This is a genomic window from Sphingopyxis sp. 22461 (genome assembly GCF_052044915.1).
In the GTDB taxonomy this organism is placed as follows: Bacteria; Pseudomonadota; Alphaproteobacteria; order Sphingomonadales; family Sphingomonadaceae; genus Sphingopyxis.
Window position 1 is genome coordinate 1 of record NZ_JBQENY010000010.1, and the last position, 57,671, is coordinate 57,671.

At 60.4% G+C, this 57,671-nt stretch carries 52 protein-coding genes; 34 read left to right on the forward strand and 18 right to left on the reverse strand.

The genetic code is table 11. The features are described from left to right. Window positions 1-60: 60 nt before the first annotated feature. The 3 genes from ACTJI5_RS16665 to tnpC are packed head-to-tail and all read left to right on the forward strand — an operon-like array spanning window position 61 to window position 2,388. Complete coding sequence (locus ACTJI5_RS16665) at window positions 61-480, forward strand: transposase (protein WP_440859287.1); 420 nt, start codon at window positions 61-63, stop codon at window positions 478-480. Between the two features lie 26 nt (window positions 481-506). Next, window positions 507-833, forward strand: coding sequence for an IS66 family insertion sequence element accessory protein TnpB (gene tnpB / locus ACTJI5_RS16670; RefSeq protein ID WP_440859286.1), 327 nt, complete (start codon window positions 507-509; stop codon window positions 831-833). A gap of 31 nt (window positions 834-864) precedes the next feature. Beyond that, window positions 865-2,388: an IS66 family transposase gene (gene tnpC / locus ACTJI5_RS16675; protein WP_440859285.1), complete on the forward strand. Its 1,524-nt coding sequence runs from the start codon at window positions 865-867 to the stop codon at window positions 2,386-2,388. A 302-nt stretch (window positions 2,389-2,690) separates the two neighbouring features. On the opposite strand, the gene ACTJI5_RS16680 is transcribed toward tnpC, so the two are convergent. From ACTJI5_RS16680 to ACTJI5_RS16695, 4 genes are all read right to left on the reverse strand, one after another. Continuing rightward, window positions 2,691-3,509, reverse strand: a complete 819-nt coding sequence (locus ACTJI5_RS16680; protein WP_440861105.1) for an SDR family NAD(P)-dependent oxidoreductase — start codon at window positions 3,507-3,509, stop codon at window positions 2,691-2,693. Window positions 3,510-3,584: 75 nt separating this feature from the next. Then, window positions 3,585-4,787, reverse strand: coding sequence for an MFS transporter (locus ACTJI5_RS16685; RefSeq protein WP_440861106.1), 1,203 nt, complete (start codon window positions 4,785-4,787; stop codon window positions 3,585-3,587). A 57-nt stretch (window positions 4,788-4,844) separates the two neighbouring features. Continuing rightward, window positions 4,845-5,708, reverse strand: coding sequence for an SDR family NAD(P)-dependent oxidoreductase (locus ACTJI5_RS16690; RefSeq protein WP_440861107.1), 864 nt, complete (start codon window positions 5,706-5,708; stop codon window positions 4,845-4,847). A 45-nt stretch (window positions 5,709-5,753) separates the two neighbouring features. Further along, window positions 5,754-6,707 (reverse strand): NAD-dependent epimerase/dehydratase family protein, encoded by a 954-nt coding sequence (locus tag ACTJI5_RS16695; protein ID WP_440861108.1) that lies wholly within the window; start codon window positions 6,705-6,707, stop codon window positions 5,754-5,756. 643 nt (window positions 6,708-7,350) lie between these two features. Between ACTJI5_RS16695 and ACTJI5_RS16700 the strand changes: the two genes are divergently transcribed. From ACTJI5_RS16700 to ACTJI5_RS16710, 3 genes are all read left to right on the forward strand, one after another. After that, window positions 7,351-8,163, forward strand: coding sequence for an SDR family NAD(P)-dependent oxidoreductase (locus ACTJI5_RS16700; RefSeq protein WP_440861109.1), 813 nt, complete (start codon window positions 7,351-7,353; stop codon window positions 8,161-8,163). Between the two features lie 65 nt (window positions 8,164-8,228). Continuing rightward, window positions 8,229-9,437 (forward strand): cytochrome P450, encoded by a 1,209-nt coding sequence (locus ACTJI5_RS16705; protein ID WP_440861110.1) that lies wholly within the window; start codon window positions 8,229-8,231, stop codon window positions 9,435-9,437. A gap of 121 nt (window positions 9,438-9,558) precedes the next feature. Then, window positions 9,559-10,317: an IclR family transcriptional regulator gene (locus ACTJI5_RS16710; protein WP_440861111.1), complete on the forward strand. Its 759-nt coding sequence runs from the start codon at window positions 9,559-9,561 to the stop codon at window positions 10,315-10,317. A 27-nt stretch (window positions 10,318-10,344) separates the two neighbouring features. On the opposite strand, the gene ACTJI5_RS16715 is transcribed toward ACTJI5_RS16710, so the two are convergent. From ACTJI5_RS16715 to ACTJI5_RS16725, 3 genes are all read right to left on the reverse strand, one after another. Then, window positions 10,345-11,226, reverse strand: coding sequence for an MBL fold metallo-hydrolase (locus ACTJI5_RS16715; protein WP_440861248.1), 882 nt, complete (start codon window positions 11,224-11,226; stop codon window positions 10,345-10,347). 282 nt (window positions 11,227-11,508) lie between these two features. Further along, entirely contained in the window at window positions 11,509-12,363 is an 855-nt protein-coding gene (locus ACTJI5_RS16720; protein ID WP_440861112.1) for a helix-turn-helix domain-containing protein, read from the reverse strand. Between the two features lie 150 nt (window positions 12,364-12,513). Continuing rightward, window positions 12,514-14,337: a flavin-containing monooxygenase gene (locus tag ACTJI5_RS16725; RefSeq protein WP_440861113.1), complete on the reverse strand. Its 1,824-nt coding sequence runs from the start codon at window positions 14,335-14,337 to the stop codon at window positions 12,514-12,516. Between the two features lie 413 nt (window positions 14,338-14,750). On the opposite strand from ACTJI5_RS16725, the gene ACTJI5_RS16730 reads away from it, so the two are divergent. Next, the gene (locus ACTJI5_RS16730) at window positions 14,751-15,506 is read left to right on the forward strand and encodes an SDR family NAD(P)-dependent oxidoreductase (RefSeq protein WP_440861114.1); all 756 of its coding nucleotides are present in this window, start codon (window positions 14,751-14,753) and stop codon (window positions 15,504-15,506) included. Window positions 15,507-15,578: 72 nt separating this feature from the next. On the opposite strand, the gene ACTJI5_RS16735 is transcribed toward ACTJI5_RS16730, so the two are convergent. Continuing rightward, window positions 15,579-16,346 (reverse strand): IclR family transcriptional regulator domain-containing protein, encoded by a 768-nt coding sequence (locus ACTJI5_RS16735; protein WP_440861115.1) that lies wholly within the window; start codon window positions 16,344-16,346, stop codon window positions 15,579-15,581. An 89-nt stretch (window positions 16,347-16,435) separates the two neighbouring features. Here ACTJI5_RS16735 and ACTJI5_RS16740 point away from each other — a divergent pair, with 89 nt between their 5' ends. The 10 genes from ACTJI5_RS16740 to ACTJI5_RS16785 all read left to right on the forward strand — a co-directional run bounded on the left by ACTJI5_RS16740 (window position 16,436) and on the right by ACTJI5_RS16785 (window position 25,444). Beyond that, window positions 16,436-17,452 carry a 3-carboxyethylcatechol 2,3-dioxygenase gene (locus ACTJI5_RS16740; protein WP_440861116.1) on the forward strand — a complete coding sequence of 339 codons (1,017 nt, stop codon included), beginning with the start codon at window positions 16,436-16,438 and terminating at the stop codon, window positions 17,450-17,452. Window positions 17,453-17,491: 39 nt separating this feature from the next. Continuing rightward, window positions 17,492-18,358 carry an alpha/beta fold hydrolase gene (locus tag ACTJI5_RS16745; RefSeq protein ID WP_440861117.1) on the forward strand — a complete coding sequence of 289 codons (867 nt, stop codon included), beginning with the start codon at window positions 17,492-17,494 and terminating at the stop codon, window positions 18,356-18,358. A gap of 141 nt (window positions 18,359-18,499) precedes the next feature. Further along, window positions 18,500-20,176: a bifunctional 3-(3-hydroxy-phenyl)propionate/3-hydroxycinnamic acid hydroxylase gene (locus ACTJI5_RS16750; protein WP_440861118.1), complete on the forward strand. Its 1,677-nt coding sequence runs from the start codon at window positions 18,500-18,502 to the stop codon at window positions 20,174-20,176. A gap of 78 nt (window positions 20,177-20,254) precedes the next feature. Then, complete coding sequence (locus ACTJI5_RS16755; RefSeq protein WP_440861119.1) at window positions 20,255-21,040, forward strand: fumarylacetoacetate hydrolase family protein; 786 nt, start codon at window positions 20,255-20,257, stop codon at window positions 21,038-21,040. 99 nt (window positions 21,041-21,139) lie between these two features. Further along, window positions 21,140-21,457: a 2Fe-2S iron-sulfur cluster-binding protein gene (locus ACTJI5_RS16760; protein WP_440861120.1), complete on the forward strand. Its 318-nt coding sequence runs from the start codon at window positions 21,140-21,142 to the stop codon at window positions 21,455-21,457. 225 nt (window positions 21,458-21,682) lie between these two features. Beyond that, window positions 21,683-22,972: a 3-isopropylmalate dehydratase large subunit gene (locus tag ACTJI5_RS16765; RefSeq protein WP_440861121.1), complete on the forward strand. Its 1,290-nt coding sequence runs from the start codon at window positions 21,683-21,685 to the stop codon at window positions 22,970-22,972. Next, the gene (locus ACTJI5_RS16770) at window positions 22,969-23,493 is read left to right on the forward strand and encodes a hypothetical protein (protein ID WP_440861122.1); all 525 of its coding nucleotides are present in this window, start codon (window positions 22,969-22,971) and stop codon (window positions 23,491-23,493) included. The genes ACTJI5_RS16765 and ACTJI5_RS16770 overlap by 4 nt, the downstream gene beginning before the upstream one ends. Window positions 23,494-23,516: 23 nt before the next feature. Beyond that, entirely contained in the window at window positions 23,517-24,428 is a 912-nt protein-coding gene (locus ACTJI5_RS16775; RefSeq protein WP_440861123.1) for an isocitrate lyase/PEP mutase family protein, read from the forward strand. Window positions 24,429-24,481: 53 nt separating this feature from the next. Further along, window positions 24,482-25,033 (forward strand): nuclear transport factor 2 family protein, encoded by a 552-nt coding sequence (locus tag ACTJI5_RS16780; protein ID WP_440861124.1) that lies wholly within the window; start codon window positions 24,482-24,484, stop codon window positions 25,031-25,033. Window positions 25,034-25,057: 24 nt separating this feature from the next. Beyond that, window positions 25,058-25,444 (forward strand): EthD domain-containing protein, encoded by a 387-nt coding sequence (locus ACTJI5_RS16785; RefSeq protein WP_440861125.1) that lies wholly within the window; start codon window positions 25,058-25,060, stop codon window positions 25,442-25,444. Window positions 25,445-25,488: 44 nt separating this feature from the next. Here ACTJI5_RS16785 and ACTJI5_RS16790 read toward each other — a convergent pair whose 3' ends face one another. Beyond that, the gene (locus tag ACTJI5_RS16790; RefSeq protein WP_440861126.1) at window positions 25,489-26,379 is read right to left on the reverse strand and encodes an SDR family NAD(P)-dependent oxidoreductase; all 891 of its coding nucleotides are present in this window, start codon (window positions 26,377-26,379) and stop codon (window positions 25,489-25,491) included. 226 nt (window positions 26,380-26,605) lie between these two features. On the opposite strand from ACTJI5_RS16790, the gene ACTJI5_RS16795 reads away from it, so the two are divergent. Together ACTJI5_RS16795 and ACTJI5_RS16800 are read left to right on the forward strand one after the other, a co-directional pair. Continuing rightward, complete coding sequence (locus ACTJI5_RS16795) at window positions 26,606-27,535, forward strand: TauD/TfdA dioxygenase family protein (protein WP_440861127.1); 930 nt, start codon at window positions 26,606-26,608, stop codon at window positions 27,533-27,535. 470 nt (window positions 27,536-28,005) lie between these two features. After that, window positions 28,006-29,229 (forward strand): cytochrome P450, encoded by a 1,224-nt coding sequence (locus tag ACTJI5_RS16800; RefSeq protein ID WP_440861128.1) that lies wholly within the window; start codon window positions 28,006-28,008, stop codon window positions 29,227-29,229. 48 nt (window positions 29,230-29,277) lie between these two features. Here ACTJI5_RS16800 and ACTJI5_RS16805 read toward each other — a convergent pair whose 3' ends face one another. Genes ACTJI5_RS16805 through ACTJI5_RS16815 form a run of 3 tightly spaced genes read right to left on the reverse strand, consistent with a single transcriptional unit; the run spans window position 29,278 to window position 31,471 of the window. Then, complete coding sequence (locus ACTJI5_RS16805; protein WP_440861129.1) at window positions 29,278-30,237, reverse strand: TauD/TfdA dioxygenase family protein; 960 nt, start codon at window positions 30,235-30,237, stop codon at window positions 29,278-29,280. Continuing rightward, window positions 30,230-31,036, reverse strand: coding sequence for an HpcH/HpaI aldolase family protein (locus ACTJI5_RS16810; protein WP_440861130.1), 807 nt, complete (start codon window positions 31,034-31,036; stop codon window positions 30,230-30,232). Before ACTJI5_RS16810 ends, ACTJI5_RS16805 begins: the two co-directional genes overlap by 8 nt. Window positions 31,037-31,084: 48 nt before the next feature. After that, complete coding sequence (locus ACTJI5_RS16815) at window positions 31,085-31,471, reverse strand: EthD domain-containing protein (protein ID WP_440861131.1); 387 nt, start codon at window positions 31,469-31,471, stop codon at window positions 31,085-31,087. Window positions 31,472-31,734: 263 nt separating this feature from the next. On the opposite strand from ACTJI5_RS16815, the gene ACTJI5_RS16820 reads away from it, so the two are divergent. From ACTJI5_RS16820 to ACTJI5_RS16830, 3 genes are all read left to right on the forward strand, one after another. Next, window positions 31,735-32,829 (forward strand): zinc-binding dehydrogenase, encoded by a 1,095-nt coding sequence (locus tag ACTJI5_RS16820; protein WP_440861132.1) that lies wholly within the window; start codon window positions 31,735-31,737, stop codon window positions 32,827-32,829. Between the two features lie 103 nt (window positions 32,830-32,932). Further along, a complete protein-coding gene (locus ACTJI5_RS16825; RefSeq protein ID WP_440861133.1) occupies window positions 32,933-33,988 on the forward strand; it encodes an NAD(P)-dependent alcohol dehydrogenase in 1,056 nt (351 codons plus the stop codon). A gap of 55 nt (window positions 33,989-34,043) precedes the next feature. Then, window positions 34,044-36,188 (forward strand): PQQ-dependent dehydrogenase, methanol/ethanol family, encoded by a 2,145-nt coding sequence (locus tag ACTJI5_RS16830; RefSeq protein ID WP_440861134.1) that lies wholly within the window; start codon window positions 34,044-34,046, stop codon window positions 36,186-36,188. Between the two features lie 92 nt (window positions 36,189-36,280). On the opposite strand, the gene ACTJI5_RS16835 is transcribed toward ACTJI5_RS16830, so the two are convergent. Continuing rightward, window positions 36,281-37,762 carry an aldehyde dehydrogenase gene (locus ACTJI5_RS16835; protein WP_440861135.1) on the reverse strand — a complete coding sequence of 494 codons (1,482 nt, stop codon included), beginning with the start codon at window positions 37,760-37,762 and terminating at the stop codon, window positions 36,281-36,283. Between the two features lie 309 nt (window positions 37,763-38,071). On the opposite strand from ACTJI5_RS16835, the gene ACTJI5_RS16840 reads away from it, so the two are divergent. The 3 genes from ACTJI5_RS16840 to ACTJI5_RS16850 all read left to right on the forward strand — a co-directional run bounded on the left by ACTJI5_RS16840 (window position 38,072) and on the right by ACTJI5_RS16850 (window position 40,736). Next, window positions 38,072-38,911 (forward strand): SDR family NAD(P)-dependent oxidoreductase, encoded by an 840-nt coding sequence (locus tag ACTJI5_RS16840; protein ID WP_440861136.1) that lies wholly within the window; start codon window positions 38,072-38,074, stop codon window positions 38,909-38,911. 25 nt (window positions 38,912-38,936) lie between these two features. Further along, a complete protein-coding gene (locus ACTJI5_RS16845) occupies window positions 38,937-39,500 on the forward strand; it encodes a cupin domain-containing protein (RefSeq protein WP_440861137.1) in 564 nt (187 codons plus the stop codon). Between the two features lie 99 nt (window positions 39,501-39,599). Then, window positions 39,600-40,736 (forward strand): zinc-dependent alcohol dehydrogenase, encoded by a 1,137-nt coding sequence (locus ACTJI5_RS16850; RefSeq protein WP_440861138.1) that lies wholly within the window; start codon window positions 39,600-39,602, stop codon window positions 40,734-40,736. A 55-nt stretch (window positions 40,737-40,791) separates the two neighbouring features. Here the strand turns inward: ACTJI5_RS16850 and ACTJI5_RS16855 are convergent, their stop codons facing one another. The 3 genes from ACTJI5_RS16855 to ACTJI5_RS16865 are packed head-to-tail and all read right to left on the reverse strand — an operon-like array spanning window position 40,792 to window position 42,476. After that, the gene (locus ACTJI5_RS16855) at window positions 40,792-41,166 is read right to left on the reverse strand and encodes an EthD domain-containing protein (RefSeq protein ID WP_440861139.1); all 375 of its coding nucleotides are present in this window, start codon (window positions 41,164-41,166) and stop codon (window positions 40,792-40,794) included. A gap of 25 nt (window positions 41,167-41,191) precedes the next feature. Next, window positions 41,192-41,647 (reverse strand): nuclear transport factor 2 family protein, encoded by a 456-nt coding sequence (locus ACTJI5_RS16860; protein ID WP_440861140.1) that lies wholly within the window; start codon window positions 41,645-41,647, stop codon window positions 41,192-41,194. Between the two features lie 43 nt (window positions 41,648-41,690). Continuing rightward, window positions 41,691-42,476: an SDR family oxidoreductase gene (locus ACTJI5_RS16865; RefSeq protein WP_440861141.1), complete on the reverse strand. Its 786-nt coding sequence runs from the start codon at window positions 42,474-42,476 to the stop codon at window positions 41,691-41,693. 367 nt (window positions 42,477-42,843) lie between these two features. Between ACTJI5_RS16865 and ACTJI5_RS16870 the strand changes: the two genes are divergently transcribed. Continuing rightward, a complete protein-coding gene (locus ACTJI5_RS16870) occupies window positions 42,844-44,109 on the forward strand; it encodes a cytochrome P450 (protein ID WP_440861142.1) in 1,266 nt (421 codons plus the stop codon). A 120-nt stretch (window positions 44,110-44,229) separates the two neighbouring features. Here ACTJI5_RS16870 and ACTJI5_RS16875 read toward each other — a convergent pair whose 3' ends face one another. Together ACTJI5_RS16875 and ACTJI5_RS16880 are read right to left on the reverse strand one after the other, a co-directional pair. Beyond that, entirely contained in the window at window positions 44,230-44,520 is a 291-nt protein-coding gene (locus ACTJI5_RS16875; protein ID WP_440861143.1) for a hypothetical protein, read from the reverse strand. 133 nt (window positions 44,521-44,653) lie between these two features. Beyond that, window positions 44,654-45,814: an epoxide hydrolase family protein gene (locus tag ACTJI5_RS16880; protein WP_440861144.1), complete on the reverse strand. Its 1,161-nt coding sequence runs from the start codon at window positions 45,812-45,814 to the stop codon at window positions 44,654-44,656. 295 nt (window positions 45,815-46,109) lie between these two features. On the opposite strand from ACTJI5_RS16880, the gene ACTJI5_RS16885 reads away from it, so the two are divergent. The 8 genes from ACTJI5_RS16885 to ACTJI5_RS16920 all read left to right on the forward strand — a co-directional run bounded on the left by ACTJI5_RS16885 (window position 46,110) and on the right by ACTJI5_RS16920 (window position 57,590). After that, a complete protein-coding gene (locus tag ACTJI5_RS16885) occupies window positions 46,110-46,964 on the forward strand; it encodes a metal-dependent hydrolase (protein WP_440861145.1) in 855 nt (284 codons plus the stop codon). 282 nt (window positions 46,965-47,246) lie between these two features. Beyond that, on the forward strand, window positions 47,247-49,559 hold the full coding sequence (locus ACTJI5_RS16890) for a TonB-dependent receptor (protein WP_440861146.1): 2,313 nt from the start codon (window positions 47,247-47,249) through the stop codon (window positions 49,557-49,559). Between the two features lie 333 nt (window positions 49,560-49,892). Beyond that, window positions 49,893-50,990, forward strand: a complete 1,098-nt coding sequence (locus ACTJI5_RS16895; RefSeq protein ID WP_440861147.1) for a Rieske 2Fe-2S domain-containing protein — start codon at window positions 49,893-49,895, stop codon at window positions 50,988-50,990. 9 nt (window positions 50,991-50,999) lie between these two features. Then, entirely contained in the window at window positions 51,000-51,962 is a 963-nt protein-coding gene (locus ACTJI5_RS16900) for a PDR/VanB family oxidoreductase (protein WP_440861148.1), read from the forward strand. A gap of 96 nt (window positions 51,963-52,058) precedes the next feature. Further along, a complete protein-coding gene (locus ACTJI5_RS16905) occupies window positions 52,059-53,000 on the forward strand; it encodes a helix-turn-helix domain-containing protein (protein WP_440861149.1) in 942 nt (313 codons plus the stop codon). Window positions 53,001-53,140: 140 nt separating this feature from the next. Then, on the forward strand, window positions 53,141-54,073 hold the full coding sequence (locus tag ACTJI5_RS16910; protein WP_440861150.1) for an AraC family transcriptional regulator: 933 nt from the start codon (window positions 53,141-53,143) through the stop codon (window positions 54,071-54,073). Between the two features lie 381 nt (window positions 54,074-54,454). Continuing rightward, a complete protein-coding gene (locus ACTJI5_RS16915; protein WP_440861249.1) occupies window positions 54,455-57,019 on the forward strand; it encodes a TonB-dependent receptor in 2,565 nt (854 codons plus the stop codon). Window positions 57,020-57,053: 34 nt separating this feature from the next. Next, window positions 57,054-57,590 carry a 2,4'-dihydroxyacetophenone dioxygenase family protein gene (locus ACTJI5_RS16920; protein ID WP_440861151.1) on the forward strand — a complete coding sequence of 179 codons (537 nt, stop codon included), beginning with the start codon at window positions 57,054-57,056 and terminating at the stop codon, window positions 57,588-57,590. The last annotated feature ends 81 nt before the right edge of the window (window positions 57,591-57,671 follow it).

Here is a 57,671-nt window from a genome sequence, read left to right on the forward strand (position 1 = left end):
GTAAGCGATGTTCGGGCCCCACCTTGTTTGGTTTCGTGATTGAGGCAGACCAGAGGGGATATGGACGACGCGACGCTAACGACCGGACTGGACACGCGCACTGGAGTTAGTCCGGAGCCGGCCCGGCGCCTCGAGGTGTTCAGTGGGACGGTCGGTCGACGCCGATCGTGGACCGTGGAGCAGAAGTTGGCGATCGTCGCAGAAGCGCAGCATTGCGATAATCTGACGGCGCTTGCTCAGCGGCACGATATCCGGACCTCCCAGCTCTACACCTGGCGCCGCGAGCTTCGTTACGCGCTGGAAGCCCAGCGTGGCTCGATGGATGCGGAGCCGATGTTCGTGCCGGTGGTCGCCGACAACGCCCGACGCAGCGATGTCGCGATAGAAGTGGAGATCGATGGTGCCGTGATCCGGATTGGGCGAACGGCCAAGGCCGATCTGGCTGCTGCCGTGGTGCAAGCCCTTCGGTCGGCTCGATGATCGGGCCTGGCGCTGGCGCCCGCGTCATGATCGCAACGCGGCCCGTAGATTTCCGCAAAGGGCCGGACGCGTTGGCGGCGTTGGTCGGTGCCGAGTATGGCGGCGATCCCTTTTCCGGGGTGATTTACGTCTTTCGGGCGAAGCGGACCGACCGGATCAAGCTGGTCTGGTGGGATGGAACCGGCCTGTGCCTGATGGCTAAGAAGCTGGAGTCAGGGAGCTTCAAGTGGCCGGGGATTCAGGACGGCGTGATGCGTGTGACGGCGGCACAACTTGGCGCTCTGCTGGAAGGTCTGGACTGGCGCCGAGTGCATGGCGGACGCCGCCCGATCGCTCCGCAGATTGCCGGTTGACGCGGCCTTCCCATGCTGATTCACTGCTTCCATGCTCATGGAAGCCGACCTTCCCGATGACGTTGAAGCGCTTCGCGCGCTCGTCCTCGAACAGGCTCGCGAGCTCGATGCGCTCAAGATTTTCAAAGCCGAGGTCGAGCGTCTACAAGCGATCATCGACGCCCTGCAGCGTCACCGTTTTGGCCGCCGGTCCGAACAGCTCGATCCCGATCAGTTCCAGCTTGCCCTCGAGGAAGTCGAGACGGCCTTGGCCGCGGCCGAACACGCTCGCGACAAGGCAAGCGGGGCTCCGGCACAGCGGCCGCGGAAGACCAACCGGGGTTCGCTGCCGACGCATCTGGAGCGGGTCGAACAGATCGTCGATGTCGAGACGAAGACCTGTGTCTGTTGTGGCGGCGCGCTTCATCAGATCGGCGAGGACGTCGCCGAGCGCCTCGATGTCGTGCCGACCACCTTCCGTGTCCTCGTCACCCGCCGCCCGCGCTACGGTTGCCGTTCATGCGAGGGTGCGGTCGTGCAGGCCCCGGCACCGCCGCGGATCGTCGAGGGCGGTATCCCGACCGAAGCGCTGATCGCGCAGGTGCTGGTCTCCAAGTATGCCGACCATCTTCCGCTATACCGGCAGACACAGATCTATGCCCGGCAAGGTATCCAGCTCGATCGCTCGACGCTGGCCGACTGGGTTGGCCGGGCGGCATGGTATTTGCGCCCCTTGCGCGATCACATCCTCGAGCGATTGCGAAGATCGGAACGCTTGTTCGCCGACGAGACGACGGCGCCGGTGCTCGATCCCGGACGCGGGCGGACCAAGACCGGGCAGCTATGGGCCTATGCACGCGATGATCGCCCCTGGGGCGGCAACGATCCGCCGATGGTCGCCTATGTCTATGCCGCCGACCGCAAGGCTGAGCGGGCAGAAGCCCATCTCGGCGATTTCGCGGGCATCCTGCAGGTCGACGGCTATGGCGGCTATGCCGCGCTGGCGAAGCGGCGTCAGCAGATTCGGCTCGCCTTCTGCTGGGCCCATGTGCGCCGCAAGTTCTACGAGCTCGCCGACACATCGCCGGTCGCCACCGAGGTGCTGCGCCGCATCGCCTTGCTCTATGCCATCGAAGACGAGGTGCGAGGTGCGCCGCCCGAACAGCGCCAACAAGCCCGGGGCGAGCGCAGCCGCGCCATCATCGACGATCTGCGTCGGTTTCTTGAAGCCCGCAGCCGTCAGGTCAGCGCCAAAGCGAAGATCGGTGAAGCAATCCGCTACGCGCTCACTCGCTGGGACGGGCTCTCCCGCTTCCTCGACGATGGCCGGGTCGACCTCGATAGCAATGCCGTCGAGCGGTCGATCCGCCCCCTCGCTTTGAACCGCAAAAATGCCCTCTTCGCAGGCTCTGATGAAGGCGGAGACAACTGGGCCGTCATCGCCACGCTCATCGAAAACTGCAAGCTCTCCGGTCTCAACCCCCACACTTGGCTGACCGAAATACTGACCAAGCTCGCCAACGGGCATCCCGCCAATGCCGTCCGCAACCTCATGCCCTGGACCGCCGTGGCCTGAAAACATCGCTTACGAACGTCTCGAGGAACGCAGTCATTAACGCACAGACTGCAAGCTGCCGCTTGGATGTTGGCATCGCGGTCCCGAAACCCGCCGACTCCCTTTCATAAGAGGCTTTTATCACGCCGACGCGGGCGTTGCCCAAAGATCCCCTGCGCGGCGCTATGTTCATCGTGGCTGAACCGGTAGCCGATATGGAAACGCGCCGACGCAACCGCCTTGCCGGGTTGGTGCTGCGGCGCGCGGGCGCTTGCGATTCGCGTCCCGATCAGTGTCGTTCTATTCCTTGCGCACGATCCCAGCTAATTCATCCCGCCGCGCTCCAGTTGGTCGGCATACCAGGGGAGATGGATTGTGACGCCGGCATCCACAGCAACAATTTGCCCGGTGACAACCCGTGCGTCTTCGGATGCAAGAAAGGCGATCATCTGGGCAACGTCGCGCGGTTCGCCGAAGCGGCCGAGCACCGTATGGCGCGCGCGCACGCGCCTGTCCTCATCGCTCAGACCGATCAACCCCGTCTCGGTCGGCGTGAAGCCGGGAGCCACCGCGTTGCAACGAATGCCCTCCCGGCCATATCCCGTAGCAATATACTGGGTGAGCATGTTCACTGCAGCTTTCGATACGCCATAGGCGGAGAGCGTTGGCCGCGCTTGTAGCCCCCCGATCGAAGAGAGGTTCACGATCGATCCGCCTCCGCGCTTTATCATTTCCGGGATGGCGTGCTTCGAACACAACATCGTCCCCCGCAAATTTACGGCCATTGTCCGGTCCCAGACGGCGGTCGACATCTCTGCTATGCCGACCTCCATGTCCGGTCTGATGTCGTCGGGCGCGGTCAGAGCGGCGTTGTTTACGAGAACGTCCACCCCGCCGAAGCGCGCGGCGACTGCCGCGACCATGGCCTCGACCTGGTCCTCGTGCGCGATGTCGGCACGGAAGGCGGCCGCCAAGCCTCCGGCCTCTTCTATCACGCGCACAACATTGTCGGCATTGTCCTGGACAATATCAACCACGGCGACAGCGGCTCCGCATTCTGCAAGCAGCCGGGCCGTCGCGCCGCCGATGCCGCCGCCGCCGCCGGTGACGATGGCGACCTTGTTGCACAGAACTGCTGGCATTATCTTCTCCTTTACGTGACTCGCAGCCTTCGACCAGGCATCGCACATTCGCGCACAGGCGCGCGGCTCATGGCATCAAGTCGCCTGAGGGGTCTGCGCGCCGCTGCGAACAACGATCATCGCCGCACCGCAGAGGGCCGCGCCGCCTGCCGTAATGACCGCCAATAAGCCGAACGCCTCGCTGTAAGATCCAAAGTGATCGACGGCGAGCGCCACTAATGGCGCCATGCCAAATATTAATGGTAATTTGATCAGATAACTCATTCCCATCGCCTTACCGACCTCGTCGGGTCCGTAGAGATTGCTGACAACCGCGGCATGAAGTGTATTGATCGGCGCAGCAAAGAAGCCGAGCAAGGACGCGCCCACGAAGATGGCAGCGCGGTCGAGCATGGGCAGCGCCAGCCATAGGGTAGCGATCGCCAGCGCGGCTCCTACCAGCGTCCAGTAGGGACCGAGGCGATCGCAAAGCCAGCCAGCCACCGGTGATCCCACGATGCCGAACGCACTGAAAAGGGAAATCAATAGCGATGCTACAGGCAGCGTCATGCCGCGGCTCAATCCGAACGGGACAACGTGCGCCATATAAACGACGGCACTTCCCGCAATAATGCCTATCGCCAATGACACAAACACGAGCGCAAGACTGCGACGACCACCGCTGCCGGGCCGAATCGCATCGGCACGGTCGTCCGCGGGGGCGGGTTGGCCGGCCTGCACCGCAGGAGATAAGCCTTTAGTCTGCCACCAGATTATTGGTGCGACCAGCAAGAACGGCGCGGCGAGAGCAAGCAGCACGCCGGTCCTGCCAAGTGCGGGGAACGCCTCGGCGATGGCGACGGGGGCGGCCATCAACAAGATCGGCATGTGGATGAGACCCAGCATCTTCCCCCGGTTGGTCGAAAAGGACTGATTGACCAGCGTCAGCGGCCCGATGACGCCCAATGTGACGGCGCAGACCCCGAGAATGGCGTAGCACGCCATCACTACGGCGAACGACGGCGTGGTCGCGATCACGCCATAGCAGCAGGCGCTCAGCGCAGCGGCGATGGTCATGGCGGCGCCCGCAGACAGCCGCTGGACGACGACACCAATAAGCGGGGCGCTCGCCGCGATCGCCAGCGTTGCCATGCTCATCGCCATCGTGGCGGTGACGAGGGATATGTCGAACCGCTCGACGGTGCTGGGCAATAGGGGGCCAAAGCTTCCAAACATGATGCCAAAGGCCAGATTCTGCGTAAGCGCGCAGAGCATCACGATCCGGTGGCCGCGGCTCATGATGCGGAACCTTGGCCGCGCGTGCGGCACGGCTGCGAAAGCGCCGCCACTGGGCGATCAAACAAGATAGCTATTCATCAGCTCGTCGAACTGCTCCTTCATTGGGACGTCCGGGGCGGCATGGGTCAAGCAATAGGGCCGGTTCTCCCGGATCGCCCGGACGACCATGGGGCCGACCTCGTCCGCCTCGATTCCGACCTGCATCGCGCCAGCATCCTGGATACGGACCGGGCTGGTAAGCGGCTCCTCGCCTCCGGGCTTGAGATAGCTGTCGTAAGCTGGAATGTTGCGCGTATCGGACCGTTCCTGTTCCGGTCGCAGCCGCTCGCTGGTCGCGATGCGCGTCTTCACATAGCCTGGATAGAGAATGGTAACGCCGAAGCCATACGGGGCGAGTTCCTCGCGGATCACATCGGAAAACCCGTTCACGGCCGCTTTCGTCAAAACATAGGTCGAGTGGCCGGGCACTTTGGCGAGCGTGCTCATCGACGAAACATTGACGATATGCTTCTCGCCGGTCTGCTGGCGCATGCGCGGTACAAAGACGTGCACACCATGGATCACGCCCCAGATGTTGACCCCGACCACCCACTTGAAATCCTCATAGGAGGTGTCCCACACGGCGCGGAACGGGCGCAACGTTACGCCGGCGTTGTTGATGAGGATATCCACCTTGCCGAAACGCTGATAGGCAGCATCGGCGAGCGCTTCGACCTCCTCGAGCCTGGAGACGTCCGTCCGCATGGCGACCGCCTGCCTGCCCAGCGCGATCGCTTCATCCCGAACTTGCTCGGCGACCTCCATTTCAATGTCGGACACCACCAGATCGACGCCAGCTGCGGCGAGCGACAAGGCCATCGACCGCCCCATTCCCGTTCCGGCCCCGGTGATGACCGCGACGCGACCATTGAGTTCTTTCATTGCAGATATTCCCTTTTCTTCGGTCCGCCGCCCTGTTTCAGCGTGTCAACCATGGCTCTGCCAAGAAAATGCTTCGACGCCCGTCTCCTTCTGGACCTCATATTTCTGGCGGTACGAGCCATTCCGGATATCCTCGATCACATCGAGATGCTTTGGCGACCAGCCGAGCTCCGCCACGGTCCGGCGTGCGATCGAACGACTGTTCACTGCCAGCGCGATATCGACCCAGAATGTGCCCCACAGCTCGCAAGCTTGGTCATAGTCGAGACTCTGCGTCTCGCATCCTACCACCTGTGCGACAGCTTCGGCGATGCTGCGGAAGTTCGCCTCGCCGGCAACGGTGTGGTAAAGGGCGCCAGGTGTACCGCGCTCCACCGCCAGGCAGTACGCCTCCGCGAGATCATCGACGTGCACGGCTGAATAAAGGTTGAGGCCCGCCCCCAGATAACATGCCTTGCCGGTACGGCGAGCGGATTCGAAAATCTGCGGGATCTGAATGCTTCCGCCTCTGCCAAAGATCAAAGGTGGCCGGATGACATAGGTCTTCAGCGCTCCATCGGACGCCTGACGCACCATGTCCTCGGTCTGAATTCTGATCGCGCGATTGGGACGCGACGGGAAAGGGAAGGGATCATCTTCCGCAAAGGTGTTCTGGTTCCACATTCCGTCCTTGGCCTCAATCGACAGCACGCCGCTTCCGGACGTGAAGACGATGTGCTTAGGCTGTTCCCCGAACGCCGCGCATAACCGGGCCATAAAGGGCGCTTCCTGTTCGAACGGGATCATGGCCGCCATGACAATGACGTCAAATTTGGCCAGTCTGGAACAGAAATCCGCATCATCGACTGTTCCGGACATCGGCTCGACGCCTGCCAGTTCAAGCACCTCGACAGCGGAATCGTTGCGCGCGAGACCCGCTACATGGTGGCCGCGTGCCTTGAAAGCGCGTGCGACGGCCGACCCGACATAACCGGTAGCACCTATGACGAACGTCTTCATAACAATCTCTCCCCAGGACGCGACGGCGCGTCCGCATAAAAATGCAACCCGCCAGGGCGACCCCGCAAAGCGTTGCGTCCGCGACGGCACGATCACCGCAGTTTCAGTCGTCGACCAGGCGGTCCCTATCCTTTCATCGCGCAGCCAGACAACCAAAGGGCATGAAATTGCCCCATGAAACTGCCGATGGCTGCGCCTCTCCATCGCGGAGGATCGCCCGTCTTTCAGGCGCCATAAGGGACGGCCAGGCTCGCCCGGTCAACACTACCGAATTCACGGATGTGGCTTTCCTTTATCCTTTGCGGATTTTGCCTGCCCAGTTGCAGCTGCAGCCGCCGGGCCACTGGCACTAGCGGAGCGCGAAACAGATGATCCTTATGGAACAATATTATGGCGGACGGCCTGCTAGACACGCAATTGCGACCGTGCGAAATTCAAGCAAGCACCCGAATGTATCGAACTCGCAGCGGCGGTGCGCCGCTGCGAGCCAAAGTCGGCCAGAAATATTGCTGCGAGTGTTTCGTTTGGAGGTGAGTGGCGGCTTGACGGTCGGTGCGGATGTGTCGCCCGTGTGCCGGAGAAACTCTGGCATCGGCGCCTAGAAGCTTTGCGTGCAAGGGCTTTACAGCCAGGAGATGGAAATTTGGATCTACAGCTCACAGGAAAACGCGCGCTTGTCACTGGCAGCACTTCGGGGATTGGCGAGGGCATCGCCCATGCGCTCGCCAAGGAAGGAGCCAAAGTAATTGTTCACGGTCGGTCGAGCGATCGCGCGCAGGCGGTAAAGGCAGCGATCACCGCCAACGGCGGCGTCTGTGAAACGGTCCTCGGCGACCTGTCCGTCGCGGCCGAAGCCGAGCGGGTTGCGCACGCGTCGCTGGCGATGATGGGCGGCATAGACATTCTGGTCAACAATTCTGGGGGGATGGTTGGACAGGACGGCGCGTTGGACTGGTTTGGCTCGCCCGTGGACGATTGGTCGCGGAGCTATCAAAGCAATGTTTTGGCAGCCGTTCGCCTTATTCATCTTTTGGCGCCGGGTATGCGCGAGCGTGGATGGGGTCGCATCGTGCAGATAGGCAGTGTGGTCGCGACCGATCCCTCAAACGCTACTGGCGACTATTCCGCGAGCAAGGCGGCGATGGTCAATCTGGCACTGAGCCTGTCAAAGGCGCTGCGGGGCACCGGAATCACGGTAAACGCGATCTCGCCGGGCATGATTCAAACGCCCGCCATCGATCAGTGGCTCCGATCCATCGGTGACGAGCATGGGTGGGGTGACGACGAAGCCAAAAGCATCGAAGTCGCATTGCGTATCTATCCGCAATCGGTTGACCGCCTCGGGCAGCCGCGCGACATTGGTCACATGGCAGCGTTCCTTTGCAGCCCGGTGGCGGACTTCATCACAGGCACCAACATGCACGTCGATGGTGGCGTCACCGCGAACATGGGTTGAGAGGCGACCCTGCATTGTTGCAAGCGCATTGATGAAACAATAAACTAGTGCCCAAGGATCAAAAAATGCTGAAGGTTGCAGATCACGTTCCCGCCAACGCGATTGTTACATATGATTACTTCGATCAGCCGGGATTTAAGGAAGATCCTCACGCGGTAATCATGCGCCTGTTCGAGGGCCGGACGCCGCGCATATTTTACACCCCCCTCAACGGGGGGCACTGGGTGATCGGCGGTTATCAAGAGCTATTCGACGCGACGCGGGACACGCAGACCTTTTCAAGTACATCGATGCAGATTCCGGCCATGAGCGACGAGCCTCTTTTGGTGCCGCTGAACATGGATCCCCCCGACCACGCCGTCTACCGCGCGGCGCTCAACAAGGCGTTCACCCCCGCTCGGATCGTGCGAATGGAAGACGGCGTCAGGAAGCTGGCTGACGAGCTGATCGACCAGATCGCAGGCACGGACCGGACCGAGTTCGTGTCCGCCGTTGCAGAGCCCCTGCCGGTCTTCGTCTTCATGGAGATAGCAGGCATCCCGCGCGAGCATTTTCGAGCGTTTCGCGACAATGTCTTCACATTCCTGTCGGATCCGGACGCCACGAAGCGCAGCGAGGCGCTCGGCTTCTTCCATCGCGAACTCGGCGCCCTCATCACCCAGAAACGGGCGGCTCCCCAGGACGATCTTCTGAGTCAGCTGGTGACCTCGGACGTGAACGGTCGGCCAATCTCCGATGAAGAGCTCATGGGGTTCTGCATTCTACTGATGTTGGCCGGACTTGACACCGTTACCAACGCCATGTCCCTCGGGGTTCGGCATCTCGCCGCGGACCAAGCGCTTCAGGCCCGGCTCCGCGCGGACGCCTCGCTCATTCCTGCTGCCGTTGAAGAGTTGCTGCGCCGCTACGCATTTGCCAGCATGGGCCGCATCGTCATGCGAGACACCGAGTTTCACGGCCTCGCAATGAGGAAGGGAGATCGTGTGCTGTTCGTGCCAGCGGCCGCCGGTCTCGACCCGGCGGTCTACAACGATCCTCTGACCGTCGAGCTCAACCGGAAGGAAAAGGGTGTCCCGACCTTCGGTTTCGGGCCGCACCGCTGCGTCGGTATGCATCTTGCCCGGCTCGAACTTCGGGTTCTGTACGAGCAGTGGCTCAGCCGTATCCCCGCCTTTTCGCTCTCTCCCGCATCCCCCCCGCGCTTTCACGGAGGGATCGTCATCGGGCTGGAAACGCTAAATATCGAGTGGGCAACTGGTCTAGGTGCAAGGTAGCGGGAGGAGCCGGGCGAGCCTCGTCTGTTGCGGCTATTTCGCGGGGCGCGGGCTGGTTGTCGAAGCCCGCAACATATAACCGGAATTGACCGGACAGCCGGCTTCTTCGGGAGTAAACAATTTGGTTGGGCTCGTCGACAAGACCTTCGATCTCCTGGAAAGGGTTGCGCGAGACGCACCGTGCTCACTGCGCGATTTATCAATTGACTGCGGCGTCCCGCTAACCACTGCGCACCGCATCGTCACCATACTCCTCTCACGGGGCTATCTCGTCGCGGAGCGCAAGGGGCGCTATCATCTCGGACCCGCATGGCATTGCGTGGCCCAGCGCGATGCCCTTCTGTCGCTGCTTGCAGCTGTCAGTCGCAGGCCGCTTGCCGACCTCGCAAGCACCGCCTGCGGACACACCCACCTTGGAGTGCTTCAGGGAGCCATGGTGACATATCTCGTGAAGCAGCGCTACGGCCGCGGCGAGGTGCATTCGGCGGAGAACACCCAGCTGGAGGCCTACTGCACTGCCATCGGCAAATGCTTATTGGCGCAACTCGAACCCGCCGAACTCGATGCATATTTTGAGAGTGGGCCTTTGATCCCCCTGACACCCGCGACCATTACCGATCCAGACGAAATCAGGATATATCTATCGCAAGTGCGCGCTCAGGGTTGGGCGGCCGAGATCGAGGAAAGTTCACCAGGCCTGATGTGTCTTTCCGTGCCGATCCTGGTTCCAGAAATCGATGTCTGCGCCGCAATCTCGGTCAGCGTCGTCCACCATCGACCAGTGCGGGAGGCGCTGATGGATCGCTTGCCGTGGCTGCAGGAAACGCGCCGGTTGGTCGAGGACAGGATGGTTGCCGGAACGAGGGAAAATCGGTCGTAGCAAATATCGAAGGGAGACTCCGAAAGCTCATTTCCTGTTGTCGCTTCCCGGACCAGAGCCGCTTTCTCCGTTTTTGGCCAGCGCATCATTTCTGAACGACAGGACGTCGTAGGATAAATATTGTCCGTTATCCCATCCGGGATAACGCCGCCTGGCGGCAGCCACTATCTCTGCAACCATCGTTTCAGTAGGCAGGCATTTTTCAACCGCCCGATCGACCTCCGCTCGCATCCAGATCAACATTTCGCGGACATCGTCCAACAGCTGGCGATCCGTCACCTCGCCATGACCAGGTACAATAACGGCGGGTCGCAAAGCAATCAGTTGGCCGAGTACGTCGATCCACCTGGATCCGTTCGAATCCTTGTCGACGAGGACTGGGAAAAAGCGTGTCTCGGCAAGGTCACCTGTAAAAAGAACCCGGCTTTCAGGGACAAAGATGACCTGATCGCCGCGCGTATGGGCCGGCACTTCGCGCAACTCCACGACAGTGCCGCCGAGATCGATGATATGGCGATGACGGTAGACGACCGCAGTTTCCGCTGGGACGGTATCCACCAGCGCGCTCTGGGCAGCCGGGCCGATTTTGCGGAACAACTCCAGGTAGGCGGGGCCCTTCGCCTGCAGCTCGTCGAGTTGCGCCGCATTCATTATCAGGCTGGCGCGGGGGAAGGCCGAGGCGCCGAAGCTATGCTCGGGGTGGAAGTGGGTGGTGGTGAGATAGATACGTCGCCCGTTTGCGATACGCAACGCAGCCTGATAGACACGTTTTCCGTTTTCTCGGCCCAGTCCAACATCAACGACGAGAATGGCCTTGGTGCCTGAAATGATGCCGATGTTCGGGACTAGTGGCACGCGCCGGTCCAAGGCGACCAGGATGTTGGGGGCGACCTGATGTAGACTGGTCATCTCCACTACAGGAGCCTGCGTGCCAGCCGATAAATGCGCCAAGACTTGGGGCGGCGCAAGCGCCGCGACCCCCAACCAGAAAGCAAGCCGCAACGAACTGGCTCGTCCGCTGCCTTTGCGAGAGGTCGCTACGCCGAATCGAGCAATGGCGCGCGCAGATTGGGGGGGAGCTTTCGGTTGCTCATTCGTCGAATCATCGCTTTGCCGGCTTGGTGTCCGAGCGTTGATCCCTGCCTGGACCGGGCGGAGGATGTTACCAAATAGCATGACAGCTATTGGACGTCAGGCTCGGAGACGCCGCCTGTATTCACTCGGCGTTTCCGAGCTGGATCTCCGAAAGGTGGATGAAAAGGTGCTGGAATTTGCAAAGCCGAGCCGATACGAAATGACCTTTAGCGGCAAATCGGTACTGATGAGCAAATCTTGTGCCTTGCGAAGCCGGATCCTTTCAACAGCATCATGAACCGTCCTTCCGGTCGTCCGCTTGAAGGAACGGCGTAGGTGCGCTGAGCTGATGTCGCAGACATTGGCGATTTCGTCGATATTCGGGCAGTGATTTTCGCAGCTGTCGATATACTCCACGATCCGGGCAATGTCGGCGTCGGATAGTTTGCCCTCCTGCGTCCGAACGCGTCTGCTATCCGATGACGCATTAAAGTGGCGGACGATCTCAATCGCGATGGTGTTGGACAGCGATTCCACCATCAACGTGCTCGCGAAACCGGGATTGAGCGCTTCGTGTCCGAGCCGTTGAAGGGTTTGCTCGATCCGAAAGTTCCTCATGTCAAAACACTGGCTGAGGTTGCTGCTCTCCCATTGCGGCATGCTCCGCCAGATTTGGCGCAGCCAGTCGGCGTCGAGGTGGCAACGAACATTGCGTACGCGTTCATTGCAGTTCGCGGGATCCGTGACGACCTCGAGCTTGGCCGGGAAGAACATCAGCTGGCCGAAACTCTGCAGCCGACCGCTTTTGAGTTTCGCCGCAACGGTGACCTGCGATGGATAGGGACGGTATCCGATAATGAAGTCGTCATTGACCTGATGGATTTCCTCGCCTTCATTCCAAATGAAGTCGCTGACCTGGATTTTGGCAGTACGCGCGTCCAGATGCGCCGTGACCATTTCCTTAGCCGACATCGTCTCTCTCCCGTTGGATATTATGTTTAAACAGGTCTCACTTTCACTGATCTCCCGCTCCAACTGACGTGTCAGTGACGCAATATGCCGGTCCCTATGACAGGCGATCGTCGCCATATCCTCCGAATAGATTCAATAAGGCGACCGTAGCTATGCCGTTTCCACAGCCTGCTCGTTGCTCTCGTTCTTCCTGGATAACTTGGGCCGACGGCGGCGTGCTTCCGGGATGAGCCCGTCAAGATCGGCCTTGATAAGCAACGCAAGGCGTTTGGACCCTGGCCTCATCTGATTGATGCCGCCGCCGTTGAACCACAATCCTCGCTGAGCGGTCTGACCCCACATATTGGCCCACTCGCCCTCGTCGTCGAGCCGTGCGATCTCGCCCACCTGCTCGGCGATGGCCTCGCCGAAACCTTCAACGACCTCCGCCTTGCGGCTTTCATAGCCGGTTGCGAGAACGACGATTCCGGCTTCGATCACGGTACCGTCGGTGAGCTTCACACCATTGGGAACGAATTCCGCGATCCGGTCGAACTGCTCGATTTTGATCTTCCGATCAGCAATGATTTCCGACGTACCGGTGTTGAGGTAGTAACCGCCGCCCGTGCGAAGGAAGAGGTCGAGCCAGCCCTGACCGTTTACGCCGTCGCCAAGCCGCAAACCCGCGGCCTTCAGACGGGTAAGCAGCTCGCTGTCGAGATCCTTGGCCATCTCGTGATAATTTCGGCTGGCCGTCTCACGCAGCGGACCGATAAGACCGATACCATAGCGTAGATCAGTCAACTCGGTCGGTATTTCCGGGTTCATATAGGCAGCATAGGCCAGATTAGCAGTCTCAACGTTATTGATCACGACAGGACTGCGCTGGAGCATCGTGACATCGACCCCGCCCTTGTAGAGGTCGTTCGCGATATCGTGCGCGCTCGTTGCAACACCCACAATGATCGCGTTCCTGGTGTCATAATCAGACCGCTTTGTGTATTCGGACGAGTGCATGACCTTCCCGGAGAAGGAGGCCAGTCCCGGCAGATCGGGTACGGACGGTTTTCCGCCGATACCTCCCGTCGCGAGCACGATGTGACGGGGATGCAGGGTTCGCTTGGCGCCATCGGCGCGTTGGACCACGGCGTCCCAGCGTTGTTGGCTATGGTCATATTCGGCACTGACGAACTCTGTGCCGGTCCAGACATTGAGATCCATGTAGCGCGCGTACAGGTCGAGCCATTCGCCCACTAAGTCTTTGGACAAATACTCGGGGTAATGGGGCGGGAAAGGCAGGAAGGGAAACTGGTTCATCTCTACGGGATTGTGGAGGACCAGCGCTTCGTATCGGGTGTTCCAGCTGTCACCGACCTTGCTGTGCCGGTCTACGTTCAGCACATCGACACCAAACCGGCGCAGATATGCAGCTGTTACGACGCCTGCCTGTCCGGCGCCCACGACGAGAACCTCGGGGTTGCCTTCGCTGTAATTGCGCGCAAAATCGCGGTTCTGCTTCCAGGTTTCTCCCGCACTTTTGGGTACATAGCCGCGGCCCCGGGGATGCGGCTTGGGCCGCACGATTGTGTCGAGATCCTCGATCCGGGTGAAGATCGCACTCGCCTTCATCCCGAAGGGCGTGCTCTCGTCAAGAACCGCGTTGACCAGTAGCAAGCACGACGCGTTCTCGGTGTCGAATTCGTAGAATGCCTCGACCGTGGAGGCCGAACCGTTCTGCACGACGTGAGGGGCAGGCCATTTGTCGGAAACTCTGAAATGTCTTGCCTTCACGTCGCGTGCGAACATGATAAGTTTTGAGATGACGCGCTCGCGGCCGCTGAACTGCCTATAATCCCACGTGAGCGCGCCGTTGTCGCGGAAATATGCGGGGTCACAGAACATTCGGGCCAACTTTGCTTCATCGCTCGAAGCAAGTGCGTCCTCGAACGCTGACACCCATTTTACGGCCATGGACCCGATATCGACTTCGTTCATCTATCTACCTTGCCTCACCTTGATCATATGTGCCTGCGGCGCGACCCGAACTTATTCCTGAGCCCCCGTTCGCTGCAGCGCGCCGTCAGGAGGGGGGAGCGTCGATGTCAAGCATCGCACACGCCTATATGGAAACCTGATACGTCGGCGGCCCGAACGCTGCTACCCCCAACAACAGGAATGTTCTCTATGAGAACACATGTTGGGCGTTCAGCGGAAACTGCTGCTCCATAGTTCAAGGGCGAACGCCGCTTCTCCATCTTCCGGATTGCGAGCCGCCGGCGAGGCAAGCAAGCGCGTTCGCCTAGAAAACATTTCGTTCAACCGCATTGTGTTAGAAGGTCTCCAACAGATAGGGGGAGCTAGACGTCGGCCCAAGCTTCTTGGCTCGGCACCGTGCGGAAGGAAGAGCGATGAAAGACGCTGTGATATACCCAAGTCTTGCTAGACAGGTCTGCTGGGTCTCCGGCGGAGGCAGCGGCATCGGCGCTGCCTCCGCGCTTGCCCTAGCGACGAGCAAGGCCAAGATTGTAATAGCGGACGTTGACGACAAATCCTATCCTGCGTTGCGCGAGGAGATCGAGGCGCGCGGCGGGGAAGCCTCGTTCAGCCGCGTCGACATTCTGGACGACAGTTCGGTCAGATCGAGTTTCGATGACGCGATCGCGCGCTTTGGCAGACTCGACGCCGTTGTGAACTCCGCCGGCCGGACGAGCACGGAGCGCGAAGATGATTTTGAGCGCAACGTCGATATGTTCCTTCTCGGGACGTGGCGTGCGATGCGCGCCAGCATTCCCTTGCTCCAGCGCGGAGGCGGAGGATCGATCGTAAACATCGGGTCGATCGCCGGCGTTACCGGGTCGATTGGGCCTACCGGGTACGGACCCGCCAAGCATGGCGTGGTCGGGGCGACTAAGGACGCCGCGCTGAAATATGCGGGAGACAATATCAGGGTTAACGTGCTCTGCCCCGGATATATCGAGACGCCGATGACAACTAAATTCCAGGCGGAGGGCGATGCGCTCATCAAGGACAAATTGCGCGTTCCGATGGGGCGCTGGGGGCGGCCCGAGGAAATTGCGGCGGTTGTCGCTTTCCTGGCGTCGGACCAAGCGTCCTTCATCACGGGACAAGTTATCGTCGCAGATGGGGGGCTGACAGCACGCTGAGGCGGGCGGAAGGGAACATCTGATACAGTGGTGCGGCCAGCCAAGCCGCTTGGCGCTAAAGCGAAATTTGCGTCAATCGCCGGATAGCCTCTTCCGCTCATCGAAGTCGTGCAGCAATTGTTCGACGTCGTGAACACAGGCCTTGAGTTTGGTCAGATAGCGTCCTGCCGCCTGTTCTATGGTCATGACGCTGCGAAAGAATACGATGTTGACGGCACCGACCACTCTGTTTCCGGGCGCGAGAACCGGCAAAGCTATCGCGCTGATTTTGCTCTCAGTCTGCCCGGCGGAGCTGGCGTAACCACGCTCCCTTACTGTCTGGACGACCCGATCGACGGTCGCACGGTCGCGCACGTCGTCAGCGTTGATGCCTCCAAGGCGGTCGATAATCTCTAGTGCTGATTCCCGTTCGTCGTTGGACATGGCGGCCAGAATTGCGGTGCCCAACGCGGAACGGACCAGATGGCGTTCCTTGCCGATCATACGGCGGTGGATCGACATGGGGCTGATCTTGTGAGTCGAAAGCCGAATCGACACGCGGCCTCTTTCGAAGCTCGCGAAATCGCAGGGCCAGAGTATATCCTTACTGAGTTCGAAAAGAGCCGGCCAAGCGAGCTGTGTGACGATATCGTCGTCCTTCAGCCCATCCGCCAAATGCGCGAACTTCGGAGTGAGTGCCAGGGCCGAGTCTTCGCTCCGCCGCGATACATAACCGAGTTGGACCAGCGTGCCGATAATGCGGTAAGTCGAAGACCGGTCGATACCTGTCGCAGCGCTGAGTTCTCCGACCTTCGTCCAGCCCGATTCACTCAGTGCTTCGATAACCTGAAGTCCTCGCATCAGGGACCGTACATCCTTGTAAGGATTGTGCTCCAACGGTCTAATCCGCCCCTTTTGCGTTCACTGAGCGAACACAATGGCAAAGGTTGTTGCCAATCGTCAAGCGATTTTCAATCATCTCTGGGCGTATTGCGAATTCCATATCGGACAACGGATTTTCCAGAGGGGGTGCCATGATTGCCGGGTGTATCTGTCTATCTCACAGCCCTCTGAAGGACAGGAACCGCCCTCAGGCTGCGGTAGAAGAGCGATTCAGCAAGGCGCTCCAGAATGCCGCCGACTTTGTCGCTGAGCAGAAGCCGGATCTTACAATCATCTTCTATCCCGATCATCTCAACGGCTTTTTCTATAATTTGCTGCCGCCCTTTTGTATCGGCGTGGAGGGATCGTCGATCGGCGACTATGGAACGGCTGCAGGGAAGCTCGATATCCCCGAGGGTCGCGCGGCCGATCTGGCGCGATCGGTCCTCGCTTCCGGCGTCGATTCAGCCATTTCCTATAATATGCAGGTTGACCACGGTGGTATTCAGCCCCTGGAATGGCTGTCGGAAACGCACCCGCTGTTCAAAATGATCCCGATCTTCGTCAATTGTGCCTCGCCGCCGCTTCCGACCTTTGAACGCGCTCGCGCGCTGGGTCGTGCGGTGGGCGACTGGGCGCGCCGTGCGCCCGAGCGCGTTATGATCATCGGATCGGGGGGCTTGTCGCACGACCCGCCAGTTCCTGCGCTTGCAACCGCTTCGCCAGAAGTGCGCGAATTGTTGGTGACCGGCGGACAGCTCGATTTCGCTCAGCGATTCAGAAGGCAGAGTCGGGCGCACGGTGAGGGCAATGCCATGGCCGTCGGCCGGTCCAGCCTGTTACCGGCCAACGCCGAGTGGGACCGAAGGCTTCTGGATGCTTTCATGGCCGGAGACCTTTCGGTTCTCGATCAGGTGTCGGACACGGCTATTTCGCAGGCCGGGGGTCGGGGCGGGCATGAAACGCGTGCATGGATAGCAGCACTGGCGACGCTCGGGCCGAACTATTCGGCAACTGAGCTTTTTTACGAAGTGGTGGACGAGTGGATAACCGGCATGGGAATTCTACAAGCAACCGCTGCCTGAACCCGGTCTACGACCGAATGTATCAAGGATGAGAGAATAATGTCGGAACACCACCGGTCTATTTGGTCCGATCTGACGGGCGCGTCGTTCACGCAGGGCTATCTCGATGCGGGCGGCATAAAGACACGCTTCATCTCATCGGGATCGCCGGACAAGCCGCTGTTGCTGCTGCTGCACGGAACCGGCGGCCATTCGGAAGCCTATAGCCGAAACTTTGCGGCCCATGGCGAGCACTTTTGGACGGTCGCTATTGACCTTATTGGTCACGGTTGGAGCGACAAGCCGGGCGGAAGCTACGAGATCGCCGACTATGGTGCACATGTGCTGGCCGTAATGGATGCGCTCGGCGCTACCCGAGCGCATATTTCGGGTGAATCGCTCGGTGGATGGGTCGCCGCCTGGATAGCAGTTCATCATCCGCAACGCGTGGACCGGCTGGTGCTGAACACGGCCGGCGGCTGGACGGCGCACGCAGAGGTCATGGCACGCATCAAGCGTCTTTCCATGGAAGCAGTTCGCGACCCGAGCGTCGAGCGAATACGGACCCGGCTCGAATTTCTCATGCACGACACGTCGAAGGTGAATGACGATCTTGTAGAAACCCGACGTGCGATCTACGCTCAGTCCGGCTTTCCTGACATTATGGAGAAAATCCTGTGCTTGCAGGACATGGAAACTCGCCAGCGTAACATGTTCTCGGACGAGGAGACACGCGGGATCGCTTCGCCCACCCTCGTTCTGTGGACCTCGCACGATCCGACCGCGTCTCCTGAAGAGGGCAAGCGGATCGCCGATCTGATTCCGAACGCACGCTACGAGGTCATGAACGGATGCGGGCACTGGCCGCAGTTCGAAGATCCGGACAAGTTCAATGCCATCCATTTGGGTTTTCTATTGGATGCTTGATCCCCGTCCTTGCCTGCCGCGGTTTTGCAACGTTGACATTGGCCATGAAATGAGCGGCCGAGGTCATGTCGACGCTTCAGCCAGACGGGACTACGATCCGCCAGCTAACATCATCAACGTCCGAGGGACGGGGGAAACGACGTGACGTTAAGCGATGCCGCGCTTCCGGAATCTGTAGACGTAGCGATCGTCGGCGCGGGGCCCGTGGGACTGACGATCGCGAACTATCTGGGATTTATGGGCGTCAGCGCGCTCGTCCTCGAACAGCGCGACAGGCTGATCGACTATCCGCGCGGGGTCGGGATGGACGACGAGTGTCTGCGCAGCTTCCAGGCGATTGGCCTTGCGGACATTATCGCCAGTCACACCACGCCCGCTCAAAAGATGCGCTTCCTGACGATGACGGGCAAGACATTCGCGCTTATCGACCCCAAGACGAGGGAGTTCGGCTGGCCGCGTCGTAGCTCATTCATTCAGCCGATGGTCGACAAGATCCTGTATGAAGGTGCGCAACGGTTCGATGATGTTCAGATTGCCTTCTCCACCGAAGTGTCATCTTTCACGGACGAAGGCGATCACGTCAGAGTTGCGGTCGAGACCGGGGAGGGCGCGCGGACGATCCTGGCCAAGTGGCTGGTGGGCTGCGACGGCGGCCGCAGCATCGTCCGCAAGGCGCTCGACATCGCGTTCGAAGGCATTACCGACGCTACGCGGTGGGTGGTCATCGATCTGGAGAATGACCCCCTCGGCCTTCCCGATTCCTACCTGCACTGCGTCCCTTCGCGACCCTTCGTCTCCATAGCCTTGCCGCACGGTCTTCGTCGGCTGGAGTTCATGGTCCTCGGCGATGAAACGGAAGAGGAGCTCTGCTCCCCCGAGGGCATCCAGCGACTGTTGGCACGCGCGCTGCCCTACCCGGAGCGCGCCAAAGTCATGCGTAGCCGCGTCTACACCCATAATGCGCGGCTCGCCCGCTCCTTCAAGAGCGGCCGCGTCATGATCGCCGGGGACGCCGCCCACCTCATGCCGGTCTGGCAGGGCCAAGGTTATAACAGTGGCATTCGCGATGCCACCAATTTGGCATGGAAGCTCGGCATGGTGGTACGCGGCGAGGCGTCCGATTCCATCCTGGAAAGCTATGAATCCGAGCGGCGCAAACATGCCAAGGCCATGATCGACCTGTCTGTAACGGCCGGCCGCATCTTTGCGCCTACGAACAGGGCGATCGCGTGGCTCCGCGACAGGGTGGCGCTGGCGCTAAATGCGATCCCGCCCGTGAAGCGGTATTTCGTACAGATGCGCTTCAAGCCCATGCCGCGCTTCACCCACGGCGTCATCCTGACTGCCGCCAATGGAGAGCCAGCAGGGCGGGCGACGGGCAGATTGTTTCCTCAGCCCGACGTGATGGCGCCTGGCGGAAAGCGCAGCCGGCTGGACGACTTTATCGGATTGCGCTTCGCGGTGCTGTCCTGGGGAACCGATCCCCAAGTGCACATGTCGCCAGAAACGCGGCGGTTCTGGACGGATATGGGCGCCGCGCTGCTCGCGGTCGTCCCGATAACGCAACTCGACGGCTTCCAGGGCGAGGTGCTGCCGGGCACGTCGCTGGTCGGTGACCTGAATGACGTGCTGCACGACTGGTTCGCTGACCAGGATGCAGACGGATCGATCGTGCTGCTGCGTCCAGACCGCTTTGTCGCAGGCATAGTCCAGCCGCAAAATCTCGACGACGCAAGCGGCGTGCTGCAACGGATGATCGGCGGACGATCAACGGCCGACATTGCGGCGCATGCGACGGCCCCGCTGCTTGAGGCTTGAATGCGAGCCGGGGACGGCCAGCGTCGGCGGGCCACAGTGCCGCCGATTTGACGATCGAAATGGTTCATGGAGGAATGGATGGGCGACGAGGGCATGGTGGAACGATATGCCGAGGAATTGTTCGGCGCGTTGCGTGCGAACCGCAGCGTGCCGCCGCTTCGCGATCGGGAAAAGCTGTCGCTCGACCACGCCTACCGAATCTCGCTGGGCATATTGGCGCGGCGGGAAGCCGACGGGGAGCGGGTCGTCGGAAAAAAGATCGGTGTAACGTCGAAGGCGGTACAGGATATGCTGGGCGTGAATCAGCCCGATTTCGGTTTTCTGACAGATCATATGCACGTCGATCAGGGTGCCTCCGTCCAGATCGAGGGAAAGCTGATCGCGCCGCGGGTCGAAGCGGAGATCGCGTTCATTCTCAGGGGGGATTTGCACGGTCCGGGCGTCACCGACGCAGATGTGCTGGCGGCGACCGAGGCCGTGTGCACCTGCTTTGAAATCGTCGACAGCAGGATTGACGACTGGAATATCCAGATCGTCGATACCGTCGCCGACAATGCCTCATGCGGCATTTTCTTGCTCGGCGACGCGCGCGTCAACCCGCGCGACCTTGATCTGCCCGCGCTCAAATGTCAGGTATTCAAGAATAACCGGCTGCTGTCCGAAGGATATGGCTCGGCGGTGCAGGGATCGCCGCTCACCGCCGTCGCCTGGCTCGCCAACACGCTCGGCCGCTATGGCGTGCCGCTCAAGGCCGGGGAAATCATCCTGTCCGGCTCGCTGGTCCCCCTGGAACCAGCGAAACCCGGTGACAAGTTTCGGACACAGATCGACGGCTTGGGTTCGGCGGAGATCAGCTTCGTTTAGCTAGCGGCTGCACATGTCGCCCGAATGGACGATCCGCTGACAATATTTCACACACCACGGCAGTGCAGACACGCCAATTTTGCAAAGGATTTCCCTCTAATGCCAAAACTCCTGGTCATCACCCGCGACGGAGCCGAACATTTGATCGACGGCGAAGTGGGCGTTTCGGTCATGGACAATATTCGTGGCAGTTCCATTGACGAGCTTTTGGCGCTTTGCGGCGGCTGCTGCTCGTGTGCGACCTGCCACGTCAGGATCGACACCGACTTCGCCGACAAGCTGACGCCGATGAGTGAAGATGAAGATGATCTGCTCGATGGCTCGGAACATCGGGATGCAACTTCGCGGCTTTCCTGTCAGCTCATTGTGACCGACGAATTCGATGGTTTGCGCGTGACGATCGCACCCGAAGATTGATCTTTCAGGCGATCTTCAGAAAAGCGTCACCGGAAACGGCGAGGGGGGCAGCGATCACCGGGGGGACTGCCCCGCTTCCTGTCTGGGCCAGCTGCGTGATTCGAAACGATATGCGCGGATTGGCAAAGCTTTTCTGACCCTGCGTGGCCCCGGGGTGGTCTAGGATCGCGTCACGGCTGAGCACGACGAGAGCGGGAAAACAACACATCGAGCTGGGAGATTGTCATGGGATCGACGATGACGGCCAAAATTTTGGCGAAGGCATCCGGCCGTGATCAGGTGCGGCCGGGCGACGCGGTGCTCGTCAAGATCGATCTGTTGACCTGCGTCGATGCCGGACCTTTTATCGACGAGCTGCGCGCGCGCGATTTGAAAGTATGGGATCCCGAACGAATTATTTTTTGCTTCGATCACATTTTTCAACCCGACTGGATGCCCATTCGAGCCGAAATCGAGCACCCGAGGATCAAGGAGTTCGCCAGGGAACAGGGTATCCCGCCTCAGAATATCTATGACGTCGGTCGGAACGGGATTTCGCATCAGATTCCGGTCGAGCAGGGTTGGGCGGTACCCGGCGCTGTCTGCCTTGGCGTGGATACGCAAAGTTCCACGATGGGGGCAGTAAACTGCTTCGCCATGCCGGTTCTTAATGGTTCCGAGCCAATCCTCATCACCGGCGACATCTGGATGATCGTGCCGGAGTGTGTGCGCATCGATCTGACGGGCGACCTGCCGCGGGGCGTGAACGGCAAGGATGTCGTCTATCGATTGATCGCCGATTTGGGCGAATCTGTGCAGGGAAAGGTCATTGAGTTCTCCGGTCCCGGTGTCGGATCGCTGCCGATCGACGTACGCCTTGCCATCGCCAACGGCTCCGTCCAGATCGGCGCGCTGACAATTATATTCCCCGCCGATGACCATCTGATCGACTATATTTCGCCGCGGGCGCGCAGTGCGTTCAACGCGGTCGCCGCCGACGATGAAGCGGAATATGCAGCGACCTACGATGTTGATTTGTCTACATTGGCGCGTCTGATAGCAGGGCCACACGAGATCGACCTCGTGCGGAGGGTTGATGAACTCGCTGGATTGGACGTGACGGCGGCTTACATCGGTTCCTGTTCCAGTGGGCGACTGGACGACCTCGCGCTGGCTGCAGACGTCCTGCGGGGCCGAAAGGTTCATCCATCGGTGAGGCTCGTCGTCACCCCGATCTCGGCCGACACCCACCGCGATGCGGCGAGAGACGGCATATTGCAGGATTTGCTCGATGCCGGTGCGACCGTCACGCAACCGGGTTGCGGCGCGTGCTACAAGGGCAATCTTTCGCCGCTCAAGCTGGGGAGCGGCGAGCGTTGCATTTCCACGTCCGTAGAGACCTTGCGGGGACGCATGGGTAGCATGGACGCGGAAATCCTGCTGGCCAATGCGGCAGTCGTCGCCGCCTCGGCCATTGAGGGCCGAGTGGCGGATCCCGGTCCGTACCTTGCGCGTCAAGTGGAGCTGCAGGCATGAAGCTGCTGGGAAAAGTGTGGAAGTTTGGTGATGGGTTACGCGCGCTCGATATCGTGCCTCCCGATTATGACGAACTGGGGATGGGTTACGAATGGAATGCCTGCGCCGAGCATCTCTTCGAAAAGATTGAACCACGCTTCAAGACCGAAATGGCGCGTGGGGACATCGTGATAGCGGGCGAGGGGCTCGGCGCGGGTCACGCGCATTATTACATGGCGGCGATCATGGCGAGCAAGGTCGGCGGCATCAGCGCCATGCTGTGCGAGACGGTCAATACACTGTTTCAGCGCGCCGCCATCGATCAGGGCTTCGCGGTTTGGCCAATGGGAGGCATTCAGGCTTTCGTATCTCAGGGCGACGTGCTGGAGATCGATCTCGCAACTGGAAACGCGCATAACCGGACAACCGGCGAGGCGGCGGCTTTCGTCCCGGTTTCACCGCTTATCCTGAACATCCTTGAGGCTGATGGCAGTCTCAACTGGGCGATGCAGCGCGTTAGCGCAACGCCCCAGACGGCATAGGCCGAAGAGCGAAAGACAAGACGATGCGATCGACGAAGAAATTTCGAGAAGAACTCAGGAACGGGTTGGTGATAGCGCCGGGCTGCTACGATGCGCTTTCCGCGCGGCTGGCAGAAGCCGCCGGCTTCCGTGCCGTTCACATGACAGGCCTGGGTGTCGAAGCGTCACAACTGGGAGCGCCCGATCTCGGCCTGTTGACCATGACCGAGATTGCGAGCCATGCGGCTCGCATCGCTGGATGCATCGACATCCCGGTGATCGCGGATATCGACACCGGTTTCGGCGGCGTCCTGAACGTCGGCCGCACGATCAAGGAAATGGAGCGGGCGGGCGTCGCCGGCGTCCATATTGAGGATCAGGCAATGCCGAAACACTGCCCCCTGCTGGCGGGGCGCACGATCGTGGGGCAAGAGGAAGCGGTCGATCGCTTGAAAGCGGCGCTGGACGCACGGACCGATCCCGACTTTGTGATCGCGGCGCGGACCGATGCCGACACCATCTCGTTTCAGGAGATTGTCGACCGCTGCAACCTGTATCTTGAGACCGGGGCAGACTTGGTGATGCCGATCCTCATGAATGTCGAGGGGCAGTCCTTCTTCAGTCTGCCGCCCACGGAGCAGATGCGGTGGACGCGGAAGCTCCTGGCGGAGATCAACGGGCCCGTCATGGGTATGGGCAATGGCCCGCCCGAGGGATTCACGACGTCGGATATGGGCGCGGCGGGCTATTCTCTTGTCATGTACGCGGCCAGTCCTTTGGGGGTGGTTGCAAACGCTCTCGCGGCATTCTTCCAGGACATACGGGAGCACGACACGGATCTTGCATATATCGCGGCCCATCCGGGCAAGTATCACGATCCGCTGGAGTTGATGCGCGCGGCACGCCTCGACACGTTCGTTGACCTGGAACGGCGCTACACCAGGGCGGCCGAGTAAGCAGCCAAGCTGCTGGGGACGGTGAATATGCACATGAGAAGAGGAGAGGCTGGATGCCCGGAATAAATGCGGACTTGTTGCTTCACAACCTGGAAGCACGGCGTCAGATCGAAGACGTGCTGGCGCGAATTGCGCGAGGCGTGGACCGGCTGGACCGGGAACTCATGATCTCGGGCTATCACCCCGACGGTATGGACTATCACGGCTCGTTCGAGGGCTCGCCCACCGAATTCGCGGACTGGGTGGTCGACCGGCATAGCGGTAACATCGAACAGTGCATGCACTTCTTGGGCCAGATCAACCTGGAGATCGACGGGGACAAGGCGTCTTGCGAGTCGAACGTCGTTGTCTTCTATCGGATGGTGAAGGACGGCGTTTCCTACGACATGCTGTCGCCAGGCCGCTATCTCGATCGCTTCGAATGCCGCGATGGCGAATGGAAGATCAGCGAGCGCCTCGCGATGCACGAAAAGGATCGGCTCGACCCGGTCGTTTTCAAGATGCAAGGGCCATTTGTCGATATGTTGTCCAAGGCGCGAAGGGACAAGGACGATCCGTCCTATGCCTTCTTCGGCGGCGCACCTATGCCCAGGGCCAAGGCGTGACAATCCCTATCAAAGGCGTTCAACATGAAGATAATCGTGACGATCCAGCGGAAGCCGGGCATGACTTCCGCCGCGTTCCGCGACCATTATGAGCGCAGCCACGTCGCGCTCGCTCACAAATATCTCGGACATTTGTTCACGGACTATCGTCGCAATTACGTCCTGCAAGAGGACGAGGACGGGACGCCGAGCCCCAGCAATTCCGACGCCACATGCGATGTCGTGACCGAGATATGGCTGAGGGATGAGGCGGCGTGGACGGAGTTCCGGCAAATTCTCGCCGATCCGGAGATCGGGGCGATTTTTCGCGAGGACGAGACACATTTCATGTTGCAATCGCAACTCACCGTTTTCCCGGTAGAGGAGGTGCGGTCTCCGGCCGAGGTGCTTGGCGCCGCGATCGCGACTTGACGTAGCCTGCGCAAACGGCGAGCTGTCGCCGGGCAGTTGGCGTCTCAGACGAGAGGATGATAGGCATCTCGGTAGGGGCCAAATCTTGCCTCCAGCCCCTCCTCTCCAATTGGGTGGGTAAAGCAGATTGGCCTGTTGGCCAGGATCGCGGCGACGACCATTTGGCCGACAACTTCCGGTTCGATCGCCTTCTGCGAAAGCTCGCCCCCAATCGGCGTCGTCATTGCGCCGCGGCCCGCCTCGAGCATGGTCAGTTTTTCGCCCCGTTCCTCAACGTAACTTGAATAGGGGCGCACCTTCATATCTGCTGCCTGCTCCTCGGCCGAGCGTAATTCCCCGCTCTTCTGTGCCGCAGGCGTGTTGACCAGGCCGGGATAAAGGATCGTATAGCCGAACCCGTAAGGGCGCAGCTCCTCGCCGGCGACGCGCGTGAGGCCCGTGACGGCTTCTTTCGTCATCGCGTACACAGAGGTGCTCGGGTATGTCAGGATCGCCGATTGCGACGATGTGTTGACGATATGCTTCTCTCCCACCTGCTCCCGCATCCTGGGGACGAACACATGGTATCCATTTAAGATGCCCCAGATATTGATTCCGACCATATACTGCAGGTCGGCATAGCTCGTATCCCAGATCGCGCGGAACGGTCGAACCGCGACACCTGCGTTGTTGCACAGAATCTCGACCGATCCGAAGCTATCGAAAGCGAGGTCGGCCAATCGCCGCATATCGTCGAGCTTGGAAGCATCGGTTCCGAGCGCGACCGCCCGCCCGCCCTTGTCGACGATTTCGGATCGCACATGCTCGGCCGCATCCGCGCGAATGTCTGCGACGACAATATTCACACCGGCGTCAGCCAGGGCGTGCGCCATGGCCCGGCCAATGCCGTTTCCGCCGGCAACGATCACTGCGGTCTTGTTGCGCAAGTCTTTCACTGCATCCTCCGCTCATGGCTTTCGCAGCGCGGCACTCCGGGATCACCCCGATGGCTGGTCCGCCCGCCCATCGATAGTAGGGCGGCTGCCGCAGCGGGAATAGTTTCACGATCGGATACGAACAGCATTGCACGTTTACCAGCTGACATAGTTGTCGGTAGGCGGACGGAAATATGGGCTAGTGTCACGATATCGCCAACAGAAAAGCCATGTCAGGAGAGGGCACATGCTCGTACGTCCCATTAATCCGGTCTTCGCTGCGGAAGTTTCGGACGTAGATCTATGCCAACCTTTAAGCGACGGGCAACGGGAGCGTATCGAGAACGAGATCCAAGAATTCGGCGTTCTTGTATTTCGCCGGCAGCCGATCACGGCTGACCAACAGGTGGCATTCGCTTCAAGCTTCGGTCCCCTCGACACGGGTCTACAGACAAAGCTGCTCAACAAGGTACAGAATAGGCTAGGCCATGCTGCGCTAAGCGATATCTCCAATGTCGATGCTTCAGGTCAAGTCGCCGATCGCCAACATAAGCAGACCATCATGACGGTTGGCAACATGTACTGGCACAGTGACGCGTCGTATGAGCATCATCCTTTCCGCTATTCCATTCTGTCGAGCCAGGCTGCCGCGAGTTGGGGTGGGCAGACACAGTTTGCGGATCTGCGTGCGGCCTATGACAATCTCGACGAGAGAACCAGGGATCTTATCCGTGACAAGGAGGCGGTCTTCTACGCGAACTATACGCGAGACTTTCTCGGCATAGAGGATGACGAAGCGCAGCGGCAGACCTACCCTCCCGTGCGCTGGCCCATGGTGCGCACTCACCCCGGATCGGGTCGCAAGCTGATCTGGGTCGACAACAAGGTGTTCAAGGTGTTGGGCATGAGCGTACCCGAAGGTCGGGTGCTCGTGCATGAGTTGTTGGAGCATATCGGGCAACGGGAACATGTTTACAGCCACACTTGGGAAGCTGGTGACGTGGTCATGTGGGACAATCGATCCGTTCTCCATCGCGGCCGGCGCTTTGACCTCAATGAACGGCGGGAAATGCGGCGAGTTTCGACAGTGGATGACAGCTCTTCGCTAGGTGAATTATCCTTCGACGAACTGCCCCGCCGTTGGATGGCGCCTGAGAATGCCGAACACGCAGAATGAGACCGGTTGCCGACGGGGCACTTACGGCGTGGTGCCACGTTGCCGGGGCTGTTAGGAATTTCGCATGCGGCGAGGCGGTTGACCTTCAGGCCGGCATCGCCCTGATGAAGCATTCTTCCACGAGCGCTGCGCATTGCTCCTTCGCCATGTTCCACTCGCGGCTGAACTGCTTCTTTGCATTCTGGATCTCCGATAGGTGGAAACACCTTATCTCGGTGTCCACCAAACCGGCAGCAGACCAGCCAGCCTCGTGAGGCGGAACATGGCTAGGCGCAGCTTAGGGATCCAGACGCCGTCCTCCAACGACACTCGGGGGTGAACATAACTGTTAAGCTTAGTCCAGATCGGTGCAGTGGCCGCATGTTGCCTTGCCCGACGCCATCGTGCGAGCTTATCGATGGCCCCCTGACTAGTTCTTAGAACAATTGAGTTAGTTCATAGGAACCAAATGCAATTGAACGGAATCTGCTATGGCGAACTCCCCTCCTTCCACCGACTTCGACCCGGAGCGAGTGGAATCCTTTGTCGACCGTCATCTGCAATTAAGTGCGCTGAGGCGGACGTGTCCAATAGCGCATAGCGATGCCCATGGCGGTTTCTGGCTGGCCTCCCGCTACGAGGACGTCGCCGCTGTCGCTGAAAACGCTGACAATTTCAGTAGCGCCAAGATCTTCAATGCTGAGCTTGACTGTTGGGAAGGAGGGACGATTGTTCCGGCGCTTCCGATGCGGTTCATTCCATCGGAAACCGACAGTCCCGAATGGGACAGGTATAGGGGCGTGTTAAACTCGCATTTCAATCCGAAGGCCGTTGAGGCCCGTCGCGAGAGTTTCACGGCCCACACCCATGCGTTGATCGACGAACACATAGAAAATGGGCAGATCGACATCGTCCTCGATATTGGCAACCCATTATCGGCGATTGGCACGATGTCGCTGATCGGGTTTCCGTTGGATGACTGGTGGGCCTGGGCCAAACCGTTCCATGAGATTACCTATCACGCCAGCGGTTCGGTAGAGCTCGAAAAGGCAGCCCGCGATATTGAACAGGTCTATGATCGGATGCGAGAGGCAATCGCGTCCCGTCGCACGCGCCCGACGGGCGACCTGCTGAGCATCCTCATGGAGCAGAAACCCGTGGGCGGGCCGCTAGACGACGGGGAAATCTTCGATCTTTGCGTACAACTGATGGGCGGCTCGATTGAAACCACGACGGCGTTGATTGCTAATGCGCTAATGTATCTCGATACTGACCATGTCGCCAGGTCGCGCCTAAAGGAAGACCGCAAGATGTTACGCTCCGCATTTGATGAGTTTCTTCGTTACTTCACTCCAGTGCAAAACGTGGCGCGGCGGGTGACGGCGGAGATCGAGGTCGGCGGCACGACGATTGGCGCCGGTGAGACCATATTGATGTCGTGGGCCTCCGCCAACCGGGACGAGGACGTTTTCAAGGATGCCGACCGCGTTGTGATTGATCGATCACCAAACCGCCACGTCGCCATGGGACGGGGCAAGCATTTTTGCTTGGGATCGTTCCAGGCTCGCATGATGTTCGAGGTTGTGATGAACGCTGTTTTCGATCGTCTGCCCGACTATCGGATAATGCATGACAACGCCGTTCGCTATCCCTCGATCGGGAATGTCAACGGTTGGGTGAAGATGCCCGCCCTGTTTGCGCGCGGAGAGAAATAGGCAGCGGCTAGGTCTCTTCTGCAGGAAGGTGGCGGCGACTATCGCGTGTCAGACGCTGATATAGTCCAATCCATCGGCGTTCGCGTTTCGCTCTGTCCGGCCCAGTCCATAGTCGCCTTCGATCGTTGTACGAAGCATCCAGCGTTCCTCATTCTGAGGACAGCCGGTCGAACAATGCAGCACGCGCCAGTTGTCCCACAACACCATCTGTTCCATCTTCCAATGGTGCAGATAGACGTGAGGACTGCGAACGATATGCTGTGCCACCTCCTCCAGCAAGGCATCACCGCCGGTATTTTCCATCCCGTGGATACCGACCGCGAACCAGGGTGAAACATTGAGCACCTTTCTGTCCGTGCCCTGCTGAACATAGACCATCGGATGGATGACCCGCGGAAATTCGCCCAAGCGGCTCTGAATGCTGCGGATGCCTTCCGTATACCGTTCCACAGTTACATCCGCCGTGCGGCCGAACCGCTGATGTGCCGGGTCAAGGTCATATTGGTAGATGACATCCAGCCCTTCGATCCTGCTTTTCAAGCGATCGGGAAGAGTCTCATAGGCGAGGATTTTGTCGATGAAGCCCGTCTCTCCCAAGGAGCTCGGCAATTTCACCGGCCGCAGCACGCCGCCGCGATTGATGCGATCGACATAAATCAGATCGGAATGCCAAGGTAGCCAGCTACCGCGGCTTTCGCCATTCACCGTCAGTAACCATCCGTCATCGGGCTGATAACGCACTGTCATCAGGGCCGGATGATCCGCACGAGCCTCGCGCGTGGGGTGAGCGATCAGCTTTCCGAAACAGCTGCTGAGCTTCAGCTGCATTTCCTCACCCGCCACACCCTCGAAAACGACGACACCTTCGGCAATCCAGAGATCGTAAAGCGCCTGCCTTGTCCTTGCGCGATCCAGGCACTCCAAAGTCAGGTCATGCACGATGGCGCCGAAGGGAAGGTCGTCCGACAGGCGGGTGAGCTTCAGTCCGCCTCGCTCGCTATCAACCATCGCTACTGTCTCCCTTGTTCCGCCGTCCTGTTCCGCGGAGCGAGGCTTTGTGCTCAGCCACCATCGAACGCGCCAGCTTGTGGAGCAGCATATATTCCATTGGCGCGATGAGCATGTCCGCTTCGTCGAAACCAAAATCCGTGGGCGCAAGAACATATTTTCCTGCCGCCCGCGCTGCGGCAAATACCCGGCGCCACGCATCCATCAGCAGCGCCGTATCGGTGTTGAGATCGAGACCCATATCAGCGGAGAGATCGCCCGGACCGAAAAGAACGACGTCGATGCCGTCGACCGCCACGATTTCTTCGACATTCTCTATCGATTTCCGCGATTCCAGAATCGGGATGGTCATGATATTTTCATCCGCTTCGCGCGTCCGCTCAATCCAGCCATCCATCGTGTAGCCGCCGCTGTTGCAGGCGGGGCACATCCCGCGCCGGCCGCGCGGGGCATATCGGCTGGCTTCGACTGCGCGCTTCGCATCCTGCGCGGTATCGACGTGAGGCACGACGATGCCATGGGCACCGACGTCCAGCATCGACTGGATCAGGGCAGGACTGTTCTCGAGTATCCGCACCAACGGCACCACGCCACTGGAACCGGCTGCGCGCACATGATTTTCAACATGGCCGCGGTCGTTGCGCCCATGTTCGCCATCGATGACGACATAATCGAAACCGGCATTTCCCAATAATCCGGTAACGGCGGGATCAATCGACGAGACGAATATGCCGTAGGGCTTTTCGCCGCGATTCATCATGGCGGTGAAACGCGATCTGGCCGTAATTTCTTGGGACATTCAAACTCTCCAAAACCCAGCAAGGATCGGCAGATATAGTCAGTAACATCAGCGCTCCAGAGACGGCCCGGGCGGCGTCCGCCGTTCGTCCACCAGAAACATGGTGAGCGAGGAGCGATCGAGGAAACTGGCTTCATCGGCAGCCACTCTGGCGCCGATCGCCGGATCCCCCATCGCCGCGATCATCGCGTCGTATCTTTCCTGACTCTCGAACCAAAGTTCGGTCATCATGTCGCTCGCGGGCGGCGGCGGCGGTGCGTCGACATGTTCGGGCACTACGAGCCGATCCAGCTCGAAATAGTTTCGTCGATAATCGACGAAATGATCCGGAAAGAGCTCGAGGATCAGGGGCACGTGCCGGTTTTCATAATAGTCTATCCCGTCCTTGCGGGACAAGCCTGGCTTGAACTTGAAGAGAGCGACGAGTTTGATCATGTTTATCTTCCTCAACGAGGCCCGCACAGGAATTGCCGGTTAATGCATTTATGACGGTCGCAGACCGAATGCTCGCCACGTTGGCATTGCGTCCTTCCGGATAGTGCGGGTTGCTGCATTGTAGGGCGGCAAGGCGCAGACTGCCGGCCGATTATTTTCCCGATGCGAGCATTTCTTTCCGATGGCGATACCGCCCATCGCATCCGCCTCGTGCGCGTGCTGGATATGTGAAAGGGCCAGTCGACAGGAAAGGATGCAACGAAGTGCCGATAAGAACGACCGCAGCGATCGCATTCGAACCCGGCAAGCCCATGGTTGTGGAGGAGGTCGATCTCGATCCGCCAGGGGAGGGGGAGGTGCTCGTCCAGACCGGCGCGGCTGGGCTGTGCCACACCGACCTTGATGTGTTGGACGGAAGCAGCCCGATCCCCATCACCTTCCCGGTTGTGCTTGGCCATGAAGGGGCTGGTGTCGTCCTGGAAGTGGGCGCTGGCGTGCGGAACCTGAAGCCCGGGGATCATGTAATCGCGTTCGGACCCGAATGTGGTCTGTGTGGAAGCTGCCGTCACCCGACAGGGAATTTCTGCGATTCAACCTTTAGCGGCGTTGTCGTCGATCCTACCATGACGTCAGGCGGCAGGGCGATACGTGCCGGATATGCGATCGGCACTTTCGCAAAACATTTCGTGACGGACCAGATCCGACTAGTGGGCGTGCGCAAGGACGCCCCTTTCGACGAGATTTCCTATCTTAGCTGCGGCGCGACGACCGGGATCGGCGCGGCCGTAGTTTCGGCAAACGTGCATTCCGGGGCTTCCGTCATTATTTTCGGTCTGGGCGGGATCGGTCTCAACATCATTCAGGGCGCGCGGATGGCCGGCGCCACGACGATCATCGGCGTCGATATTAATCCGGCAAAGGCGGCCATCGCGCGCCGGCTGGGCGCGACCGCATTCGTCAATCCGTTGGTCGCGGGCGACGGTCTCGTCGGCCTGCTTAACGAGATGACGCACGGCGGAGCGGATTTCACCTTCGAGGCTGCGGGCCGCATCTCCACCATGCAGCAGGCGCTGGCCGCTGCCCGGATTGGCTGGGGTGTCTGCACGATCGTGGGCGTGGCTCCCGCAGGAGAAACCATCGATGTCTTGCCGTTCGATCTCATAATGGGACGCAAGCTGCAAGGCACCACACTGGGCGGATTTCGCGGCAGCCAGCTTCCCGAACTCGTCGACTGGCTGATGGAGGGCCGGTTTGATCTCAAGAGCCTCATCACGGACCATCTGCCGCTCGAAAAGATCAACGAGGGCTATGACAAGATGCGGCGCGGGGAAGGATTGCGTTCCGTCCTTACGTTTTGAAGCGAGTAGCGGCGCGGCGGTTCCATTTCCCGGGCTCTAAACATCGCGGGCGGCGACATGAGCCGCGACCGTCGCGCCACTCCCGCAGATCTTGGAGAACGAAATGAAAATGAAGGCGTACCAGATCGTTGAATGGGGCCAACCCGCAGAATTCGTGGATGTCGACAAACCAACGCCGGGACCCAACGAAGTGCTCGTCCGGATGAGGGGGGCAGGCCTCTGCCGAACCGACCTTGACCTCATGGATGCTGTCCCGGGCGTTGGACCTTACGCGACCGTGCTGCCACACGGATTTACACTGGGCCACGAGAATGCCGGGACGGTCGAGGCGATCGGGAAGGGCGTGACGGATCTGGTGGAGGGGGCCAACGTCATCGTCCATCATATTCACTCGTGCGGAAACTGCGTGTTCTGTCTTCGTGCGGTGGAGCAGCATTGCAGCACATATGCCCGCGGTGCCATGTCACTCACGCGGGGCCTTGGTCTTGACGGCGGACTTGCCCCCTTCATGCTGGTTCCGCGCCGCGAACTTTTGCCGATCGGCTTGCTTGACCCGGTGGAAGTGGCGCCACTCACCGACGCGGGCGTCACTGCCTATCACGCTGTGAAGACCGTGATGGATCGGCTCAGGCCCGGAACCACCGCCACCGTGATCGGGGTTGGTGGGCTCGGCAGCTACGGCGTGCAGCTCCTCAAGCTCCTGACGGAAGCAAAGATCGTCGCACTCGATACCAACGCCGAACGCCTCGCGATCGCGCGTGCGCTTGGCGCCGACCATGGAGTCTGTTCCAACGACAGCGCATCCGACGCCGTCATGGACCTGACGCATGGCTACGGATCGGACGTGGTCCTTGACTTCGTGGGCAGCAACGCGACGCTCGCCATCGCGGCGAAAATATCCCGGCCGCAAGGTCGCATCGTCATTGTCGGTATTGAGGGGGGCTCTCTCAATGTTGGTTGGGGATCGCTGGCCACGAGCTGTGAGGTCGCGATTTCGATGGGCAGCACCCGAGCTGACCTGATGGAAATCTGCGCGCTCGCGGAGCGAGGCAGGTTGAAGATCGACAAGGAACTATTTGCCTTCGAAGATGTCGAACAGGCCTATGACCGTCTTCGAAAAGGGCAGCTTGTCGGACGCGCCGTAGTGACGTTTCCGTGATCGGATCGCGGCACGGCCGCGCGGATGATCGGCACCATTCCCATGGGAGGCGCAGGTGATTGACAGCAGGATGCTACGCGGCCTTACAATCGTGGCGCTGGCCATCGGAGTTGTGAGCTGCAAGTCGGCAGAGGGTGAGCAAGCCGTCGCCGATCAAAATGCGTCGCCGAACCCGGCGAACCTGCTCGACGGCAACAACGGCAGCGACTGGCCCGCCTATGGCCAAAGTTTCGGCGAGCAGCACTACAGCCCGCTGACCGAGATCAACGCCGCCAGCGTGAACAGGCTGGGCCTTGCCTGGTCCTATGACCTGCCGCCCGGCAACCCGATGACTGGCCCACTCGCAGTCGATGGGACGCTTTATACCGCCACAGGCTACAGCGTGGTCCGCGCGTTCGAAGCAGCGACGGGCAAGCTGCTGTGGACGTTCGACCCACAAGCGCCAGCAGCGGCGGGCCGCAAGCTGCGCACCGGCTACGGCATCCGCGGTCTCGCCTGGTGGAACGGCAAGCTGTACGTCGGAACCCAGGACGGCAGGCTGATCGCGATCGACGCCGCTTCCGGCCGTCGGCTGTGGAGCGCAATGACGGTCACCCCCACCGACTACCGTTTCATCAGCGGCGCACCGCGGGTCTTTGCCGGCAAGGTCATCATCGGCCATGGCGGGGCGGACACGTCCGATCTGCGCGGCTACGTCACTGCCTACGATGCGGAGACCGGCAAGAAGCTCTGGCGGTTTTACACCGTGCCGGGCAACCCGGCGGACGGCTTCGAGGACGAGACGCAGGCCATGGCCGCCAAGACCTGGGCTGGCGAGTGGTGGAAGCGCGGCGGCGGCGGCACGGTGTGGAACAGCTTCGCCTATGACGCGGATAACGACACCGTTTTCATTGGCGTCGGTAACGGCGCGCCCTGGAATCACCGCGTGCGCAGCGCCGGCAAGGGTGATAATCTCTTTCTAGCCTCGATCGTCGCACTGAACGGCAAGACCGGCAAATATCGGTGGCACTACCAGTTCAATCCCGCCGAGACCTGGGACTATAATGCCTCCATGGACATGCAGCTCGCCGAGCTTATGATTGACGGCAAGCTGCGCAAGGTGGTTATGGAAGCGCCGAAGAACGGCTTCTTTTATGTGATCGACCGGACGAACGGGAGACTGATTTCGGCGGACAAGATCGCCAAAGTGACCTGGGCCAGTGGTATCGATCTTAAGACGGGGCGGCCCATCGAAGTACCCGAGGCGCGCTATCCCAGTGGCCGCACGTTCGCCTTGTTCCCAGGGCCGCAGGGCGCACACACATGGCTCCCGTCCGCCTATAGCCCGAAGAGCGGGCTGATGTATCTGCCGATCCTGGAGTCGGGCACGGGCTATAATGATCGAGACATAGATCCCCGCACATGGCGTCGAACCCAGGCCAACGCCACCGAGGCAGCTGTCAATTTAAGCGAGGTCAGGCTGTCGCCCGAGAAGCTGGGCCGCGGCGCTCTGATGGCGTGGAATCCGGTGACGCGCAAACAAGTCTGGCGCGTCGCTACAGCGGGCGGCTGGAATGGCGGCGTGCTCGCAACCGGAGGCGGGCTGGTGTTCCAGGGCGAGGACAACGGCCGCTTCACCGCCTATGATGCGCACAGCGGCAAACCGTTGTGGCGGTTCGATGCGCAGGCGCCGGTGCTGGCGCCGCCGATCAGCTATAGCGTGAATGGACGTCAGTATATCACCGTCCTCACCGGCGTCGGCACCAGTGTCGGGGCCATCACCGCGCTTCTCAGCCAGCCGGTTGATTATCGCACGCAGGGGCGTCGCGTGCTCACCTTCGCGCTGGGCGCGACGGCTACGATTCCGAACGCTGCCCCGGTGGAAATCAGGGCCGCCGCGGACCCCGGCTTCAAGCTTGACCAGGCCAGCGCCGATCGCGGCGCCGCCGAGTTCAACCGCTGCCAGACATGCCACGGCATTGGCGCCGTGGCTGGCGGAACCGCGCCCGATCTACGGGTTTCGGCTGTCCCTGCCTCCGCCGAGGTTTTCGAGGCCGTGGTTCGGCAGGGCGTGCTCGTGCCAGCGGGAATGCCGGGTTTCGAGGAACTGACCGATCAGCAACTCGCCGACCTGCGCCAGTATATCCGGGCGCAGGCGGCTGCGCTGCGGGATTCAACCGCTTCGATTTCGACGCACCACCAAGCCCGCGCGCCTCGTTGACAGCCGCGCTGAACGTAGCGAGCGGTGCGGGCGCGTGACCCGCTCATAGTGAGCAAGGTGCCCGCCCTCCCGATATGTCGCTGAACGGTCTGTCAGCTCTTGCCGTGAGATGGAACGCCGTCCAGGATCACGGTCTTGGCTTCCAGGAAGGGGCGCAGACCCTCGACACCACCTTCGCGGCCGATGCCCGATTGCTTGAATCCGCCGAAGCCAATCGAGAAATCACCACGCATCTCATTGTGACCCACCGTGCCTGAACGCAGCCGCCGCGCCGCGTGATAGGCGCGATCGACGTCGTCCGTGAAAATCGCGGCATTGAGGCCGAACGGCGTATCGTTGGCGATTTCGATCGCCTGCTCCTCGCTGTCCGCTGCGATTACGCTAACGACGGGGCCGAAGATTTCTTCGCGAGCGATCGTCATCCCGTTGTCCACATTGCTGAACACGGTCGGCTCGATGAAGAAGCCGCGATCGAGGTGTGACGGGCGCGATCCACCAAAGGCGAGCGTTGCGCCTTCGGCGCGTCCCTTTTCGATATAATCCTCGACCCGATCGCGCTGACGCCGCATGGCGAGCGGACCCATCTGGGTGTCCCCGGACAGCGGATCGCCCACCCGGACCGCGGCGAAGGCCGCTCCCAACGCTTCGACCAGATCGTCGTGCCGCGACCGCGCGACGACGACACGCGTGAGCGCTGCGCAGACCTGGCCCGTCTGCACTGGGATCGCGCGGGCCAGAACCTCCGCCACCTTGCCGACGTCATAATCGTCATACACGACCGCCGCCGATTTGCCGCCAAGTTCCAGCGTGCAGCGCGCGATGCGATCGCCGCAGATGGAGGCGATCCGCCGCCCTGCGGTGCTTGATCCAGTGAAGGTGATCTTGTCGACATTGGGATCGCGTACGAGCAGTTCGGACACTTCGCGGTCGGCGGTGACGATGTTGACCACGCCCGGCGGCAGGCCAATGGCTTCGCAAACCTCCCCGACGATATAGGCGGCGCCGGGCGCTTCCGGCGACGCCTTCAGGATGACGGTGCAGCCCGCCAGCAGCGCCGGCGCGAGCTTGGCGGCGATCAGCAACGGCGGGGCGTTCCACGGAATGATCGCACCGACCACCCCGACCGGCTCACGCACGAGGAGACCGTGCGCGCCGCCCGCTCCCGGTGTATGGACTTCCTCGAACTCGAAACGCTCCGCAAGATCGGCGTAGAAGCGGTAGAGGGAATTTGCGTAACCGGACATGCCCTGCGCGACCGACAGGATCGACCCGTTTTCACTGGCGGTCAGAGTCGCTGTCTCGTTTGATCGTTTGTCCAGCGCATCGGCGAGCGCGGTCAAATAGCGTCCGCGCTCAGCGGGCGAAAGCCATGGCCAGGGCCCGGTGTCGAACGCTTTGCGGGCTGCCGCGATCGCGCGCGCCATGTCCTCGGCTTGCGCTTCCGCGATGCGGAGGAAGGGTTCCTCGGTGCTGGGGTTCACCAGGTCGAAACGGGCATCGCTGCTGGGCGCCTCCCAACAGCCGCCGATATACAGGCGTTCAGGGTTTGCGATCAGGGTGGACACGTCGATCATCGAAAGCTCCTCGAAATTTACTTCTCGCTGTGATGAGTAGCGCGTCTCCGCTTCCGTGGGAAATCGGGTAGGGGATACTAGGACGGTCGCGACCCTGCTGGCGGCGGAGGCGGAGGCGAAAAACTTCGTTCACGCTGCCGAATTTTTTCCCCGTTTTATGCCGTTTTACGCGGCAACTAGGCGGATGAGTCTCGGCGGGCCGCAAAATTCGGGTCCGACGTTACAAAGAGGCTTGGATCGGATTTCGAACATTTCGAGCGATCAGGACTGTTCTTTATACCCGACAACAGACCGCCGGAACGCGAAACTATGTTCGTCCGCAATTTGCGAAACCGGCGATCACCGCATCGCCCACCAAAAGGGGTCGGAATGTTCGATTTGGCAGGGAAAGTGGCACTCGTCACAGGTGGCGCACGGGGGATTGGCCTTGCCGAATGCCGCCTTTTTGTCGAGCTTGGCGCAAAGGTCGTTTTGGCCGACCTGCGCATTGAGGAAGGGCGATCGGCGGCGAGCGACATTGGCGAGAAACACTGCGTTTTCGCTCCGCTTGACGTAAAGCAGCCGGATCAATGGCGGTCGGTTGTCGCCGTTGCCATGAGCCATTTCGGCAAACTCGACTGTTTGGTGAACAATGCGGGCATATTCCGCGCCACCCCGATCGAGACGGCAACCGTCGAGGATTATATGGAGGTGGTCGGTATCAATCAGGTTGGCACTTTCCTGGGCATCCAGTCGGTTATTCCGGCGATGCGCGACGCTGGCGGCGGAAGCATCGTCAACGTCGCATCGACAGCCGGGGTCCAGGCGAGTCCCGGGCCGATCATCGCCTACACCGCTTCAAAATTCGCGGTGCGCGGTATGACCCGGTCGGCCGCTATCGAGCTAGGCCCGCTGGGCATCCGCGTGAACACTTTGATTCCGGGCATGATCGAAACACCGATGAACACCGAGAGCGAAGCCGTGATGAAGGCGATTGGCGCGCTCGCGCGTCTTCAACCCGTCCCGCGCCTGGGGCAGGCGAACGAGTGCGCGCGGCTTGCCGCCTTCCTGCTTTCCAACGCCGCCTCCTATTGCACGGGCTCCGACTTCACGGCGGACGGAGGGTTTCTCGCCGGCTCGCTGCCGAATGAAGGCTCGCTACCATCCTAGCATTTGTCCCGAACGGCGCCTGCTGTTGTCTAGCGGCACCCCGGCAGAACAGGAATATCAGATGGATTATCTCACTAACATCGATCTCGTCGTCGCCAAGTTCGACGAGACGGGCAAGGCGGTTTTTAAGGACGCCGGGCCACCGGCCACCAACTATATTTCGGGTGCAGTAGAGGCGTCCTATCTATGGGGCGCCGAGCAGACGCCGTCGCTTCCCGATGCGGTGGGCGGCCCCGTGGCGCAGATCGATTTCCCGATACCCGGCGGATCGAGGTTCGGGCTGGTGTGCTTTCCTCCCCATTCGGCGGGCAAGCTCGATATGCGGGCCGGGGGGCAGGCGGACGAGGTGGAAATTGGCTCCCATCCGGGGATGCACCGATCGGACAGCCTGGATTATGAGATCGTCCTGAAGGGCAAGGTCGACATAATCCTTGAGGGAGGGGCCCGGCGGACGCTTCATCCCGGTTCCTGCCTTGTCATGGCCGGGGTCATGCACGCCTGGGAGAATATCTATGACGAGCCGTGCATTTATGCGGTCGTCGTCATCGGAGCCAACCCTCGGCCAGGGATCAGCGCAGGCCAAGAATAGGCCCGTGGCCAATTTCCGTGCAATTCGCGGTCCGTGTTGTCGCAAAGGGCCAAGCGCATCGAGGTCGGCGAAGACAGCCAGCCTACAGAGGATGATACAATGGCTATAACGACGCACAGCGACCGCACGGCCCCGGCCCGTGCCGTGGTCTTCGAGGATGTGGAGACATTCGTGGTACGTCCGATCGCACTGCCGCCGATCGGCCCGGACGACATGCTGGTCGAAGTGCTGCTTTGCGGCGTCGATGGTTCCGAGCTGCATATGTATCGGGGCGAATTGCCGTGGTTCAATGCCCGTGTTCCGATCATTTTCGGTGACGAGATCATCGGCAGGGTCGCGCAGATCGGCGCCGCCGCGGCGCAGCAACGAGGCATGAAGGTTGGCGACAGGATCACCATCGAAGCGCGCTGGCCTTGCGATCGTTGCCGCTGCTGCGCCGAGGGCCAATATTATCTGTGCGAAAATAATCCCGACGGCCGTGGATACGGCACGATCAGCATGGGTGAAGCGCCCGGGCTTTGGGGCGGTTACGCGACACATGTGTTCGTGCCGCAGCCAGCGCTGGCTTATCCGGTGCCGGAAGAACTGACACTGGAGGCAGCGCTCGTGTCCTGCTCGCTGCTGGCCAATTCGCTGGCGTGGGTGAAGCAGGCCGAACTGAAACGGGGCGGCACGCTGGTGGTGATCGGCCCCGGCCCGCAAGGGATCGGTTGCGCCCTGGTGGCCGCTCACCGCGGTGCAAAGGTTGTCGTGCTGGGCCTGGAACGGGATGCGGAACGGCTTGCTTTCGCGGAGAGTCTCTCGCCTTCGATCAGCGCCGTCGTGTCAGGCCCGGAAGATGACATCGCAGGGACCATCGAAAAGGTGTCCGGCATTCTCGGCGAAGTCGATGCCGTGATAGAGGCGGCCGGCGTTCCGTCGGCAAAGGAATTTGCCTTTGCCCTTGTCCGCCGAACGGGGCGCGTACTGCAGGTCTCGATTCCGTTCCCGCATGTTCAGCCGGTCGACTGGCAGAACGCGCTGATGAAGGAGCTGACTATCCTCAATCCCGTTTCCCACCCGCATGCGGTCAAGCCAGCACTTGCGCTCGGCGTAGAGCTTGCGCGTGACGGCATTGATGTCGGCCGCTTCGTCTCGCACCGCTTCGGGCTGGACGACGCAGCCGAGGCTATCGAAGTCGCATCATACCGGCGATCCGATAGCCCCATCAAGGTCGTACTGAATCCCGCGATGTAAGTTCGCGGGGTCGGGCAGCCGGCCGCGCTCCAATGGGCGGTTTGTCCCGAATGCGTCAGGCGGGTGTCTGCACCGACATCAGGTCCTCAAAGCACATCGTCGTAATATCCGCGCTCAGCGCATCGCTCATCGACATTTCGTCCGTTCCGGCACGGTCGGCAACCATCTGCAGGACCGAGGGCAGGTCATCGGTTTCGATCGTGTACGTCGCCAGATAACTGTATTTCAGTCCGGCCTGCTCGGTGCCGACCACCGCGATGCCATTCGGGCCGGGACTGGTCTGCGTTCCGGCCAGCCGACCGCGGGTAACGCCGACGACGCCGGGAATGCGCAAAAGATCCGGAACATGGACCTCGTTGTACCAGCGCTCGAATTCTTCTTCTTTCCCTGCTTCGGCGTTTGTAAGCACCACCCAAGTATATCTCGTCATTCGATGTCCTTTCTTGCGGGCGATTTTAATCCACCGCTCGCGGCGGGGTTTGCGTGACCAGCCTCAGCCTGGTCAATCGCATCGTCTTGATTTTCCACTCGCCATCCAGGCGCTCGTAAGTTTCATGATAATGGCCGAACCCGCGCAAATGGGCATAGCCCAGAATGGAGGCGCGTTCGGGCGGCCAGTATATCCGGTCATCCATGGGCCAGATCGCGCGGGCGTGATTCTCGCTCTCGATCTCGATCTCCGGCATGTGGCCGAAATGAACGCTGACTGCGCCCTCCAGCGCCTGTTCGAAAAAGATCAGCGACTGGTCGATACCAGCCGGCCCGGTGCGCGCCTCAGGCACCTCCAACTGCGCATCGGGCGTGAAGATAGCGCGCAGGCCCTCCCAATCCTTGGTGTCCACGAACCTGAAGTATTTTGCCTTAACGACCTTGATCGCTTCGATCGCGATCAGTTTTTCGATCGAGTCCATGGGGTTTTTCCTGATTGATATGGTATGGACACGCGCCGCCCGCTCAGGTCGGATCGACGATCGACGTGCCAAATGGGCGCATCACCGAACCATTATCGACAAGCAACTCGGTTCCCGTGATGAAGCGCGCCTCCTCGGACGCAAGATACACCACGGCATAGGCGACATCCTTGGGCGCGCCAAGCTTGCCGAGCGGCAACACGCCGTCGGCAACCGGCTCGGGTTTGCCGGTCCGCATCATGACCTCTTCCATCATCGGCGTTTCGATCTCATTGGGATGGATCGAGTTGCAGCGGATCGGGAGTCCGTTGTCCTGGCAGAAGGCGGCGATGGATTTGGTCATCGTCCGGACGGCGCCCTTCGACGCTCCATAAGCAAATCCCAGTCCGAACCCCTGATGGGATGCGGTGGATGCGATGTTGATGATGGAGGCGTGATTTGATCGCTTGAGCAGCGGCATCATCGCCCGGCAAGCCAGAAAGGTTCCGCCCGCATTGATCGCCAACACGCGGTTGAACTGATCTGGCGTCGTGTGTTCGATGTCGGCTATCAATACGATGCCCGCCGAATTGACCAGAATGTCGAGCCGCCCGTGGCGTTTCTCCACCTCCGATGCCACGTCTTGCCACTGGTTCGCGTCGGAAACATCCAGTTTCAGGAAGCTGGCGCTTTCGCCGATACGCTTGGCGTTCTGGCTGCCCATCTCCTCGTTCAAATCGACGAGGATCACGGTCGCTCCCTCGGCGGCCAGCATCTGGGCAGCAGCAGCCCCCATTCCCGATGCCGCGCCGGTCACCAAGGCGATCTTACCCTCTACACGGCTGCTCACGCTCATCTCCTTCATCAACTTGTTGCCACATAACACCCCCGCCGTCCGGCAAGCTAACGAGATTCGGCGCGCGGACCCGCTTCAGGGAAGCGACTCCGATGTCCGCCGGTGAGTGCCAAATTTTCTGCAGGCTATCGGTTGTTGAGCGCGCGGCAATGCGGACGGGTTTCTTGAACCGATAAAACATGATGAAATCTGAGTTTCTCCGAACATTGTCGTGGTTAGAGCGATAATTTTTTTGCAAGGATCAGCGATATTCGGACGAAGGCCAAACGTCGTCGGCACTGCTGCGCGTTCGTGACGCGCGCGAGTGACCAACCGCTGGCTTGCGGCCCGGCTCGCAACATCCTGACTGGAGGGGATTGAAATGGACAACCTGCAAGTGGGTCTGCGCGACCTCACGGAAATCGACGACTGCCTCACTACCCCCGCTTATTTTGCGAACGACGGCTTTCACGAGGCTTTCCAAGTCCTTCGGCAGGAGGATCCGGTGCATTGGACGAAGGGCAAGCATGAGCGCGGCTTTTGGTCGATCACGAAATATGATGATTGCGTCAAGGTGCTTCAGAACGCGGCCCTGTTCAGTTCGAGCGAAGGCAGTCACCTGCCTCCATCGGCCGTTCCGCTGACCGACGAGGAGCGGTTCAAGCAAGGCTATGGCGCCATGCCGACCCATACCGATCCGCCGCGGCACATGCAGATGCGTCAGCCGTTCAATAAACATTTCTATCCCAAAGCGATCGAGCAGTTTCGCGGCAAATGCGAACAGGCGGTCGAGATGATTATGCGCGACGTCGGCCCGAAGGGCGAGTGCGAAGTGGTCGAGGAGGTCGCGGCGCTGCTTCCGGTTGCGCTCGTTCTGGAGATGATGGGCGTCCCGCACGAGGATTGGGCGATGGTCCGTCACCAGTGCGTCACCTTCATGAGTTCGCAGGATCCGACCTACCAGATCGATGGGGATCCGGTGAAGACGAAGGTCAGCGCACAACTTAAAGTATTCGATTATGTGCTCAAGCTGGCGTTGGATCGTCGCAAAAACCCGACCAATGATTTTACCAGCCTCATCGGCACGATGCTGATCGACGGAGAGTTGATGAGCGAGCGCGATGTCGGTTGGTGGTGCTTCTCGCTCGTTGCGGCGGGGCTGGAAACAACCCGAAACGCTGCGGCTTTGGGGCTGCTCGAACTCATTCGGCGGCCGGAACAGTTTAACTTGTGGCGCGCCGACCGCTCGATCACGGAGTCTGCTTGCGAGGAAATTCTGCGCTTCACGACCCCGTCCAAGCATAAGCTTCGGGTGGCGATGGAGGATACGGAGATCGGCGGCAAGCAAATCCGGAAGGGCGACTGGGTGGTGGTCTGGCTGGCGTCGGCGAATCGCGACGAAGCGATGTTCGAGCGTCCCCAGGAACTCGACCTGACGCGCAATCCGAACCGTCACCTGACTTTCGGGATCGGCGAACATCTCTGTCTCGGGCGCAATCTGGCGCGGCTTGAATTGCAAGCCCTGCTACCCCGAATCCTGGAATTGATGCCGGACGTCGAGCTTGCCGAGCCAGCTGACTATCTTGCGTCCGACAACACCAACGGGCTGAAATCCCTTCGGGTGCGGTACACGCCCTTCACCCTGTAATGGCTGCGAACGCCTGGGGTCCATGTGGCCCCGGGCGTTCATTCTACGCGGGCGCTGGTCCAGCGCATCGGTCGGAGCAGGGAAGGGCGCTGACCGGCGCCAAAGCTCGCGCGAACCCTGTCAGGGAATCTTGAGTTCCTCGACCCGGCGGATCTCATAATCGGTGATATAGTCGCCGACGATCTCCAACTCGACCCTCTCCGGATCCTTGTAATAGGCTTCGGCCGCCTGATCGAAGTCGCCGCCATGCCTGATCGCCCAGGTAAACAGGTTGAGTTCGCGATCGGCGAAGGTGAAGAGCACCCGGAAGCCGTGCCGCTCCCGGACGACTGCAATCCTCCTGAGGATCCGGAGAAATTCATCCCATTCATCAGGCTTGATGAAATATCGCTTCAGCTCCGTGCCGGCCATAAAGCCTCCATTGTGCCGGGGCGATGCCCCGTGCGTTTGTCCACGCGACTTCGAACGAGGATGCGCGGTTAAAAATCCGGCACGACCACCGACCACCGACCACCGACCACCGACCGGCGGAAAAGACCGGGTGTTATCGGACGACGCGAAAGCACCGGCGCATCTCGTCCACAAATAGCTCCGGTTGCTCAAAGGCGGCGAAGTGGCCACCTTTGTCGAGTTCGTTCCAGTAAAACAGCGCGCTGTAGGCATTCTCGGCCCAGCGGCGCGACGGCCGCGAAAGTTCCTTGGGAAAGATCGAAACTCCGACCGGCATCTCCACCGATCGCGTCTGAAAAGCATTGGCAATACTCTCCCAGTAGAGGCGTGCGGATGACCCACCCGTCGCTGGAAGCCAGTAGAGCATGATGTTGTCGAGCATTTCGTCCATGCCTAGCAGGTCTTCGACCGCGCCATCATGGTCTGTCCAGAATTGCAACTTCTCGTAGATCCACGCCGCCTGTCCGACGGGTGAGTCCGTCAGCCCATAACCTAGCGTTTGAGGCCGCGTCGACTGAATGCGGAGATAGCCGGTGCCCGTCGCCTCGATATCCGCCCAGTCCTTGACAGCGGCTTCTTCCGCCTGCGTCATAGCCGCCATCTGTTCGGGCGTTGGATAGACGATCGGGATATTGAGATGGATGGCAGCGCAGCCTTCGGCGCGATCGACGCCCATCTGGTTCGTTACCGCGGCGCCCCAGTCCCCACCCTGCGCTACGTAGCGGTCATAGCCAAGCCTGGCCATCAACACCGCCCAGTTCCTGGCGATCCTCTCTACGCCCCAGCCGACGCAGCTTGGTTTGCCCGAAAATCCATATCCCGGCAGGGACGGCAGCACGAGATGAAATGCATCTTCGGGGTTTCCGCCGTACGCGACGGGATTCGTCAATGGCCCAATGACTTTGTTGAATTCGATGACCGAGCCCGGCCAGCCGTGCGTCATCAACATGGGCAACGCATTTGCATGCGGCGAGCGAATATGCAGGAAGTGGATGTCCAAGCCGTCCAAATCGGTTTTGAACTGGCCCCACGCGTTCAACTGCTCCTCGCATCGGCGCCAGTCATAGACCGTACGCCAATACTCGCAAAGAGAGCGTAGCTTCTCGAGACGCGCACCTTGTGACCAGTCGTCTACCGGCTCCCGTTCCTGCCAGCGGGTTCGGGCCAGCCGCTCCCTCAAGTCCGCAAGCTCGTCCTCGCTGACGGAAAGCCGGAAAGGGCGAACAGCGGCATGATCGATTTTTGAGATAGACATGTTCCCTCAGTCCCGTCCGACGGCCGAAAGTCGGCCTTTCATGCCATGCATTCTCAATGAGCGATGGGCAGAGCTGGACGCGTTAATCAGACTGGATGCAGCTTGAACATAATTTATCGTCCGGGAACACCGGATGATCATTATTATGAATAGATGATCGCCTTGCAACATGCAGTCACCCTGCGATCCATGCTATAAGCATTACTCCCCCGAATGCCGGCTGAGCTGGCATGTTTGAGGACAAAGGCTCGCCGATGGCAACGAGCGAGCCGTTTACCTAGTCATGGAGATCAGGATGTCGATTAAACCCCGGCGCATGCGGATAAACTTTGAGAATGTGCCGATGCACTGGGCGGCCGAGCCCACATTCTCGACTTTCATCAACAGCGGCAGCATACTTGCATCGGCTCTGGAGCCATACATGAACCGGGTGATGGCAAAAGCGCGCAAAGTGCTGCCTCCTGAAAAGGCTCATGTGGGCGAAACCATCGATCATTTCATCGCACAGGAGGGGCACCATTATCGTGTCCATGCCGGCCTCAACAAGCAGTTGTTCGCGGTATATCCGAAACTGCGCGAATTTGAGGAGACGATGAAGAGGGAGATGGCTGAGGCTGAGAAGTCCCAGTCCCTGCTCGATAATCTTGGCTGGTGCGTAGCATTCGAAAATGTGGCGATGTACATTGCCCTGCTAAATTACAACCGGATAGATCTGTTCAAGAACAGTAAGGATCGGCGGATTGCAATTCTGTTTCTTTGGCACACCGCGGAGGAATTTGAGCATCGCTCGGCTTGCCATGACGTACTTGACGCCTTGAACGGCAGCTATCTTCGGCGAATAAAAGCGCTGTTCGTGTTCAGCAAGTTTTTCGGCGACTGGAATGACAGGATTGTGTCGTACATGCTGGACGTGGATCGCGCGTCGATGTCCTCGGAGGAAATGGAACGGTCCCTTCGTTTCGAGAAGTGGTACAAGCGCCTTCTCTTCCGCTCTGTCACACTCAACATGGCCCAAATCCTCTTGCCCTTTTATGATCCTGGCAAGAAGAAAGCCCCGCCGCTTCTGGAGCGCGCGCTGAAAGAATTCGACGGAATGGTTATGATGCCCGAGCCAGTCGGTCCCGAGCAGGATCTGGCCGTCGCCGCCTGATGTCCCCGCCCAGCCATCGATGACGATGTAATCCTCCCAAGGCGATACTCCCAAGAACGCAAAAGTGGGCTTTCGCTCCTGTCGGGCCGGGAAACGTTGCTGGCGTAGGAGGCGATGCGGCAAGGCCGCTGAGCGACGCTCATATCGCTAAAGCGAAGCTCGCATTGATCAAATCCCGCTGCTTTGCGTGTGCGATACCCCCCGATAGGGTCGCGACGTGACACCGGACGTGCGGGAATTCGGCGCGCCCGGAGAAGCTCGATTTGTGGATTTGGGGGATTGATGATGCGGTTTAATCGGTGTTCGCGCCTGCAATTGGCGCTGACGGTCGCGTGCGTTGCGACAGGCCTTGGTACCTTTGGCAACGCGCACGCTCAAGGTGTCGATGCACCAGCTGACACGCCGCCATCCGATGGATCGACGCAAGCCGATGCCGAGCAGGTCGAAACTGACTCCGGACTACAGGACATCGTGGTCACCGCGCAAAAGCGAAGCCAGAACCTGCAGGATGTCCCGGTCGCGGTGAGCGCGGTCAGCAGCGGTACGCTGGAGTCGGCGAACATCAGCAATGCGGCAGATCTTGGCCGGCTCGTGCCAGCATTGAGCGTCTTCGTCACCACGGGTGCGGTTCAGCCATTTCTGCGCGGTATCGGTAACCCTGGCTCGCTTCAGGGAAATGAGAGCAGCGTGGCCGTGTACCTGGACGATGTGTATATCACGCGCGTCCCGCCATCGCTGCTTCAACTCAACTCAATTGACCGGGTGGAGGTGCTGAAGGGGCCGCAGGGCACGCTTTTCGGCCGCAATGCGAGCGGAGGCCTGCTTCATATCGTGACGCGGGAGCCGTCGGAGCAAGTTGGTGTGGAAGGCGGCCTGGGCTACGGGAATTTCGACACCTTGCGCGGCAACATCTACGCAACCGCGGGTCTCGCGCCCGGTCTGGCGATCGATGTGTCGGGCCTGTTCGTTCACCAGCGCGATGGCTGGGGGCGAAATGTCGCCAACGCGCGCGAGTGGGGCAAAGATCGTACCGAAGCGGTGCGCAGCAAGCTTCGGTGGGAAATCTCGCCCGATACGACGGTTTCGGTCTCCGGCGACTATAGTCACGCGAAGAATGATATGCTGGCGCATAGCCAGTATCGCTATGGCGTTGCTCGCGGCTATCAGTTGCCGCCGTTCGAATTGCAGCCAACTCTCCGTTTCTACGACATCGAGGCTGATTCCCAGCCGAGGAATGTTCAAGAGGATTGGGGTGTATCAGGCAAGATCGAACAGCGCCTGCCTTTCGCGAATTTCAGCAGCATCACGGCATATCGCAAGGGCACAAGCCTGGGTGATTTTGATTCCGATTTTTCGAAACAACCTTTTTTGCTTGGGGTGTTGGACGGGTTTTCCGAGCAGTTCACTCAGGAATTTCAGCTTTCCTCTGAGGAAAATTCCTCGGTCGACTGGATCGCTGGTCTGTTCTACCTCAATTCAAAGGCAGGTTACCTTCCGTCGCGTTTCACCGGCTTGAATATTGACAGTTTCGCGCCGTTCGTGGGCCTGCCTGCGGGTACGAAGCTCGTCAGCGATACCTATGGCGAAACCCGGACAAAATCATACTCTGCTTACGGCCAGGCAACGGTCCACATCACCGATACCACCGGGATCACTCTAGGTGCCCGCTACACCAAGGACGACCTTGAAGGCGTCGGCCGGAGCGAACTTTATGAGCTTGGAACGACTCCGGCGCCGGGAATGGCGACGACCGGATCGGACACTTTCAACAAATTTACATACAAGCTGTCCATCGATCAGAAGATCACGCCTGACATCCTGGTGTATCTGTCGCAGTCCCGCGGATACAAGGCGGGCGTATATAACACCTTGCCGTTCTCCAATCCGGCTGCGCGCCCCGAAATCCTCGATGCCACAGAATTGGGTTTCAAGTCGGAATTGTTCGATCGCACCGTCAGACTCAATGGCGCGGTCTTTTATTATAAATTTCAAGATGCACAGTTTCAGCAATTTGACGGCCCGACCGTAAGGATCATCAATGCCGACAGCGCACGCATCTATGGCGCCGAGTTCGAAGGCGAAGCAGTGCTCGGCGATGGCCTGAATGTTCGCTTCGGCGCGAGCTATCTCGACGCCAAATATCAACGATTCCCGAACGCCCAGAGCCCGGTTATTAATCTCAATACAGATCCAGCCTTGGGTCCAGTCGGGGGTTATGTCGACGGCTTCGCAGCCATCGACGCCTCCGGAAATCGGATGGTCCGTGTACCCAAGGTGACCGCCAATGCCGGCCTGAATTACGCGGTGGAAACGGCAATTGGCGGGCTCAACTTCGATCTCAACTATTCGTACAACGGCCGGTTCGCCTGGGATGCCGACAATGTTTTGAAGCAGCCCGCCTATTCGTTGCTCGACGCGCAGGTGAAATACACCTTCCCGGACAGAAACGACCGCTACGCTTTACGTCTTTGGGCAAAGAATCTGACCGGCACCCATTATTATGTCGCGCAGATCCAGAGCGATGGCGCGCGAGGGAGTTCCGCTATGCCGGGCGCCCCGCGCACCTATGGAGTGGACCTGCTATTTAAATACTAGACTGCTTTTCAAAGCGAAGACTGGTATTTTCGGCGGAACGCTTCTGCATTCCGGTGCCGTTCGATCGGCACCGGTCGCCAGGTTGGACATCACCGCGGCCGGTCCTCCTAGCGGTCCGCGCGGATCGACGGGGATCTCGACATCGTAGGCAAGGCTTGCCGTGCGACCCACTGGTGAATGCCTGGTCGGCGGCGGAAGTGCGGCGGCCGTGAAGCGGTCGTCCGCGCGCTCGACTGCCATATTATATGCGCTCTCGTCCATACATGGTCGCGCCCGATGCGCTATTTTCACGAACTCGGCGCCTGCGTGGCGCGGACGAAGGAGAATAGGCCCATGTTCCTCGAAAATTGCTGGTATGTCGCCGCCTGGAGCGGCGAAATCGGGCGCGCGCTGCTCGAACGCCAGATTTGCGGCGAGTCCATCCTTCTGTATCGCACCGCGGCCGGCGATCCCGTCGCGCTGGGGAATATCTGCCCGCATCGCTTCGCTCCCCTGAGCGTGGGCAAGCTCATCGGCGACGAGGTCCAGTGCGGCTACCACGGCTTTCGCTTCGGCACCTCGGGCGCCTGCGTCCGCAGCCCGCTCGCCGATGGCGTAATTCCCGCCAAGATGCGCGTAAAGCGCTATGCGGTCGTCGAGCGGTACGACATGATCTGGCTGTGGCTGGGCAACGCCGACTTGGCGGATGAAAGCGTGATCCCGGATTTCGCCTGCAACAGCGATCCTGCCTTCCGCCGGATCGAAGGGCTAATGGAAGTCGCGGCGAACTATGAGTTGATCAGCGACAATCTCCTCGACCTCACTCATGCCGAATTCGTTCACGAAGGCGTACTCGACAGCGAGGCGCTGACGAAGAGCAAGCTGGAAACCATGCAGAGCGGCACGACGGTATGGTCGAACCGCTGGGCACATGACGGCGTCGCTCCGCCGGCCTGGGCCGCAGCGTTCGACGATTATGCCGATAACGTCGATCATTGGGCCTATATGCGCTGGGATCCACCCGGCAATCTGCTGCTCGATGTCGGCGTAACGCCGGTCGGCAAAACCCGCGGAGAGGGCGTGTGGCTGTACGGTTGCGATCTTCTCACGCCAAAGGATGCGACCACGACCTGGTATTTCTGGTCCTTCGCGCGTAACTACAAGGTCGATGATCCGGCGGTGGACGCGATGTGGCGCGCCGCGATCGAAATTGCCTTTGTCGGGCAGGACAAGCCGATTCTCGAACAGCAGCAGCGCATGATGGGCGAGCGCACGCTCGATGAAATGGGACCGGTCATGGCCTCGGCGGATGTCGCCGCGACGCGCGCCCGGCGGATCATGAAGAAGCTGATCGCCGAGCAGAGCGCCATGCCGCAGCCGGGAAGCGAAGCGCCGCTCGACCTGCTCGAGCGCAAGGCGGCGACGCGCCTTCCGGTCGAACCCGTGGTCTGAGGCGTCAAGATGCCGACTTTGTCCGACGGGCTGACACTCGAGATATCCGACCGGGTGACGTTGACAGGCGATGTCGTGCGCATCGACCTCGCCCGACCCGATGGCGCGCCGCTGCCGCAGTTCGCCGCCGGCGCGCATGTCGATGTCGTCGTCGATGACGGATTGGTACGGCAGTATTCGCTATGTAACGATCCGGCCGAACGGCATCGCTACCAAATTGCGGTGCTGCGGGAGCCGCGCTCGCGCGGCGGGTCGGAAAAAGTGCATGCCGCCTTTCATCTGGGCCGTCAGGTCGCGGTCGGTATGCCCCGCAACCTGTTCGCGCTCGCTCCCGACGCCGAGCGCCACATCCTAATCGGCGGCGGCATCGGCATCACCCCGCTTCTGTCCATGGCTGCAACGCTGCATGCGCAGCGCAAGCCGTTCGAACTGCATTATTGCAGCAAGAATGCCGCGGCCGCCGCCTTCGCGGACAGGGTCGATGCGCTGGGAGGGCAGCAATATCTCAGCCGGCAGGCAGGATATTCGCGCTTCGATCCTTCGGCCGCGATCGGCGCGTCCGACGATGCGACCCATATCTATGTCTGCGGCCCGGCGGGATTCATGACCGCAGTGCGGGACGAGGCGCTGCGGCAGGGCTGGCCGCCGTGCCGTCTCCACCGGGAATTGTTCGAAGCCGCAGACCTCTCCTCGCAGGCGGGCGACCAGCCCTTCGACGTTCGCGTCGCCAGCACGGGAGCGACCTTTTCCGTTCCCCCCGGCGCCACTATTGCCGCTGTCTTGGCCGCCGCCGGGATCGACCTGCCGATCAGTTGCGAACAGGGGATCTGCGGTACCTGTGTTACTGGTCTCCTTGACGGTGTGCCCGACCATCGAGACAGCTACCTGACCGACGAGGAGCGAGCGGCTGGCGACCTTATTACCCCCTGCTGTTCGCGGGCGCATTCACCGCTACTGCTGCTCGACGTCTAGTCCAGCGTCCTGCTATGGCGTGGCACCTTGATTTGAGTTAAGGGGTAGGGAAGGCGTCGCCGTATCGAGAGCCGCGCCAAGGGAGACGGATTGCTGGTGAGCGACCCCGGCTATCATATTTCGACCGATGCGTCGCGCGGTCGCCCTGCCTTCGACCACTGGCACAGTGCGGTTCAGACCCATCTGACGCCCATCGACATCCGTGTGCCCGATCGCGACGGGTTTCGCGGCGAGTTCCGCCGGCGGGATATCGGCGAAGTGCAGTTTTCCGTGATCGCCGCCACGCGGCAGGAGTGCATCCATGATGCGGGCGGGCGCCACGGCGCGCAGCCGCGCTTCGACCTCGTCTACATACGCAGCGGCGGCATCACGATGCGCCAAAATGGCCGAGAAACGACGTTGGGGGCGGGGCAGGCGCTGTTGTTCAGCCATCTCGACCATTTTTCTTTCGACACCTCCGCTTATTCTGAGAGCTACCTGATTGCCTGCCCCAGCGCCTGGATCGAACGCTGGCTGCCTGATCCTCAGGCGTGTATCCTACGGCCGTTGATCGGCGATTCACGCTGGTCGGCCGCGATCGAGGGGCTGTTGAGTGGTATTGCCGGGGCGGTGGAAAACGGGCTGGACGTGCCCGGCCATCTGCTGGGTGACCAACTGGGCGGCTGCCTCGCGCTGATGTGCGAGGGTATCGGGACCGAGGAAACGTCTCACCGCCGCCGTCTGATCCATCAGATCCGGCGTACGCTGATGGCCGATTATGCCGACCCCGATCTGACGCCGACTGTTGTCGCCGCACGCCATGGGATATCACTGCGCTATCTCCACACCCTGTTCGCTGCGGCAGGGACCAGCGTGGGCCGAGAATTGCGCGGTGTACGGCTTCGCCGCGTCCGGAGCATGCTGGAGGACCCAGCATGCCGTGGATTGACCGTCGCGGAAATGGCCTATGCGTGTGGCTTCAACGATCCGGGATATCTCGCCCGCTGTTTCGCGCAACATTATGGCCGGGCTCCCAGTTCCTTTCGTGCGGCGGCCTGAGACATCGGCCCGTCTCTCTCCGCATCGCCTTCGAAGCGCCCGATGACGGTAAAGTCGTCAATCTGCAGGCTATTGGTGTGCGGCGGCGCCGGGATGCCTAGCGGAACCTACGATATACGCCTGGGTCAGGGCCGGATCGGTTGATCGAGCATTTCTCCACGCGCGATGTAGCGAGCGGGGAACGCCTCGCCTATTGGAACAGGATCGCCGCGACGCAATCCGCCGAGTTGATGATCGACAGCCGCAATCGCGAGTTTCGGGGCGACCTTGGTTGCTGGAAACTGGGTCGGCTCGCCATCATGAAAGCCAGGGCGGAAGCATCGGTCGTATCGCGTCAGGCGGTGCCGTATGGTGACGAACGGCTGCTGGTGCATCTCCAGACGCGCGGATCGAGCGACCAGCGCCAATTGGGACGTGAATGCCTCTTGCGACCCGGCGACCTCTCGATCTGCACCACAGCGGCGCCGATGCGTATAGAGACCGTCTCGCACGAGATGCTGGTGCTCAAACTCCTGCGCAGCGAGCTCGAACGGCGCGTGCCGCAGCTCGACCTGCATATCGGAAGCCCGACGCCGGGAAATTCACCGGCGGTGCACAGCTTCCACCAGCTCCTCCTCGCCCTGTGGCGAGAAGCGGAAATCCGCACGGCGCCGCCGAGCGCGGATTGGGAAACGGATGCGGAAACGCTCCTGCTCGACCTGCTCGGCCTGGCGCTTCGCGGCGCGGTGCGTGGCGGACCCAATGTGGACGGTCGCGGCCTGGCCCGCGTCAAGGCTATCGTCGATGCGCGGCTGGGCGATCCGGAGCTTGATACTGCTTTGGTCGCGCAAGAAGTCGGCATTTCTCCCAGAACCATACAACATTGGCTGGCCGCCGAAGGAACGACGCTGCGCGCCTATGTGCTGGAACACCGCCTGGAAAGAGCACTTGATCTGCTGGCCGCCGACCGGCGATCGAGCATCACCGCGATCGCAATGGAACTGGGGTTCAACGATCCCGCCTATTTTGCCCGCTGTTTCCGCAAACGATATGGCTTTTCGCCAAGCCAGGGGCGCGAAGTCCCGCGCGGCTGACTGGCGCATTGCAGTGCTTGATCGCGGCGGTTGCGCGGCGAGCTCCCCTATCATGCGAAGCCACCAAGCAAATTTGTTAGCCGGAAGGTGCCACCCATCTGGCCATATTTCTCCGGCCGGACAGCTAGTCCATTCGGGAACGCCGCTCCGTCGATGACGGTCATCTCGCCTGCCGAGGCAGGAGACAAATACGTTTGCCGGACCAGCAATTTACACTTAGTTCTCAAATGTGAAAAATTCATGCTTGCGATAATAATTCGTTCCTGTCCTTGTTGTCGGCGGTCTCGTCCAAGCCATGCACCACTTAGTATGGCATCGGTTGCGAAAGCTCAAAAGAGCGTCGTTCAGGAGGGGAATATTATGATCAGGCCCATCACCTCAATGCCAGTCGTGTCGATCTTGGCTATCGCCGCAGGCATTTCGACTCCGTCTTTCGCCCAGGATGCCTCGTCACCGGCTACCGGCGCAGCGACAGCGCAAGCCGATACCGAGCGGCCTTCGCAGGGCGGCATCGAGGATATCGTCGTTACGGCGCAGCGACGCTCGGAAAATGTCCAGGACGTGCCGATCGCGATTTCGGCTTTCACCGCCAGCGGGCTTGAGGAGCGCGCGATACAGAGTGTGGCCTCGCTTTCGGGCCTCGCTCCCAACGTGACTTTCGACGCCGGCACGCCTTTCTCGGGTTCGTCTTCCGTCCTGGCTGCCTATGTCCGCGGTATCGGTTCAAACGACTTTGCCTTCAACATCGATCCGGGCGTCGGCGTCTATCTCGACGGCGTTTATCTGGCGCGCTCGGTCGGTGCTAACCAGGAGCTGGGGGATGTCGAGCGTATCGAAGTTCTCAAGGGGCCGCAGGGCACGTTGTTCGGCCGCAACACCATCGGCGGCGCGGTTTCGATCGTAACCCATGATCCGGGCGATACGTTCCGCTTTGTCGGTGACGCCACTGTCGGCCGGTATAAATTCTTCCAGGCGCGTGGCACCGCCGACATTCCAATTTCGGATACGCTGAAAAGTTCGGTATCCTTCGCGGTCAAGACGCGCGACGGCTATTTCAAGCGCCAATCCTTTCCCGGCGCGCAGCCGGGGACCTATCAGGTCGAACCCCCGTCAGCCTATTCGGCCGCGGGATATGAAAATAGCGGACTTGGCAGCGAGGGTGGCGAAAATAGCTGGAGCCTGCGCACCAAGCTGAAGTGGGAGCCGCTCGACAATCTGCGCGCGACGCTGTCGGGCGACTACAGCAACAGCCGGCAGGAACAGCTTCCCAACACCCTGCTGGCGACGACGCCCGACATTGCCGGAGGCGCGTTCGACGTGTTCGCGGGAACCTACAATTGCGGCATCGCCGGCCAGTCAACCGGCTGCGGCAACGGCCCCCCGTCCTTTGTCTATGGGCAACGCCGCGCCGGCCGCACCGGCCTGTTCGACCTTCCACCCATTTTCGGCGTGAATGCCGATGGCAATCCCGACAATGATCGCCTGCCTTACGATGATCGCTTCATCACCGGCGACAAGGACACGAGCTACGCGACAGGCTCCAACTTCTCGCACATGCGCTCTTATGGCGCGGCAGGCACAATCGAATTTGACCTCTCCGACAGCGTGACGCTCAAATCGATCACGGCCTATCGCGAGCTGCACTGGAAGGCTGGCCTAGACGCGGATGGATCGCCCATCAATATGCTTCAGATCAGCTTCGAGATGAACCAGAAGCAGTTCAGCCAGGAGCTTCAGCTGCTCGGCTCGGCGCTCGACGATCGCCTGAAATATGTGATGGGCGCCTATTATTTCAGCGAATCGGGCAATCTGCACGAATATGTGACCTTTGCCGAAGGCCTGCTCTCGATCGACGGCGACAATATTCTCAGCACGAAGAACGGGGCGGTGTTCGGCCAGATCGACTTCAAGCCGAACGACCTGATCGGCATCACCCTTGGCGCGCGCTATACCGAGGAGAAGAAGGAGTTCGAAGGGAAGCAGACCGACCTCAACGGGCTGACCTACAAGATCCTGAACGGTTTCGGCGTGCCGCCCTGTGCTTCGCTCACGCCGATCAGCGACGACTGCCGCCTCGCAGCCGGCTTCCCCAACCCGGGCGCTCCGCTGCAACTTTATCCCGGCGGCGTGAACCGAAAGAAATTCAACAATTTCTCGCCAAAGATCGGTGTGCAGCTTTACCCCGCCGATGACCTGATGGCCTATGCGTCCTGGTCGAAGGGGTACAAGACCGGTGGCTGGACGACGCGGCTCTCCAACCCGCTGCCCACCGCGCCCAGCTTTGACGAGGAAAAGGCGACCACCTGGGAAATCGGTTTTAAGTCCCAGCTGTTCGACCGTCGGCTCCAGTTGAACGCCGCCGCCTTTACGACCAGCTACAAGGGCATCCAGCTCAACTTCCAGCAGGGCGTTTCGCCGGTCATCCAGAATGCAGGCGATGCGCGCATCAAGGGGTTCGAGGCGGAAGTCGTCTTTGCGCCTGTCCAAAGCTTCACGCTCAACAGTTCGGTCGGTTATGTCGATGCGAAATACACGTCCGTGCTGCAGGGCGCCGTCGTCGCGCCCAACCCCGTTCAAGCAGGTGTTTTCACGGGTGCCGAGCTCCCCAAGACACCGCATTGGAAGGTCAACATGAGCCCGCGCTTCGAATTCGATGTCGGGGACACGGGGATCAAAGTGATCGCATTGGCCGACTGGACCTACACGTCGCGGATGCGCAACGACACGGAAGGCACCTTCCTGCTCGACCGCAAGGCGTCCCAGGTCGTCAATGCCAATATCACGCTGCGCCTGCCCGATGACCGCTACAGCGTAACCGTTGGTGGCACGAACATCTTCAACGAACGGTTCCTGACGACAGGTCAGGCCCAGATTGCCGGCGGGATGTTGTATGGCACCTATAATCGTCCCGCGGAATGGTACGCCCGGCTCGGCGTGAAATTCTGATCCGCATCCAACTCATCGATACAGGAACATCATCATGCCAGAAATTATGGCCGCGCCGCCATCCACCGCTTTCAAGATTGTCGATGTGCCCGAAAATCTGGCGCATGTCATAGAAGCCCGCGGCGTCGACGGCAGCTTCATCAGCACGTCCGAAAAGGACAGCCCGTGGGTCCCCTTTGGCGAAAATGCGGCTATCCGTCATCTCGCATTCGACGTCCGGCAGAATATCTACTGCAACATACTCTGGCTGAAGGGGCCTGGGGTGCTGGGCACGCATAAACATCGCGGCCGCCTCGTGATGATGTGCCTCGAAGGCAGCCTGCGCTATCTGGAGCATCAATGGGTGGCGAACCCTGGCGACTTCTTCCTCGAGGTCCCGGGCGAACGTCACACCCTCGTCAGCGAGCATCCCCAAGGCACCAAATTATGGGGCTGGATGCAGGGGCCGATCGAATTCTACGACGAAAATGGCGCATTTGTCGAAACGGCGGATGTCTGGTGGTTCATCAACCACTATGAGACCTATTGCCGGGAGAACAATATTCCGATCAACGAGCAGCTCTATATCTGACCGGAAAGCTCCATCGGGGAAGAAATCGTCGATCGACGCTCCGCCACGCCGCAAGGTCTGCGGACAATTTGGTCCGTTACC

Excerpts from the sequence above, each read along its gene's own strand:
- ACTJI5_RS16665 (WP_440859287.1), top strand. The coding sequence starts at position 61 with ATGGACGACGCGACGCTAACGACCGGACTGGACACGCGCACTGGAGTT.
- tnpB (WP_440859286.1), top strand. The coding sequence starts at position 507 with ATGATCGCAACGCGGCCCGTAGATTTCCGCAAAGGGCCGGACGCGTTG.
- tnpC (WP_440859285.1), top strand. The coding sequence starts at position 865 with ATGCTCATGGAAGCCGACCTTCCCGATGACGTTGAAGCGCTTCGCGCG.
- ACTJI5_RS16680 (WP_440861105.1), bottom strand. The coding sequence starts at position 3,509 with ATGCCAGCAGTTCTGTGCAACAAGGTCGCCATCGTCACCGGCGGCGGC.
- ACTJI5_RS16685 (WP_440861106.1), bottom strand. The coding sequence starts at position 4,787 with ATGAGCCGCGGCCACCGGATCGTGATGCTCTGCGCGCTTACGCAGAAT.
- ACTJI5_RS16690 (WP_440861107.1), bottom strand. The coding sequence starts at position 5,708 with ATGAAAGAACTCAATGGTCGCGTCGCGGTCATCACCGGGGCCGGAACG.
- ACTJI5_RS16695 (WP_440861108.1), bottom strand. The coding sequence starts at position 6,707 with ATGAAGACGTTCGTCATAGGTGCTACCGGTTATGTCGGGTCGGCCGTC.
- ACTJI5_RS16705 (WP_440861110.1), top strand. The coding sequence starts at position 8,229 with ATGCTGAAGGTTGCAGATCACGTTCCCGCCAACGCGATTGTTACATAT.
- ACTJI5_RS16715 (WP_440861248.1), bottom strand. The coding sequence starts at position 11,226 with ATGACCAGTCTACATCAGGTCGCCCCCAACATCCTGGTCGCCTTGGAC.
- ACTJI5_RS16720 (WP_440861112.1), bottom strand. The coding sequence starts at position 12,363 with ATGTCGGCTAAGGAAATGGTCACGGCGCATCTGGACGCGCGTACTGCC.
- ACTJI5_RS16725 (WP_440861113.1), bottom strand. The coding sequence starts at position 14,337 with ATGAACGAAGTCGATATCGGGTCCATGGCCGTAAAATGGGTGTCAGCG.
- ACTJI5_RS16730 (WP_440861114.1), top strand. The coding sequence starts at position 14,751 with ATGAAAGACGCTGTGATATACCCAAGTCTTGCTAGACAGGTCTGCTGG.
- ACTJI5_RS16735 (WP_440861115.1), bottom strand. The coding sequence starts at position 16,346 with ATGCGAGGACTTCAGGTTATCGAAGCACTGAGTGAATCGGGCTGGACG.
- ACTJI5_RS16745 (WP_440861117.1), top strand. The coding sequence starts at position 17,492 with ATGTCGGAACACCACCGGTCTATTTGGTCCGATCTGACGGGCGCGTCG.
- ACTJI5_RS16755 (WP_440861119.1), top strand. The coding sequence starts at position 20,255 with ATGGGCGACGAGGGCATGGTGGAACGATATGCCGAGGAATTGTTCGGC.
- ACTJI5_RS16760 (WP_440861120.1), top strand. The coding sequence starts at position 21,140 with ATGCCAAAACTCCTGGTCATCACCCGCGACGGAGCCGAACATTTGATC.
- ACTJI5_RS16765 (WP_440861121.1), top strand. The coding sequence starts at position 21,683 with ATGGGATCGACGATGACGGCCAAAATTTTGGCGAAGGCATCCGGCCGT.
- ACTJI5_RS16770 (WP_440861122.1), top strand. The coding sequence starts at position 22,969 with ATGAAGCTGCTGGGAAAAGTGTGGAAGTTTGGTGATGGGTTACGCGCG.
- ACTJI5_RS16775 (WP_440861123.1), top strand. The coding sequence starts at position 23,517 with ATGCGATCGACGAAGAAATTTCGAGAAGAACTCAGGAACGGGTTGGTG.
- ACTJI5_RS16780 (WP_440861124.1), top strand. The coding sequence starts at position 24,482 with ATGCCCGGAATAAATGCGGACTTGTTGCTTCACAACCTGGAAGCACGG.
- ACTJI5_RS16785 (WP_440861125.1), top strand. The coding sequence starts at position 25,058 with ATGAAGATAATCGTGACGATCCAGCGGAAGCCGGGCATGACTTCCGCC.
- ACTJI5_RS16795 (WP_440861127.1), top strand. The coding sequence starts at position 26,606 with ATGCTCGTACGTCCCATTAATCCGGTCTTCGCTGCGGAAGTTTCGGAC.
- ACTJI5_RS16800 (WP_440861128.1), top strand. The coding sequence starts at position 28,006 with ATGGCGAACTCCCCTCCTTCCACCGACTTCGACCCGGAGCGAGTGGAA.
- ACTJI5_RS16805 (WP_440861129.1), bottom strand. The coding sequence starts at position 30,237 with ATGGTTGATAGCGAGCGAGGCGGACTGAAGCTCACCCGCCTGTCGGAC.
- ACTJI5_RS16810 (WP_440861130.1), bottom strand. The coding sequence starts at position 31,036 with ATGTCCCAAGAAATTACGGCCAGATCGCGTTTCACCGCCATGATGAAT.
- ACTJI5_RS16815 (WP_440861131.1), bottom strand. The coding sequence starts at position 31,471 with ATGATCAAACTCGTCGCTCTCTTCAAGTTCAAGCCAGGCTTGTCCCGC.
- ACTJI5_RS16825 (WP_440861133.1), top strand. The coding sequence starts at position 32,933 with ATGAAAATGAAGGCGTACCAGATCGTTGAATGGGGCCAACCCGCAGAA.
- ACTJI5_RS16835 (WP_440861135.1), bottom strand. The coding sequence starts at position 37,762 with ATGATCGACGTGTCCACCCTGATCGCAAACCCTGAACGCCTGTATATC.
- ACTJI5_RS16840 (WP_440861136.1), top strand. The coding sequence starts at position 38,072 with ATGTTCGTCCGCAATTTGCGAAACCGGCGATCACCGCATCGCCCACCA.
- ACTJI5_RS16850 (WP_440861138.1), top strand. The coding sequence starts at position 39,600 with ATGGCTATAACGACGCACAGCGACCGCACGGCCCCGGCCCGTGCCGTG.
- ACTJI5_RS16855 (WP_440861139.1), bottom strand. The coding sequence starts at position 41,166 with ATGACGAGATATACTTGGGTGGTGCTTACAAACGCCGAAGCAGGGAAA.
- ACTJI5_RS16860 (WP_440861140.1), bottom strand. The coding sequence starts at position 41,647 with ATGGACTCGATCGAAAAACTGATCGCGATCGAAGCGATCAAGGTCGTT.
- ACTJI5_RS16870 (WP_440861142.1), top strand. The coding sequence starts at position 42,844 with ATGGACAACCTGCAAGTGGGTCTGCGCGACCTCACGGAAATCGACGAC.
- ACTJI5_RS16875 (WP_440861143.1), bottom strand. The coding sequence starts at position 44,520 with ATGGCCGGCACGGAGCTGAAGCGATATTTCATCAAGCCTGATGAATGG.
- ACTJI5_RS16880 (WP_440861144.1), bottom strand. The coding sequence starts at position 45,814 with ATGTCTATCTCAAAAATCGATCATGCCGCTGTTCGCCCTTTCCGGCTT.
- ACTJI5_RS16885 (WP_440861145.1), top strand. The coding sequence starts at position 46,110 with ATGTCGATTAAACCCCGGCGCATGCGGATAAACTTTGAGAATGTGCCG.
- ACTJI5_RS16890 (WP_440861146.1), top strand. The coding sequence starts at position 47,247 with ATGATGCGGTTTAATCGGTGTTCGCGCCTGCAATTGGCGCTGACGGTC.
- ACTJI5_RS16895 (WP_440861147.1), top strand. The coding sequence starts at position 49,893 with ATGTTCCTCGAAAATTGCTGGTATGTCGCCGCCTGGAGCGGCGAAATC.
- ACTJI5_RS16900 (WP_440861148.1), top strand. The coding sequence starts at position 51,000 with ATGCCGACTTTGTCCGACGGGCTGACACTCGAGATATCCGACCGGGTG.
- ACTJI5_RS16915 (WP_440861249.1), top strand. The coding sequence starts at position 54,455 with ATGCCAGTCGTGTCGATCTTGGCTATCGCCGCAGGCATTTCGACTCCG.
- ACTJI5_RS16920 (WP_440861151.1), top strand. The coding sequence starts at position 57,054 with ATGCCAGAAATTATGGCCGCGCCGCCATCCACCGCTTTCAAGATTGTC.